Annotated in this window: 44 protein-coding genes, 2 rRNA genes and 1 riboswitch (2 of these 47 running past the window's edge); of the genes, 34 read left to right on the forward strand and 12 right to left on the reverse strand. The window is 66.6% G+C overall.

What is annotated here, in order from left to right; translation table 11 throughout:
• Together AC13F7_RS00025 and rrf are read left to right on the forward strand one after the other, a co-directional pair.
• A 23S ribosomal RNA gene (locus AC13F7_RS00025) occupies positions 1-2773 on the forward strand (it extends 106 nt beyond the left edge of the window).
• 126 nt (positions 2774-2899) lie between these two features.
• Positions 2900-3014 (forward strand): 5S ribosomal RNA (gene rrf, locus AC13F7_RS00030).
• A gap of 672 nt (positions 3015-3686) precedes the next feature.
• On the opposite strand, the gene AC13F7_RS00035 is transcribed toward rrf, so the two are convergent.
• The 3 genes from AC13F7_RS00035 to hemH form a co-directional block, all read right to left on the reverse strand.
• A complete protein-coding gene (locus AC13F7_RS00035; protein WP_482998858.1) occupies positions 3687-5417 on the reverse strand; it encodes a methyl-accepting chemotaxis protein in 1731 nt (576 codons plus the stop codon).
• Between the two features lie 428 nt (positions 5418-5845).
• Positions 5846-6694: an alpha/beta fold hydrolase gene (locus AC13F7_RS00040; protein ID WP_482998859.1), complete on the reverse strand. Its 849-nt coding sequence runs from the start codon at positions 6692-6694 to the stop codon at positions 5846-5848.
• Positions 6691-7653 (reverse strand): ferrochelatase, encoded by a 963-nt coding sequence (hemH, locus tag AC13F7_RS00045; RefSeq protein WP_482998860.1) that lies wholly within the window; start codon positions 7651-7653, stop codon positions 6691-6693. The genes AC13F7_RS00040 and hemH overlap by 4 nt, the downstream gene beginning before the upstream one ends.
• 166 nt (positions 7654-7819) lie before the next feature.
• Between hemH and AC13F7_RS00050 the strand changes: the two genes are divergently transcribed.
• From AC13F7_RS00050 to tatC, 4 genes are all read left to right on the forward strand, one after another.
• Positions 7820-8716 carry a lipid-binding SYLF domain-containing protein gene (locus AC13F7_RS00050; RefSeq protein WP_482998861.1) on the forward strand — a complete coding sequence of 299 codons (897 nt, stop codon included), beginning with the start codon at positions 7820-7822 and terminating at the stop codon, positions 8714-8716.
• 75 nt (positions 8717-8791) lie between these two features.
• Positions 8792-9019, forward strand: a complete 228-nt coding sequence (gene tatA, locus AC13F7_RS00055; protein ID WP_019185586.1) for a Sec-independent protein translocase subunit TatA — start codon at positions 8792-8794, stop codon at positions 9017-9019.
• Positions 9020-9034: 15 nt separating this feature from the next.
• Positions 9035-9580 (forward strand): Sec-independent protein translocase protein TatB, encoded by a 546-nt coding sequence (gene tatB / locus AC13F7_RS00060; RefSeq protein ID WP_482998862.1) that lies wholly within the window; start codon positions 9035-9037, stop codon positions 9578-9580.
• Positions 9577-10326, forward strand: a complete 750-nt coding sequence (gene tatC, locus AC13F7_RS00065; protein ID WP_102788725.1) for a twin-arginine translocase subunit TatC — start codon at positions 9577-9579, stop codon at positions 10324-10326. The genes tatB and tatC overlap by 4 nt, the downstream gene beginning before the upstream one ends.
• A gap of 45 nt (positions 10327-10371) precedes the next feature.
• On the opposite strand, the gene AC13F7_RS00070 is transcribed toward tatC, so the two are convergent.
• The 3 genes from AC13F7_RS00070 to AC13F7_RS00080 form a co-directional block, all read right to left on the reverse strand.
• The gene (locus AC13F7_RS00070) at positions 10372-11271 is read right to left on the reverse strand and encodes a BPSS1780 family membrane protein (RefSeq protein WP_070470085.1); all 900 of its coding nucleotides are present in this window, start codon (positions 11269-11271) and stop codon (positions 10372-10374) included.
• 136 nt (positions 11272-11407) lie between these two features.
• Positions 11408-12127 (reverse strand): glutamine amidotransferase, encoded by a 720-nt coding sequence (locus tag AC13F7_RS00075; protein ID WP_482998863.1) that lies wholly within the window; start codon positions 12125-12127, stop codon positions 11408-11410.
• Positions 12099-13937 (reverse strand): GspE/PulE family protein, encoded by a 1839-nt coding sequence (locus tag AC13F7_RS00080; protein ID WP_482998864.1) that lies wholly within the window; start codon positions 13935-13937, stop codon positions 12099-12101. Before AC13F7_RS00080 ends, AC13F7_RS00075 begins: the two co-directional genes overlap by 29 nt.
• Positions 13938-14018: 81 nt before the next feature.
• Here AC13F7_RS00080 and glyQ point away from each other — a divergent pair, with 81 nt between their 5' ends.
• From glyQ to AC13F7_RS00110, 6 genes are all read left to right on the forward strand, one after another.
• Entirely contained in the window at positions 14019-14930 is a 912-nt protein-coding gene (gene glyQ / locus AC13F7_RS00085) for a glycine--tRNA ligase subunit alpha (RefSeq protein WP_482998865.1), read from the forward strand.
• Positions 14927-17023, forward strand: a complete 2097-nt coding sequence (glyS, locus tag AC13F7_RS00090; protein ID WP_482998866.1) for a glycine--tRNA ligase subunit beta — start codon at positions 14927-14929, stop codon at positions 17021-17023. The genes glyQ and glyS overlap by 4 nt, the downstream gene beginning before the upstream one ends.
• 284 nt (positions 17024-17307) lie before the next feature.
• Positions 17308-19092, forward strand: coding sequence for an autotransporter assembly complex protein TamA (locus AC13F7_RS00095; RefSeq protein ID WP_481470474.1), 1785 nt, complete (start codon positions 17308-17310; stop codon positions 19090-19092).
• Complete coding sequence (locus AC13F7_RS00100) at positions 19089-22931, forward strand: translocation/assembly module TamB domain-containing protein (protein WP_482998867.1); 3843 nt, start codon at positions 19089-19091, stop codon at positions 22929-22931. The genes AC13F7_RS00095 and AC13F7_RS00100 overlap by 4 nt, the downstream gene beginning before the upstream one ends.
• Positions 22932-23030: 99 nt before the next feature.
• Entirely contained in the window at positions 23031-25178 is a 2148-nt protein-coding gene (locus AC13F7_RS00105) for a S46 family peptidase (RefSeq protein WP_482998868.1), read from the forward strand.
• A gap of 78 nt (positions 25179-25256) precedes the next feature.
• A complete protein-coding gene (locus AC13F7_RS00110; RefSeq protein WP_482998869.1) occupies positions 25257-28706 on the forward strand; it encodes a hybrid sensor histidine kinase/response regulator in 3450 nt (1149 codons plus the stop codon).
• A gap of 30 nt (positions 28707-28736) precedes the next feature.
• Here the strand turns inward: AC13F7_RS00110 and AC13F7_RS00115 are convergent, their stop codons facing one another.
• The 3 genes from AC13F7_RS00115 to acs form a co-directional block, all read right to left on the reverse strand.
• Positions 28737-29315 (reverse strand): manganese efflux pump MntP, encoded by a 579-nt coding sequence (locus AC13F7_RS00115; protein WP_481470470.1) that lies wholly within the window; start codon positions 29313-29315, stop codon positions 28737-28739.
• Positions 29316-29330: 15 nt separating this feature from the next.
• A riboswitch (yybP-ykoY riboswitch) is annotated at positions 29331-29494 on the reverse strand.
• Positions 29495-29584: 90 nt separating this feature from the next.
• Complete coding sequence (locus AC13F7_RS00120; protein ID WP_481470469.1) at positions 29585-30250, reverse strand: response regulator transcription factor; 666 nt, start codon at positions 30248-30250, stop codon at positions 29585-29587.
• 200 nt (positions 30251-30450) lie between these two features.
• Complete coding sequence (gene acs / locus AC13F7_RS00125; RefSeq protein ID WP_482998870.1) at positions 30451-32394, reverse strand: acetate--CoA ligase; 1944 nt, start codon at positions 32392-32394, stop codon at positions 30451-30453.
• Between the two features lie 381 nt (positions 32395-32775).
• On the opposite strand from acs, the gene AC13F7_RS00130 reads away from it, so the two are divergent.
• The 3 genes from AC13F7_RS00130 to AC13F7_RS00140 all read left to right on the forward strand — a co-directional run bounded on the left by AC13F7_RS00130 (position 32776) and on the right by AC13F7_RS00140 (position 37518).
• Positions 32776-34203, forward strand: a complete 1428-nt coding sequence (locus AC13F7_RS00130; protein WP_481504471.1) for a DcaP family trimeric outer membrane transporter — start codon at positions 32776-32778, stop codon at positions 34201-34203.
• A 66-nt stretch (positions 34204-34269) separates the two neighbouring features.
• A complete protein-coding gene (locus AC13F7_RS00135; RefSeq protein WP_481470467.1) occupies positions 34270-35925 on the forward strand; it encodes an MFS transporter in 1656 nt (551 codons plus the stop codon).
• A gap of 177 nt (positions 35926-36102) precedes the next feature.
• Complete coding sequence (locus AC13F7_RS00140) at positions 36103-37518, forward strand: coniferyl aldehyde dehydrogenase (protein ID WP_482998871.1); 1416 nt, start codon at positions 36103-36105, stop codon at positions 37516-37518.
• Positions 37519-37681: 163 nt separating this feature from the next.
• Here the strand turns inward: AC13F7_RS00140 and AC13F7_RS00145 are convergent, their stop codons facing one another.
• Entirely contained in the window at positions 37682-37915 is a 234-nt protein-coding gene (locus AC13F7_RS00145) for a hypothetical protein (protein ID WP_482998872.1), read from the reverse strand.
• A 258-nt stretch (positions 37916-38173) separates the two neighbouring features.
• On the opposite strand from AC13F7_RS00145, the gene xth reads away from it, so the two are divergent.
• Positions 38174-38944: an exodeoxyribonuclease III gene (xth, locus tag AC13F7_RS00150; RefSeq protein WP_482998873.1), complete on the forward strand. Its 771-nt coding sequence runs from the start codon at positions 38174-38176 to the stop codon at positions 38942-38944.
• 55 nt (positions 38945-38999) lie between these two features.
• Here xth and AC13F7_RS00155 read toward each other — a convergent pair whose 3' ends face one another.
• Positions 39000-39251: a GlsB/YeaQ/YmgE family stress response membrane protein gene (locus tag AC13F7_RS00155; protein WP_068854466.1), complete on the reverse strand. Its 252-nt coding sequence runs from the start codon at positions 39249-39251 to the stop codon at positions 39000-39002.
• 90 nt (positions 39252-39341) lie between these two features.
• Between AC13F7_RS00155 and AC13F7_RS00160 the strand changes: the two genes are divergently transcribed.
• From AC13F7_RS00160 to AC13F7_RS00220, 13 genes are all read left to right on the forward strand, one after another.
• Positions 39342-39941 (forward strand): 4'-phosphopantetheinyl transferase family protein, encoded by a 600-nt coding sequence (locus AC13F7_RS00160; RefSeq protein WP_482998874.1) that lies wholly within the window; start codon positions 39342-39344, stop codon positions 39939-39941.
• 50 nt (positions 39942-39991) lie between these two features.
• Positions 39992-40630, forward strand: a complete 639-nt coding sequence (gene rsmG, locus AC13F7_RS00165; RefSeq protein WP_482998875.1) for a 16S rRNA (guanine(527)-N(7))-methyltransferase RsmG — start codon at positions 39992-39994, stop codon at positions 40628-40630.
• 201 nt (positions 40631-40831) lie between these two features.
• Complete coding sequence (locus AC13F7_RS00170; protein ID WP_019185613.1) at positions 40832-41629, forward strand: ParA family protein; 798 nt, start codon at positions 40832-40834, stop codon at positions 41627-41629.
• Positions 41629-42552, forward strand: a complete 924-nt coding sequence (locus AC13F7_RS00175; protein ID WP_123729796.1) for a ParB/RepB/Spo0J family partition protein — start codon at positions 41629-41631, stop codon at positions 42550-42552. Before AC13F7_RS00170 ends, AC13F7_RS00175 begins: the two co-directional genes overlap by 1 nt.
• 35 nt (positions 42553-42587) lie before the next feature.
• Positions 42588-42896 (forward strand): helix-hairpin-helix domain-containing protein, encoded by a 309-nt coding sequence (locus AC13F7_RS00180; protein WP_019185615.1) that lies wholly within the window; start codon positions 42588-42590, stop codon positions 42894-42896.
• An 84-nt stretch (positions 42897-42980) separates the two neighbouring features.
• Positions 42981-43946: an SDR family NAD(P)-dependent oxidoreductase gene (locus AC13F7_RS00185; RefSeq protein WP_482998876.1), complete on the forward strand. Its 966-nt coding sequence runs from the start codon at positions 42981-42983 to the stop codon at positions 43944-43946.
• An 87-nt stretch (positions 43947-44033) separates the two neighbouring features.
• On the forward strand, positions 44034-44756 hold the full coding sequence (locus AC13F7_RS00190; RefSeq protein ID WP_346468683.1) for a glycosyltransferase family 2 protein: 723 nt from the start codon (positions 44034-44036) through the stop codon (positions 44754-44756).
• Entirely contained in the window at positions 44756-45097 is a 342-nt protein-coding gene (locus AC13F7_RS00195; protein WP_346473034.1) for a lipid-A-disaccharide synthase N-terminal domain-containing protein, read from the forward strand. Before AC13F7_RS00190 ends, AC13F7_RS00195 begins: the two co-directional genes overlap by 1 nt.
• Before the next feature lie 84 nt (positions 45098-45181).
• Positions 45182-46969 (forward strand): DUF885 domain-containing protein, encoded by a 1788-nt coding sequence (locus AC13F7_RS00200; protein WP_482998877.1) that lies wholly within the window; start codon positions 45182-45184, stop codon positions 46967-46969.
• Positions 46970-47069: 100 nt separating this feature from the next.
• Complete coding sequence (locus tag AC13F7_RS00205; RefSeq protein ID WP_482998878.1) at positions 47070-47447, forward strand: DUF2946 family protein; 378 nt, start codon at positions 47070-47072, stop codon at positions 47445-47447.
• 54 nt (positions 47448-47501) lie between these two features.
• Entirely contained in the window at positions 47502-48782 is a 1281-nt protein-coding gene (locus tag AC13F7_RS00210) for a TolC family protein (protein WP_482998879.1), read from the forward strand.
• Positions 48779-49768, forward strand: coding sequence for an efflux RND transporter periplasmic adaptor subunit (locus tag AC13F7_RS00215; protein ID WP_482998880.1), 990 nt, complete (start codon positions 48779-48781; stop codon positions 49766-49768). Before AC13F7_RS00210 ends, AC13F7_RS00215 begins: the two co-directional genes overlap by 4 nt.
• Before the next feature lie 35 nt (positions 49769-49803).
• Complete coding sequence (locus AC13F7_RS00220) at positions 49804-52986, forward strand: efflux RND transporter permease subunit (protein WP_482998881.1); 3183 nt, start codon at positions 49804-49806, stop codon at positions 52984-52986.
• 85 nt (positions 52987-53071) lie between these two features.
• Here AC13F7_RS00220 and AC13F7_RS00225 read toward each other — a convergent pair whose 3' ends face one another.
• A complete protein-coding gene (locus tag AC13F7_RS00225; RefSeq protein ID WP_482998882.1) occupies positions 53072-54286 on the reverse strand; it encodes a glycosyltransferase in 1215 nt (404 codons plus the stop codon).
• 198 nt (positions 54287-54484) lie between these two features.
• On the opposite strand from AC13F7_RS00225, the gene AC13F7_RS00230 reads away from it, so the two are divergent.
• The 5 genes in view from AC13F7_RS00230 to AC13F7_RS00250 are tightly spaced (at most 9 nt apart) and all read left to right on the forward strand, a layout consistent with a single transcriptional unit that may run on beyond the window.
• Positions 54485-54970 (forward strand): hypothetical protein, encoded by a 486-nt coding sequence (locus AC13F7_RS00230; RefSeq protein WP_123729805.1) that lies wholly within the window; start codon positions 54485-54487, stop codon positions 54968-54970.
• Positions 54967-56682: a hypothetical protein gene (locus AC13F7_RS00235; RefSeq protein ID WP_482998883.1), complete on the forward strand. Its 1716-nt coding sequence runs from the start codon at positions 54967-54969 to the stop codon at positions 56680-56682. Before AC13F7_RS00230 ends, AC13F7_RS00235 begins: the two co-directional genes overlap by 4 nt.
• A gap of 9 nt (positions 56683-56691) precedes the next feature.
• Positions 56692-56913 carry a hypothetical protein gene (locus tag AC13F7_RS00240; protein WP_482998884.1) on the forward strand — a complete coding sequence of 74 codons (222 nt, stop codon included), beginning with the start codon at positions 56692-56694 and terminating at the stop codon, positions 56911-56913.
• A complete protein-coding gene (locus tag AC13F7_RS00245; protein ID WP_482998885.1) occupies positions 56910-57458 on the forward strand; it encodes a hypothetical protein in 549 nt (182 codons plus the stop codon). Before AC13F7_RS00240 ends, AC13F7_RS00245 begins: the two co-directional genes overlap by 4 nt.
• Positions 57459-57462: 4 nt before the next feature.
• Positions 57463-57671, forward strand: partial view of an AAA family ATPase gene (locus AC13F7_RS00250; RefSeq protein WP_482998886.1) — the 5' portion only. Its footprint extends 1348 nt past the window's final position; the window shows 209 of its 1557 coding nt (coding positions 1-209); it begins with the start codon at positions 57463-57465; its stop codon lies off the right edge, out of view.

Genomic DNA, 57671 nt, shown 5'->3' on the forward strand with positions numbered 1-57671 from the left:
GTAATGTCCGAATGGGGAAACCCACCCGCTTGCGGGTATCCTGCAGTGAATACATAGCTGCTGGAAGCGAACCTGGTGAACTGAAATATCTAAGTAACCAGAGGAAAAGAAATCAACCGAGATTCCCTGAGTAGCGACGAGCGAACGGGGACTAGCCCTTAAGCTGGAATGGTTCTAGAAAAACAGCCTGGAACGGCTGGCCATAGAAGGTGATAGCCCTGTATTTAAAAGGGCCACTCCAGTGAAGACGAGTAGGGCGGGGCACGTGAAACCCTGTCTGAACATGGGGGGACCATCCTCCAAGGCTAAATACTACTGACCGACCGATAGTGAACCAGTACCGTGAGGGAAAGGCGAAAAGAACCCCGGAGAGGGGAGTGAAATAGATCCTGAAACCGTGTGCGTACAAGCAGTAGGAGCTCGAAAGAGTGACTGCGTACCTTTTGTATAATGGGTCAGCGACTTACTGTTCGTGGCAAGCTTAACCGTATAGGGGAGGCGAAGGGAAACCGAGTCTGATAAGGGCGCATAGTCGCGGGCAGTAGACCCGAAACCGGGTGATCTAGTCATGGCCAGGGTGAAGGTGCCGTAACAGGTACTGGAGGCCCGAACCCACGTCTGTTGCAAAAGACGGGGATGAGCTGTGATTAGGAGTGAAAAGCTAATCGAACCCGGAGATAGCTGGTTCTCCTCGAAAGCTATTTAGGTAGCGCCTCATATGTATCCTCTCGGGGGTAGAGCACTGTTATGGCTAGGGGGTCATCGCGACTTACCAAACCATTGCAAACTCCGAATACCGAGACGGACTGTATGGGAGACACACGGCGGGTGCTAACGTCCGTCGTGAAAAGGGAAACAACCCAGACCCACAGCTAAGGTCCCAAATTCACTGCTAAGTGGAAAACCATGTGGAAAGGCACAGACAGCCAGGAGGTTGGCTTAGAAGCAGCCACCCTTTAAAGAAAGCGTAATAGCTCACTGGTCGAGTCGGTCTGCGGGGAAGATTTAACGGGGCTAAGCAGTGAACCGAAGCTTGGGGTGTGCATATTTATATGTACGCGGTAGAGGAGCGTTCCGTAAGCCGTTGAAGGTGGATTGAGAAGTCTGCTGGAGGTATCGGAAGTGCGAATGCTGACATGAGTAACGATAATGCGGGTGAAAAACCCGCACGCCGAAAGCCCAAGGTTTCCTTGCGCAACGTTAATCGGCGCAGGGTGAGTCGGCCCCTAAGGCGAGGACGAAAGTCGTAGTCGATGGGAAGCAGGTTAATATTCCTGCACCTCGCGTAAGTGCGATGGAGGGACGGAGAAGGTTAGGTGTACCCGGCGTTGGTTGTCCGGGGGAAAGGCGGTAGGTTTGGATCTTTGGCAAATCCGGGATCCTTTAAGACCGAGCACCGAGACGAGCCTTTAAGGCGAAGTCACTGATACCACGCTTCCAGGAAAAGCTCCTAAGCTTCAGCTTACGCAGACCGTACCGTAAACCGACACAGGTGGGTAGGATGAGAATTCTCAGGCGCTTGAGAGAACTCGGGTGAAGGAACTAGGCAACATGGCACCGTAACTTCGGGAGAAGGTGCGCCCTTTTTGGTGGCTCATGCGAGCTATAGCTGAAGAGGGCCGCAGTAACCAGGCCGCTGCGACTGTTTATCAAAAACACAGCACTCTGCAAACACGAAAGTGGACGTATAGGGTGTGACGCCTGCCCGGTGCTGGAAGGTTAATTGATGGGGTCAGCCGCAAGGCGAAGCTCTTGATCGAAGCCCCAGTAAACGGCGGCCGTAACTATAACGGTCCTAAGGTAGCGAAATTCCTTGTCGGGTAAGTTCCGACCTGCACGAATGGCGTAACGACAGCGGCGCTGTCTCCACCCGAGACTCAGTGAAATTGAAATCGCTGTGAAGATGCAGCGTTCCCGTGGCAAGACGGAAAGACCCCGTGAACCTTTACTATAGCTTTACACTGAACGTTGAGTTCGTCTGTGTAGGATAGGTGGGAGGCTATGAAACCATGGCGCTAGCTGTGGTGGAGCCATCCTTGAAATACCACCCTGTCGTGCTTGACGTTCTAACCTAGGTCCATAATCTGGATCGGGGACCGTGTATGGTGGGTAGTTTGACTGGGGCGGTCTCCTCCTAAAGAGTAACGGAGGAGCTCGAAGGTACGCTCAGCGCGGTCGGACATCGCGCACTGTGTGCAAAGGCATAAGCGTGCTTGACTGCAAGATCGACGGATCAAGCAGGTAGGAAACTAGGACTTAGTGATCCGGTGGTTCTGTATGGAAGGGCCATCGCTCAACGGATAAAAGGTACTCCGGGGATAACAGGCTGATACCGCCCAAGAGTTCATATCGACGGCGGTGTTTGGCACCTCGATGTCGGCTCATCACATCCTGGGGCTGTAGTCGGTCCCAAGGGTATGGCTGTTCGCCATTTAAAGTGGTACGCGAGCTGGGTTCAGAACGTCGTGAGACAGTTCGGTCCCTATCTGCCATGGGCGTTGGAGATTTGAGAGGGGCTGCTCCTAGTACGAGAGGACCGGAGTGGACGAACCTCTGGTGTTCCGGTTGTCACGCCAGTGGCATTGCCGGGTAGCTATGTTCGGAAGCGATAACCGCTGAAAGCATCTAAGCGGGAAGCGCGCCTCAAGATGAGATCTCCCGGGGCACAAGCCCCCTGAAGGAACCATATAGACTATGTGGTTGATAGGTCAGGTGTGTAAGTACAGCAATGTATTGAGCTAACTGATACTAATGATCCGTGTGGCTTGACCATATAACCTCAAGTTGCCTTGGCCGACATGACATGTCGATAGATCCCAAGTGCACGCTACGTCACAAGACTTACGAGAGGCAGGCGCCTTAATCCGTTTCTTTAGGATGGCGACGCTCCAACTGTCTCCCTGGTGAAATTAGCGCTGTGGAACCACCCGATCCCATCCCGAACTCGGAAGTGAAACGCAGCTGCGCCGATGGTAGTGTGGCCTAAGCCATGCGAGAGTAGGTCATCGCCAGGGTTTTTACCCGAAAACCCCGCTGCTCACGCAGCGGGGTTTTCTTTTTGTTCTTCGCTCAGCGGCTGGGAAATGCTTCCTTTTAAGGGCCATCAGCAGATCGCCTGGTCATACGAGGCGGCGGTGTAGTCCATGCGCAGCGCATCTGGATCTGGGGGTGTCTCCGCTTGGGTCTTCCGCGAGCGTAAGGGCCCCGCAGCGACCGGCAGGCCCCTCGGCAAATGTCCCCCCGGCCGTCGCCGCAAGGCGGCGTCCGGAGGCGTCGCCGGCAAGGGTATCGTGGCCCAACGCCCGACCGATCCAGCCGCGCCCCCCACGCGATCAGTCAACGCCTGCCGCGGTTAGGCCACGCTGTCTGCAACGGTGCGCAATCTATCTGGAATGGTGTGACCGCATGGCACCCAGGCACCGATGCCGCGCGTAGGCCGCGGGCGGGCATGCGGTCACATCGGATTGATCAGTGCTGTCGCATCAGCTGCTGTGCGCCGGCAGCGACGTAGCGTCGCTGCAACGGCTCATGGACCAACGCACCGTCTGCCGTGCAGATGCCGTCGGGCTGGCCTGTTGGGGCGTTCGCTACGGACCGGACTGCCGGGGCCTTGGGTGGCCAGGCGGTCGAGACGATCGCCGCCTGGCGGCTGCAATCGCCGTAGCGTCTGCAGCTTGAATGTCAGATCAGGCCAGCGCAGGCTGGCGCGCGGTCTCACCCCGGTGGCGGAACACCGCCACCGCCTGGGTGAGGTCGGCCGCCTGCGCTTCCAGCAAGCGTGCGGCGGCACTGGCTTCCTCAACGAGCGCTGCGTTCTGCTGGGTGGCATCGTCCATCTGTGCCACGGTCTGGTTGACCTGATCGATGCCCGCGGCCTGCTCCTGCGAGGCCGATGAAATCTCGGCCATGATGCCGCTGACGCTGGCCACGCTGCTGACGATCTCGCCCATGGTCTGGCCGGCGTCCTGCACCAGGCGCGCGCCCTCGGCGACCTGCACCACGGAGGCATCGATCAGGTTCTTGATCTCCTTGGCCGCATCGGCCGAGCGCTGGGCGAGAATGCGCACCTCGCTGGCGACCACCGCAAAGCCGCGACCCTGCTCACCTGCGCGTGCGGCTTCCACGGCGGCGTTGAGGGCAAGAATATTGGTCTGGAAGGCGATGCCGTCGATCACGCGGGTGATGTCGCCGATTCGGCGTGATGCAGTCTGGATCCCATCCATGGTCGTTACCACCTGGCTGACCACGTGGCTGCCGCGCGAGGCGACGTCGTGTGCACCGTGGGCCAGTGAGCTGGCCTGACGTGCATGTTCGGCATTCTGGCGCACCGTGGAGGTCAGCTCCTCCATCGAGGCCGCGGTCTCTTCCAGGTGCGCGGCCTGGCGCTCGGTACGCTCGGACAGATCATCGTTGCCACTGGCGATCTCACTGGCAGCCAGCGAGATGGAGCCGCTGCACTGCTTGATGCGCTCGACCATCGCGGTCAGCTGCTGCGCCGTTGCATTCGCGTCGCGCTGCATGGCCTCGAACGAGCCGTGGAAATCGCCCTGCATGCGTTGATCCAGATCCCCGTCGGCCAGCGCCGACAGCATCCGGCGGATCTCACCGACCGTGCCGCCCACGCTGTCCAGCAGTTGGTTGATGCCGCCGGTCAGGCCATTGAGGAAGCTGGCGCCGCCATCGGTGGCCTGTAGACGGCGATCGAGATCGCCCTTGCTGGCGGCGTCGACGATGCCCGCCACCGCGTTCTCCAACAGCAGCTCATGGGTGCGGTCATGCCACTCCACCGCGAAGCCCTGCCGATGCCCCTGCGCATCGAAGACCGGCGTCACCACCTGGGCGAAGTGCACCGGGCCGATCCGGACACGGCCATGGTGGGTGGCCATCAAGGTATTGAGGATGGCGCGGATGCGGTCCGGATTGGCATGGAAGCGATGGATGCTGCTGCCGACCAGACGCTCGGCATCGAAGTCCGGAAAGGCCTCGCGCAGGCTGGCCTGCTGGTTGCGCAGCAGGGTCACCACCGACTGGTTGACGTAGCGGATCACGTGATCGTTGTCGGCGATCATCATCGCGGTGCGCGAGACGTCCAGGGCCTGGCGGACCTGGCTGTCGTGCTGATGGACGACGTCCGCGGCCTGGCGGCGCTGCGTGAGCTCGGCAACCGCCAAGATCGCGCGTTCTTCAGCGCGGGCCAGCGCCAACGCCTGTCGCCGGGTTCGCGTCGCCAGCACCCACAGCAGCGCCGCCCCCATCGCGAGCGGCAGCACGGACCATGGCTGTCGTTGCCAAACCGCGATGACCAGCGAAACCAGCAACAACACACCTGCAGCGAGTAGACACACTGTGTCGGTGCGGAGCGCGGAGCGCAGCGCGTGGTCCGGCGGACGGGGCGGGGCATGGGAAATGGCGGACATAGCGACTCCAGGATCAGTAGAAAGCAGGGAATCCGTCGCGCGCAGACGCACAGGCGGATGCCACCCCAGACACCGGCAGTGCGGTGGGCGTGGCAGCGGAATGAGAGGGGTGTGGGCGCAGCCTCGGTGCGCGTGGATGCATGCGTGCCATGGCGGCAGGTGCCACCGGCACGGCGCGGCCCGGTGGGCAGTGGCGCGGCCAATCCGACATTGCTTACGACCTTCCCTGGAAGCCCTGATGGATACGCGGCTTCGCAACGGCGGAGCAAGCGGCGGTGCAGACCGCGCATGCCGGGCTGCATCCTTGGTATCGGCCTGGAAACGGAAAAGTTGAGTGGCGTGACATAGGCCGGTCAACACACGCTGCTACAGGGACACGCGCCGGACCGTCGCGATGTGGCGCCTGACGTGCGCCTACGTGAAGCGTGTCATTCGGCGAGGAAGCGCCTGATTACCTCGCCCACCACGTCTGGATGTTCCATGTGCAGATGATGCGTACCCGGGAACACCGCCAGCCGCCCGTCACGCAGCAGACCGATGCGTTCGCTGCGCAACGGTTCGGGGTAATACGACTGCGCCGGTGTCGCGTAGATCACCTGGGTGGGGCACTCGATCGCCGCCAGCAGGTCGTCGATCTGCGCTTCACTCAGGCGCATCGCGGTCGGCAGCATCAGGCGCTGATCGCTGCACCAGCTGTAACCGCCTTCAACAGATTTGACGCCGCGCTCGACCAGCAGACGCGCGCACGGCTCGCTGAGCTGGTTGGCCATCATGCGGGCGCGGATCGGTGCGGCCAGATCGGGAAACACCCGCAGCTTGCGGGTGGACAGCGCCCGCGCGGCGCGCACGTGTTCGCGAAGACGCTGTGCGGTCTCATTCTCCGGGCCGCGCAGGCCGCCGAGTGCCTCGATCGCGATCAGGCGCTCTACCCGTTCCGGTGCCGCCGCTGCGGTGAGGCTGGCGATGCCGGCACCCATCGAATGCCCGAGCAGCACGAAGCGGTCCCAGCCCAGCGCATCGGCGACATCGAGCACGTGGCAGATCGCACCGGGCGTGTTGTATTGCGTGCCCGGTGGCAGGTGCGCGCTGTGACCGTGGCCGGGCAGATCGATCGCCACCAGCTCCAGCTCCGGCAGCTGCGGCGCCAGCGGCACGAAGCTGGCGGCGTTGTCGAGCCAGCCGTGCAGCGCCAGGACACGCGTGCCACCGGTCTCAGCCGACCGCAGGCCGGCCACGGCGGTGCCTGCGACCGACAGCGAGAACGGCTGCAGCGTCATGCCAGCGCCGCGATGCTCAGCCGCGACAGCGCCAGTGCATGCGCCTGCGCGTCGTTGAGGCAGGGGATATAGCGCATCGTGGCGCCGCGCTCGGCCACGGTTTCGGTGAAGCCCATCGCCACTTCTTCCAGGGTTTCCAGGCAGTCGGTGGCAAAGCCGGGGCAGACCACGTCCATGCTGCGCACGCCGTTTTCGGCCATCGCCCACAGGGTGGGTTCGGCGTAGGGCTGGAGCCATTTCTCACGGCCGAAACGCGATTGGTAGGTCAGCTGCCAGGCGTCGTCGGCCAGCTCCAGCGCTTGGGCGATCGCGTGTGCGCTGGCTTCGCAGCGCTGCGGATACGGATCGCCAGCATCGGCCAGGCGCTGCGGAATGCCGTGGAAGGAGAACACCAGCTTCTCGCCACGGCCGTGCTGCTCCCACCACTGGCGGATGCTGCCGGCGACGGCGGCAACCCAGTCCGGATCGACCGCGTAATCGCGCACGAGAGTGACGGTGACCCCGGGGTGTCTGGGCTGCCATTCGCGCACCTGATCCTCGATCGAGGCGGTGGTGGTCGTGGAATACTGCGGATACAGCGGTAGCACCACGATCCGTTTCATCCCCTCGGCGGCCAGCCGGTCCAGCTCGGCCGGCAGCGCGGGAGCGCCGTAGCGCATCGCATGGCGCACCCGCAGATCGGGCATCAGGCTCTGCATGGCCTCGGCCAGGCGCCGCGTGTAGACCATCAGCGGTGAGCCGTCCGGCAGCCAGACCTGGGCGTACTTGGCGGCCGAACGACCGCTGCGCAGTGGCAGGATCAGCCCGTAGAGCAAGGGTTTCCAGAACAGCGGCGGAATCGCGACCACGCGCGGATCGCTGAGGAATTCAGCCAGGTAGCGACGCACCGCCGGGGCGGTTGGCGTCTCGGGCGTGCCTAGATTGACCGCCAGCACGGCGGTGTCGGGTGCGTCGAGCATGGGGGCATTCTCGCAGGTCTGCGCGATCGGCGGGATGGATTTGGACGATGAACGCGATCCAGCATGCATATCGATGGCCCGGATCACTCATTGCGGATTCATCGCAAGCCTTCTAACGTCGGGCAGTTGCTTTATCTTTGTCTACGTAGACCTTCTGGAGCCCACCATGCGCCGTCTCAGCCTTGTACTGCTGATCTCCGCCAGCCTGCTGTCGACCCAGGCGATGGCCGGGCCACAGGAGGATCAGCGCGCCCGCAACGCGGTGCGCGTCCTGAACGAAATCCAGGATATCCCCGAGCAGGGCATTCCGGACAAGCTGCTCGACGAAGGCCGCGCAGTCATCGTGATTCCCGACACGATCAAGGCCGGTCTGGTGATCGGTGGCCGTCGCGGCCATGGCCTGATGTCGGTCAAGACCCCCGATGGCAGCTGGTCCAACCCGGTGTTCGTAAAGCTCACCGGCGGCAGCATCGGCTTCCAGGCCGGTGTGCAGTCCTCCGACGTGGTGCTGGTGTTCCGCAACGACCGCAGCCTGGACAATCTCGTCAACGGCAAGTTCACCCTGGGCGCCGATGCCGGCGTCGCCGCGGGTCCGGTCGGCCGCAACGCCGCCGCCGCCACCGATGGCCAGCTGAAGGCCGAAATCTGGTCCTGGTCGCGCGCCCGCGGCCTGTTCGCCGGTGTCGCGCTGGATGGCGCGGTGCTGCAGATCGACGATGCCGCCAACCTGGACGCTTACGGCAGCAACACCACGCCGCGCATGGTCTTTGAAGGCCGTGTCGGCGAGCCGCCGTCGGCGGACGTGGTCGCCTTCCGGGATCGCCTGGAAGAAGCCACCTATACGGCCCGGGAGAAGCGTGGCACCGCGGGGAATGCCCCAGCGCCGGCCGCTGCGCCGCGCGCCGCCGTCGTGCCGGTTCACCCTGAACAGGCACCGGCCCCGGCTGCCGCTGGCGCGACCACCGCCCCGCTGCAGTCCGTGCCGGCGCAACCGGCCGCGCAGCAGGGCTTCCAGCCGGTCGGCGACGGTGAAGTCCGTACCGAATCGCTGGACGGCAACTGACTTTTGTCACGCGCGCCGGCTTACCGCCGGTGCGCTATGCTCAACCGTCTGATCACTACGTAACGCGAGCGGCTCATGGGCAGTTTCAGCATCTGGCATTGGTTGGTCGTGCTGGTCATCGTTCTGCTGGTGTTCGGCACCAAGAAACTGACCAGCGGCGCCAAGGACCTTGGCAGCGCCGTCAAGGAATTCAAGAAGGGCATGCGCGACGAGGACAAGCCGAACGCGCAGCTCAGCGACAGCTCGCGTCCGCAGGACTCGACGACGACGTCGCAGACCGAGCACGACCGCGACCCGCGCTGATCAGGGCGGCTTGGCGTGTTCGATATCGGTTTCAGTGAACTGCTGGTCATCGCGGTGGTGGCCTTGGTCGTCCTCGGCCCCGAGCGGCTGCCCAAGGCAGCCCGTTTCGCCGGGCTGTGGGTGCGCCGCGCGCGCAACCAGTGGGATTCGGTGAAGCAGGAGCTCGAACGCGAGCTGCACGCCGAAGAGATCAAGCGGCAGTTCGATGATGTGAAGACCTCGATGCGCGATACCGAGTCGCAGCTGCGCGCCAGTGGCGAAGCGGTGCGCCGCGAGGCCGAGCAGATGCGCCAGGACGTGGCGCAGCATGGCGATGGCATTGCGGCTGCCGCTGCGGAGGACGAACCGGTGATGACCGGCCCCGCGCCAGGTTCCCCGGCCAGCGTGGCCCAGCATGTGGTGGCCCCCGAGGCGGTCGAGCCGCCGCGTGATGCGATGGCGCCGCCGGGCATCGATGGCAGCGCGCCGCGTGCGGACGTGCCGGCGGCCCCGCCAGCGTCAACGGACACCGCGCCACCGACGCCTGCGCCCACGCTGCCGAACCAAGAGGCACCGCGATGAGCGAGCATGAGAGCAACGAGAGTTCGCTGGTCGAACACCTGATCGAACTGCGTGCGCGCCTGGTGCGCGCGTTGATCGGCCTGGGCGTGGTGTTGCTGGGCCTGATGCCATTCTCGCGACAGATCTACACGATGATCGCCGAACCGTTGATCTCGCAGCTCCCCAACGGGCAGACGATGATCGCGACCAACCCGGCCGGCGCCTTCTTCGCGCCGTTGAAACTGACGTTCTTCGTGGCGGTGTTCATCGCCGTGCCGTGGCTGCTGTTCCAGCTGTGGTCGTTCGTCGCGCCGGGCCTGTATGCCCGTGAAAAACGCCTGGCGGTGCCATTGCTGGCCTCGTCGGTGCTGCTGTTCTATCTGGGCTGCGCGTTCGCGTATTTCCTGGTGTTGCCGGCAGTGTTCCACTTCCTGACCACCTTCCGCCCGGAGGTGATTGCGATCACGCCGGATGCGACCGCTTACCTGGATTTCGTGCTGGCGATCTTCTTCGCCTTCGGCACCAGCTTCGAGCTGCCCGTGGCGATGGTGATCCTGGTGCTGCTGGGCTGGATCACGCCGCAGCAGTTCAAGGAAGGTCGCGGCTACGCGATCGTCGGCATCTTCGTGCTGGCCGCGGTGCTGACGCCGCCGGACGTGGTCTCGCAGCTGATGCTGGCCATTCCAATGTGCCTGCTCTACGAGCTGGGCATCCACGCCGCGCGCTGGCTGGTGCCGCGCCCGGGTGGGAAAGAGCAGCCAGAGTAAGGCACAAACAAAAACCCCGGCCTAGGCCGGGGTTTTTTGTGTGGATCAGGCCGCGAACACGTTGTTCGGGCCCGGCATCGGCGGCGGAGTCTGCGGACCCTGCTGGCCGAACATCTGCTTCCACGCCGTGTAGATGGCACCGGCGAAGACCGGCATCACCACGCCCATCAGCAGCAGCTGCGCCACGAACAGCGCGAGCATCGTGCCGCCGATCAACTGCGCGATCAGCGCGACCAGCATCACGCCGAAGTAGATCGCAAACACTGCCACGAAGGCGAGCAGGAAGAACACCAGCATCGCCAGCACGTTGTGCAGGCAGGCGCGCAGGCTCAGGCGCATCGCCTGCAGGCCGTTGCGGTGCTCGAACATTACCTGCGGCGGCAGGGTGAACAGCGCCAGCGCCATCGCCAGGAAGGTCACCACCACCAGCGCCAGCCACAGCAGGATGCGCATCGCCGGCAGGCTCGCCATCAACTCTTCGATCTGCGCCGGGTCCGGCTGCGCGCCGGACTGGCTGATCGCATTGAGCTGCACCATCACCTCGCTCAGGTGCTGCAGGCCGCTGCTGCCGATCAACACCAGCAACAGCACGCCCAGGAACAGGCCGGCCACCAACTGCGGCAGCAGCGAGGCGAGCAGGTTCAACGCGCGGCCTTCATGCAGGCCCTGCAGCAGGTGCGACGGCTGCGCCACGCGGCCCTGGTCGACTTCGCGCACCGCCCAGACCAGGCCGCCGAAGAACAGCGGGCCGGCCAGTGCCATCAACAGCTGCGCCAGCGTGCTCAGCGCCGGGCTGACCATCGCCAGCGACATCACCAGCAACGCGGCCACGGCCCAGATCACGCCGAGCAGGCCCAGCGCCAGCGGCGCCTTGCGCAGCAGGGTGAAACCCGACACCAGCCATTCCGCGCCGGCGGAGGCCGGCAGCTTGCGAATCTCGCTCATAACATTCCGGGACAGGGGAGGAGGCGCGAACGCCCGATTGCGGTCGATTATCCCTGTTTTCCCGGCGCGTGACCTGAAGGCCGCCCTGCACGGCGCGGACGCTGCGTTGCGCCCGGATGACGGCCCCGCGCCGGCCTCAGGCGTTGCGTGCCTGGCGGACGAAACGGCGCAGCAGCTGGCGGGCCAGCGGCGCGGCGCTGACGTCGCGGGCGACACTGCGCGCGCAGCCGCCGTGCTGGCGGATGCACTCGGCGCGGGCGCGGACGTAGCCGCGCATGTGGTGGGTGGCGAACTCCGGATGGAACTGCACGCCCCAGGCATGCGCGCCCCAGCGGAAAGCATGGCAGTTGTCCTGCGCCGAGCGCGCCAGGATCGCGGCACCTTCCGGTGCGCGCAGCACCGTCTGCAGGTGGGTGGCGTGGGCTGGGAAGCGCGCGGGCAGGCCGCCGAACAGCGGATCGTCCACCGCCGACGGATCCAGCGCCAGTTCGATCGTGCCGGACTCGCGCCCGGCCGGGTTGTAGGCGACTTCGCCGCCCAGCGCGTGCGCGAGCAGCTGGTGGCCATAGCAGATGCCGAACACCGGTCGGTCGTCGTGGGCGGCTTCGCGCAGCCACTGCGCGCTGCGTTCGCTCCACTCGGCGCGATCGGTGACGTAGGCGGCCGAGCCGCTGACGATCACGCCGGCAAAATCACGGTGGCTGGGCAGGGCGCCGCCATGCTCGACATCCACCACCACGGTCTCGTCGGCATCCAGCCCGGCCGCGACCCGGATCCAGTGCGAAAACCGCCCGTAGCGGCGCAGCGAGGCGACGGGTTGGCCGGTTTCAAGAATCAGGAACGGGGCGGAATTCATCCGGGGGAGGCAGGACCGAGAGGACTTCCTCGATTGTAGTCAGCCCTGCCGCTACCTTTTCAAGCCCCGCGCGACGCAGGGTTCGTACCCCTTCAGCACGTGCGGCACGGTTGAAGGCGGCCAGATCCATGTCGGCGCGGATGTGCCGGCGCAGGCTGGAACCCAATGGCAGCAACTCATACAGCCCCACGCGGCCGAGGAAACCGGTGCGTCGGCAGTCGATGCAGCCGACCGGCGCATATGGCGTGGGCGCCTGAGGTAATGCTGCATCGGCATCAGTCAGCACCGCCCATTGCTCGGCCGAGAGCACCGTGGGCACCTTGCAGCGGGTGCACAGGGTGCGCACCAGGCGCTGGGCCAGCACCCCGTTGAGGGTGGAGGCGAGCAGGTAATGCGGCACGCCCAGATCGAGCAGGCGCGTGATCGCCGAGGGCGCATCGTTGGTGTGCAGGGTGGACAGCACCAGGTGGCCGGTCAACGAGGCCTGGACCGCCATCTGCGCGGTCTCCAGGTCGCGGATCTCGCCGATCATGATGATGTCCGGGTCCTGCCGCAGCAGGGTGCGCACGCCGCTGGCGAAATCCAGGTCGATGTTGGTCTGCACCTGCATCTGGTTGAATTCCGGGGCGATCATTTCGATCGGGTCTTCCACCGTGCAGACATTCACGTCCGGGGTGGCCAGCCGCTTCAGCGTGGAATACAGGGTGGTGGTCTTGCCCGAGCCGGTCGGCCCGGTGACCAGCACGATGCCGTGCGGGCGCTCGACCAGCGCGGTCCAGCCGGCCGCCTCCTGCGGGCTGAAACCGAGCTGATCGATGCTCTTGAAGGCGGCATCCGGGTCGAAGATGCGCATCACGCACTTTTCGCCGAACGCGGTGGGCATGGTCGACAGCCGCATTTCCACCTCGCGCCCACCGGGCGAGCGGGTCTTGATGCGGCCGTCCTGCGGGCGCCGGCGCTCGGCCAGATCCATCCGGCCCAGCACCTTGATCCGGCTGACCACGGCGGTCATCACCGCCGGCGGCACCTCGAACACCTTGTGCAGCACCCCATCGATGCGGAAACGCATGCGCCCCATGTCGCGGCGCGGCTCCAGGTGGATGTCCGAGGCGCGCTGCTCGTAGGCGTACTGCAGCAGCCAATCGACGATGTGCACGATGTGCTGGTCGTCGGCGTTGACGTCGCCGGCGCGGCCCAGCTCGACCAGCTGCTCGAAGCTGGGCAGGGCGGCATTGGCCTCACCCCGCACGTCGCCACGGGCACCGCGCACCGAGCGCGTCACCCCGTAGAACTCCATGGTGTAGCGGTGCAAATCCAGCGGATTGACCATCGCCAGCTCGATCCGCCGACGGCTCAGGTGCTGCAGGTCGCGCAGCCATTCCTGGGCCAGCGGCTCGCTGGTGGCGACCAGCACGCGCTCGCTGTCCACGGCCAGCGGCAGGAAGCGGTGGCGGCGGGCATAGGCGTGGGACACCAGGCCGGTGACCGCCGACACGTCGACCCGGGTCGGGTCCACCCGCAGGTAGCGCACACCCGCGCGCTGGGCCAGCCACTCGCTGAGGCGCTCCAGGCCGAGCTCGCCACCGGCGCTGGCGCCCAGCTTCAGGTTGGCCAGCAGGACCAGTGGATGGACCTCGCTGGCGTTGCGTGCGCCCGGGGCGGAGAAGCGGATGCGCTCCAGATCGGCGGCGGCGACCAGGCCATCGGCGACCAGTGCTGCAGCGACCTGGTCGAAATCGAGGCGCCCGTGTGGCAGGGGGAGGACCCCCTCAGGGACGCTGGCAAACGCCGCTGGCAGGCGTGGATCCATCCTCCGTTTCCCCAGGCACGGAAGGCCCGTGCGGTCGGTCGCTATACTAGCGCACCCCTTCTGCAGGCAAGAATCCGCCGCATGTCCGCGATCCCGAACGTTCCGATCACTTTCCAGGGCCTGATCCAGACCCTCAACCAGTATTGGGCGCAGCAGGGCTGCGTGCTGATCCAGCCGCTGGACCTGGAGGTGGGTGCAGGCACCTTCCACCCGGCCACGTTCCTGCGCTCGATCGGTCCGGAAAGCTGGAATGCCGCGTATGTGCAGCCGTCGCGCCGCCCCACCGACGGCCGCTACGGCGAGAACCCCAACCGCCTGCAGCGCTACTACCAGTACCAGGTGGCGATGAAGCCGAGCCCGGACAACATCCAGCAGCTCTACCTGGATTCGCTCAAGGCGCTGGGCATCGATCCGCTGGTGCACGACCTGCGCTTCGTCGAGGACAACTGGGAATCGCCGACCCTCGGCGCCTGGGGCCTGGGCTGGGAAGTGTGGTTGAACGGGATGGAAGTCACCCAGTTCACCTATTTCCAGCAGGCCGGCGGCCTGGAGTGCAAGCCGGTACTCGGCGAGATCACCTACGGTCTGGAGCGCCTGTGCATGTACCTGCAGAACTGCGACAACGTCTATGACCTGATCTGGACCTACGGTCCGGATGGCACCCCGGTCACCTATGGCGATGTGTACCTGCAGAACGAGGTCGAGCAGAGCACCTACAACTTCGAATACGCCGACGTGGACGAAATGTTCCATCGCTTCGATGCCTGCGAAAAAGAAGCACAGAAGCTCGTGGATGTCGGCCTGCCGCTGCCGGCGTATGAGCAGGTCTGCAAGGCCAGCCATGCGTTCAACCTGCTGGATGCGCGCCGCGCGATCAGCGTGACCGAGCGCCAGCGCTACATCCTGCGCGTGCGCGCGCTGGCCCAGGCCGTGGCCAGGCTGTACGAGGCCAAGCGCCTGGAAGCTGTGGCCGCCAAGGAGGTACAGGCATGAGCACGATGCAGCCGCTGCTGATTGAACTGGGGACCGAAGAACTGCCGGTCAAGGCGTTGCCGGGCCTGGCCCAGGCCTTCTTCGATGGCGTCGTGGATGGCCTGACCAAGCGTGGCGTGACCATTGAACGCGGCGATGCCAAGCCGCTGTCGACCCCGCGCCGCCTGGCCGTGCTGCTGCCCGGCGTGGCGGTGGAACAGCCGGAACAGCACAGCGAAGTGCTGGGCCCGTACCTGAACATCGCGCTGGACGCCGAGGGTCAGCCGACCAAGGCGCTGCAGGGCTTCGCGGCCAAGGCCGGGATCGAGTGGACCGCGCTGGAGCGCACCAGCGATGCCAAGGGCGAGCGCTTCGTGCACCGCTCCACCACGCCGGGCGCGCGCACCGCGACCCTGCTGCCGGAGATCCTGCGCGAGGCGATCGCCGCGATGCCGATCCCCAAGCCGATGCGCTGGGGCAGCCACACCTACGGTTTCGCCCGCCCGGTGCATTGGCTGGTGCTGCTGCACGGCCCGGACATCATCGAGGCCGAGGTGCTGGGCCTGAAGGCCGACCGCATGAGCCGCGGCCATCGCTTCATGCATGACAAGACCGTGTGGCTGAGCACGCCGGAGGACTACGTCGCCTCGCTGCAGGCCGCCTACGTGCTGGTCGATGCCGACGCGCGCCGTACCCGCATCGTCGAGCAGGTCAATGCGGCGGCCGCGCAGGCCGGCGGCCAGGCGCGCATCACCCCGGACAACCTGGAACAGGTGGTCAACCTGGTCGAATGGCCGGCGCCGGTGCTCTGCAGTTTCGAGCGCGAGTTCCTGGCGGTGCCGCAGGAAGCGCTGATCGAGACGATGGAGATCAACCAGAAGTTCTTCCCGGTGCTTGATGCCGGCGGCAAGTTGACCGAGAAGTTCATCGGCATCGCCAACATCGAATCCAAAGACGTGGCCGAAGTGGCCAAGGGCTACGAGCGCGTGATCCGTCCGCGCTTCTCCGATGCCAAGTTCTTCTTCGACGAAGATCTGAAGCAGGGTCTGGAATCGATGGGCGACGGCCTGAAGACCGTCACCTACCAGGCCAAGCTGGGCTCGGTCGCCGACAAGGTCGCCCGCGTGGCCGCCCTGGCCGAGGCCATCGCGCCGCAGGTGGGCGTCGAGCCGGTGCTGGCCAAGCGCGCCGCGGTGCTGGCCAAGAACGACCTGCAGTCGCGCATGGTCAACGAGTTCCCGGAGCTGCAGGGCATCGCCGGCCGGCATTACGCCGTGGTCGGGGGGGAGTCGCCCGAGGTCGCGCTGGCCATCGACGAGGCCTACCAGCCGCGCTTCGGTGGGGATGACATCGCGCTCTCGCCGCTGGGCAAGGTGCTGGCCATCGCCGAGCGTCTGGACACGCTGGCCGGTGGCTTTGCCGCGGGCCTGAAGCCGACCGGCAACAAGGATCCGTTCGCGCTGCGCCGCAACGCGCTGGGCCTGGCGCGTACGGTGATCGAGAGCGGGTTCGATCTGGATCTGCGCGCGCTGATCGGCACCACCATCGCCGGCCTGCCGGCAGGCGTGCAGCCCAATGCGGAGCGCAAGACCGAGGCGCTGCCGCAGGAGCTGTACGACTTCGTGATCGATCGTCTGCGCGGCTATTACGCCGACAAGGGCGTGCCGGCCACGCACTTCAACGCGGTGGCCGAGCTGAAGCCGGTCTCGCTGTATGACTTCGACCGCCGCATCGATGCCATCGGCACCTTCGCCGCGCTGCCGGAAGCCGAGGCGCTGGCCGCGGCCAACAAGCGCATCCGCAACATCCTGCGCAAGGCCGAGGGCGAGATCCCGGGCATGATCGACCCGGCGCTGCTGGCCGAGCCGGCCGAAAGCGAACTGGCCGAAGCGGTGGAAGCGGCCATCGATGACAGCAACGCCAGCCTGCACCAGAAGGACTACGTGAGCGTGTTGAACCGGTTGGCGCGCCTGCGCCCGCAGGTGGATGCGTTCTTCGATGCGGTGATGGTCAATGCCGAGGATCCCGCTCTGCGGGCCAATCGCCTGGCCCTGCTCAAGCGCTTGGGCGACCGCCTGGGCAGCGTGGCGGCGATCGAACACCTGTCCAACTGACGCGGCGGGGCCGGGCGCCCCGCGGTGGACCAGAGGGCGCGACGGCGTGGGCCGTTCGCGCCTTCTGCGTTTCCGGGAGGGCGGCACCCTGCGAGATTCGTGCTGGAAGCGTCATTTGATGCCGCTGTTGTGTTGCGGACGCTTCTGTCCGATGACGTGTTGTCATCGATCACACCGCCTATGACACAAGCGACTTTCTCGCGGAATTTAACGGCGTCTTCACTGCCTTTCTGAAACAGCCACGCCGATTTCGCATGCTCGCGATGGGCCGTTATGCTGTCGCCATGCAGCCAACGAAATTCGCCCTTCCGCTGATGTTCCTGTCCCTTGCCACCGTCTCGGTGGCACATGCACGGGGGACCATCGAGAAAGTGGACATCAAAGGATTGGACAAGGGCGACGATGCCGAGATGATCGAGAACATCGAGGTCTCGCTGTCCCTGTACGACACCATCGGCAAGGTCCAGGGCGAGTCGCGGCTGGAGTATCTGCTGTCCCAGGCCGAGCGCCAGACCCGCGAGGCGCTGGAGCCGTTCGGGTACTACAACCCGACCATCACCGTGGAAAGCCCACGCGAAGGTGAGAACCTGCGCGTGGTGATCCAGGTCGAGAAAGGGCCGCCGACCCTGGTCCGCCGCGAGCACATCGACATCACCGGCCCGGCCCAGCTGGATCAGTACCTGCAGGAAGACCTGGAGAACTTCAAGCCGCGCAAGGGCCAGCGTTTCGAACACACCGAATACGAAGCCAGCAAGATCAAGGTGACCCGCCGCCTGGCCGAGCGCGGTTACTTCGATGCCGACTTCACCCAGCGCCAGGTCCAGATCACCCGCGCCGAGAACGCCGCCGACGTCGATCTCACCTGGGACAGCGGCCGCCGCTACAACATGGGCGAGATCCGTTTCCACCAGGATTACTTCGTCGACAAGCTGTTCGACCCGCTGGTGTACTGGGATGAAGGCAGCTACTTCCACGAAGGCAAGCTGGACCGCCTGCGCGAGTCGCTCACCAAGCTGGATTACTTCAGCGTGATCGACATCCAGCCGCGCCCGGACCAGGCCGACGAGAACGGCGATGTGCCGGTGGACGTCAACCTGACCCGCGCCAAGCGCACGATCTACACCGCCGGCCTGAGCTACGGCAGCGAGAGTGGCGCCGGTGTGCGCGGCGGCCTGGAGCGGCGCTTCCTCAACAGCCGCGGCCACAAGATGAACACCCAGCTCGACTATGCGCAGAAGCGCAAGAGCCTGGTCACCAGCTACCGCATCCCGGGCTTTGCCTGGCTGGACGGCTGGTATGCGTTCACCGCCAGCGCCTATGACGAGCAGACCGATTACATCGACCTGCGCAACTTCAAACTGTCGGCCAGCCGCAGCGGTGAAATCAACGAGTACTGGACCGCGATCGCCTCGATCAACGCGCTGCGCGAACGCTGGCGCTACGCCTCCGGCACAGAGTTCACCGATGCGGTCTACAACACGTCCACGCTGGTCTACCCGCAGTTGGTGGCCGACTACGTCAACGTGGACGATGACATGTTCCCGCGCCGCGGCATCAGCGGCAGCGCGACGCTGCGTGGCGGCGTCGAGGGCGCTGGTTCGGACACCAGTTTCGTGCAGGCCAACATGGTGCTGCGCTGGTATGTGCCGATCGGCGACAGCGACCGCCTGATCCTGCGCGGCGAAGGTGGCACCACCTGGACCAGCGATCTGGTCGCGATGCCGCCCAGCCTGCGCTTCTTCGCCGGTGGCGACCGCAGCATCCGCGGCTATGCCTTCCGCGAAGTCGGCCCGCGTACCGCACCGCCGGACAAGTACGCGCTCGGCGCGAAGAACCTGGTGGTCGGTTCGGCCGAGTATGAGCATTACTTCAAGGGCGGGCCGTGGGGCGCGGCGGTGTTCGTCGATACCGGCAGCGCGTTCGACAACACCATCGACCTGCATACCGGCGTGGGCTTCGGCGTGCGCTGGAAATCGCCGGTGGGCCCGGTGCGCGTGGATATCGCGCATGGCCTGAACAACCCGGATTCGCAGTTCCAGCTGTACCTGAACATCGGAGCGGACCTGTGAGTACGCCGACGCCGTCCGCACCTGCCACGCCGCCGCCGCGCGTGCGTTTCTACCGCAAGCGCCGCTTCTGGGCGTGGTCGGGTTTCACCGTGCTCGGCCTGGTGTTGCTGGCCCTGCTGCTGGTGTACTGGCTGCTGCAGACCGTGGCCGGCCGTGATGTGCTGCTGGCCCAGGTGGTGGCGCGGTTGCCGGTCGGCGCCTCGCTTACCTGGAGCAAGGTGGATGGCCCGGTCGCCGGGCCGCTGGTGCTGCACGATCTGGACTTCCGCTACGACGACATCCATTTCACGGCCGAACGGGCGTACCTGGATCCGGACATCCGGCCGCTGCTGGGCCGCAAGCTCCAGCTCGATGCGCTGCAGATCAAGAACGCCACGTTGAACCTGGCCAAGAGCGATGAGCCGTTTGAGCTGCCGTCGTGGCCGGACTCGCTGCCGCAGATCGAAATGCCGCTGGCGATCCAGGCCGACACCATCATCATCGATGGCTTCCGCATCACCCAGGCGCAGCAGCCGCTGATCGACATCGCCAAGGTGCGCGGTGGCCTGGAGATCGCCAATGGCGAATTCCGCGCGCGCCAGCTGATCGTGGACAGCAGCTACGGCGATTTCCGCGTGGACGGGCATTATCTGCCACGCAGCGATTACGACACCGACATCACCCTCGGCGCGCTGATGCCGGCCCCGCGCGGGCGTACCCCGGCGCGCCTGGGCCTGGTTGCACGTGGCGACCTGGGGCATATGGAAGTGGCGATCGCCGGCAACGCGCCGGCGCCGCTGCAGGCCAGCCTGGTCTTTGATGGCCGCACCGACCCGGTGTGGAAACTCGCTGCGCGCAGCAAGGAACTGGACCTGGCGCTGCTGGTGCCGGGGATGGACGCGAGCACCAGCACGCCGATGGCGCTGGATGTGCAGGCCGATGGCAAGGGTGGCCAGGCCAATCTGCAGGGCAGCTTCAAGCAGGGCGACATCGCGGTGGAACTGGCACCGTCCAAGGTCGGCCTGGCCGACCAAGTACTGACCGTGTCGCCGCTGCAGGTGAAGGGCTTTGGTGGCCAGGCGCGGCTGGAAGGCATCGCTGATTTCACCGACAAGGAAAACGCCAGCCTGCGCTTCTCCATCGTCGCCAACGACCTCACCTTCGTGCCTCCTGCCGATACCACCACCCCGGGCGCTGCCGCGCCGGTGCCGGTGACGCTCAAGGAAGCACGCATGGGCCTGGCCGGCACGCTCAAGGCGTGGGCGGCGGTCGGCCGTGCCTCGGTGGAACGCGAGAAGCAGGTGGCCGATCTGCAGTTCGACGTGCGCGGCAATGACCAGGCCGCGGTGATCAAACAGCTGCAGGCCAGCACGCCGGGCGGTTCGCTCGACGTGACCGGGCAGGTGGCCTGGGCGCCGCAGCTGGATTGGGACGTGGCCGCCAAACTGGCCGGCTTCGATCCGGGCTACTTCGCGCCGGGCTGGGACGGCAAGCTGTCCGGTTCGTTTGCCTCGAAGGGCCGGCAATTGCCGCCGCCGGCCGGCAGTCCGGCGGGTACCGCTGGCAGCTACGAAGCCACCGTCGATGTGCCCGGCATCAAGGGCACGCTGCGCAAGCGCGCGCTGGATGCACAGGGCAAGTTCGCGCTGCGCGGCGAGCAGGGCGAGGGCAACCTCCGGCTGGCGCTGGGCACCAGCCGCCTGACCGCCAAGGGCTCGGTGGGTGACCGCCTGGATATCGATGCGCAATTGGAGCCGGTGCAGCTCGCTGACCTGCTGCCCAACAGCAGCGGCAGCCTGCGCGGCCACGTGCTGATCAAGGGCGCACGTAACGCGCCGGACATCACCGCCGATCTGGTTGGCAGTGGCCTGCGCTGGGACGACTGGAGCGCCGAGGCGATCAGCATCAAGGGGCGCCTGCCGTGGCAGGGCGACAGTGGCACGCTGGCGGTGCAGGGCAGCAAGGTCCAGGTCGGCATGCTGCTGGACACGCTCAACGTCAATGCCCGCGGCAGCCTCTCCAACCTGCGCCTGGATGCACAGACGAAGAACGAGCTGGGTGCTGTCGCGCTGGAAGGTGGCGTGCGCCAGCAGGGCCAGGCCTGGCGCGGCGATCTGACCGCGCTGCGTATCGCACCGGTCAAGGGCGATGCCTGGAGCCTGCGTGCACCGGCCACCTTCAGCGTGCAGGGCAGCAACGTCACTCTGAGCGATGCGTGCCTGGGGGCCGCCACCGGCGGCGCGCTGTGCGCCAGCGCGAACTGGCCGCGCGAAGGCCTGCTGGTGCGCGGCGATGCCTTGCCGCTGTCGCTGGTGCAGCCATGGCTGCCGCCGCAGTCCGGACGCCGCATCTTCCTGCGCGGTGAAGTGAATCTGGATGGGCGCATCCGCCCGCGCGGCAACGCGTGGGAAGGCAGTGCCTCGGTCACCTCGCGCGAAGGTGGGGTACGCCTGGGCGACAACGCACGCGGCGAACTGGTGCGTTACGACCAGTTCTCGGTGAACCTGGAGATGACCCCGCAGCAGATCAACGCCAAGCTCGGTGTCGGTTTCCAGGGCGACGGCTTCGTCGATGCCAAGGTGCAGACCGGCTGGGATGCCAACGCACCGCTGACCGGCGAGCTGTACATGAACATCGCGCGGCTGTACTGGCTGGAGTTGTTCTCGCCCGACATCGTGCGCCCGACCGGCCTGATCGAAGGCCACGTCAGCCTGCGCGGCACCCGTGGCACGCCCTCACTGGGTGGCGAGGCCACGCTGAGCAGGTTCAACGGCGAGTTCCCCGCGCTCGGCCTGACCTTCGCCGAAGGCAAGGGCAGCTTCACCGCGCAGCCGGACGGCTCGGCCAAGATCACCGCCCAGGCCAACTCCGGCAAGGGCACGCTGTACGTCGATGGCGGGTTGTCGTGGTTCGGCGATGCACAGCCGCTGCAGCTGCATATCCACGGCGAGAATGTGCTGCTGGCCAACACCAGCGAGCTGCGCGTGATCGCCAATCCGGACCTGGATTTCACCCTGGCCGGCAGCGCGATGCAGTTGCGTGGCACCGTGCACGTGCCCGAAGCGGATCTGGACCTGGAGCGGCTGGACCGTGGCACCTCGGTGTCTGAAGACGTGGTGGTGCTGGATCCGGTCGATCCGGAAGAGGGCCCCAGCTCGCCGCTGGACATGGACCTGACCGTGAGCCTGGGTGACAAGGTCAAGATGGCCGGGTTCGGCCTGAAGGGCGCGCTGACCGGCAAGATGCAGGTATGGGCACGCCCGGGGCGGGAGATGACCGCCAACGGCGGGCTGGAAGTCAGTGGGCGCTACAAGGCCTACGGACAGGACCTGACCATCACCCGCGGCAACTTGAACTGGAACTACAACGCGGTCTCCGATCCGCGCATCAACATCCGGGCCCAGCGCACGGTCGGTGATGTCACCGCCGGCATCGACGTGACCGGGCGGGCGCAGTCGCCGCGCGTGGATGTGTGGTCGGAACCGGCGATGTCGCAGTCCGAGGCACTGGCCTACCTGGTGCTGGGTCGCAGCCTCACCGGTGCCAGCAGCGATCAGGCCCAGCAGGTCAACGCGGCCTCGGCCGCGCTGTCGGCCGGCAGCGGCCTGCTCGCCTCCCAGCTGGGCGCCAAGCTGGGCCTGGACGACGCCGGCGTGAGCCAGTCGCGCGCGCTGGGCGGCTCGGTGATCGGTTTCGGCAAATACATCTCGCCCAAGCTGTACATCGGCTACGGCGTGTCGCTGGTCGGCAGTGGCTCGGTGCTGACGCTGAAGTACCTGCTGCGCCGTGGCTTCGATGTGGAGCTGGAATCGAGCACGGTGGAGAACCGCGGGTCGCTGAACTGGCGGCGGGAGAAATAAGCTGCGGCCGGTGGTTCAGGCGCCCCTGACCATCGGCCGTTGCCCTGCGGGGCCTCAGTGGCTAAGGTCTCGGGCTGTTCTGACGTACCGGATGTGCCCATGTCTTCACGCAAACCCCTCACCGCCGCGCTGGCGCTTGGCCTGACCCTCGCTGCCGGCGCCCATGCCGATGAAGGCATGTGGATGCCGACCCAGCTGCCGGACCTGGCCAAACCGCTGAAGGCGGCGGGCTTCAAGGGCAACCCGGGCGACCTGGCCAACGTCACCGCGCCGCCGTTGAGTGCGGTGGTGCGTGCGGGTGGCGGCACCGGCTCGTTCGTCTCCGACGACGGCCTGCTGCTCACCAACCACCATGTGGCCATGGGCGTGATCCAGTACAACACCTCGCCCGAGCACAACCTGATCAACGACGGCTTCATCGCCACGGGCCGCAGCGATGAGCGCGCGGCCAACCCGGATTTCCGCGTGCTGGTCACGGTCGGGTTCGACAAGGTCACCGATGAAGTGCTGCGCGATGCGCGCGGCAAGACCGGACGTGCGTATTTCGATGCGGTCGACCGCGCCAGCAAGCAGCTGGTGGCCGAGTGCGAGAAGGAGGGCAACATCCGCTGCAGCGTGGCGGACATGTACTACGGCACCGATTTCTATCGCATCCGCCAGCTAGAGCTGAGCGATGTGCGCCTGGTCTACGCACCGCCGCGCGCGATCGGCAACTACGGCGATGAGATCGACAACTTCATGTGGCCGCGCCACACCGGTGATTTCACCCTGCTGCGTGCCTACGTGGGCAAGGACGGCAAGCCCGCGCCGTACAGCGTGGACAACGTGCCGTACCACCCGCCGGCGCACCTGAAGATGGCGATCGACGGCCCGAAGACCGGCGACTACGCGATGCTGGCCGGTTACCCCGGCATCACCTACCGTCATCGCACCGCCGCGGAATTCGCTGGCCAGATCGATGCCGTGCTGCCGCGTCGCGTGGCGGTGTTCCAGCAGATGATCGACACCATCGAAGCGGCCAGTGCGAAGGACGCGCAGGCACGCACCCGCTACGCCTCGCAGCTGCAGTCGCTGAAGAACAACCGCAAGCGTGCCGCCGGTGAGCTGGAGGGCCTGCTGCGCAGCGATGCCAAGGCGCAGCGCGCCGCCGATGAGGCGGCGATGCTGCAGGCCACCGACGCGAAATACCGGGGCGACATCCAGTCCCTGCTGACCTCGCTGTCCAGCGGCGCCTCGGTGGGCGAACGCGATCTGCTGCTCGATCTGCTGGCGTCGCAGAGCCAGCTGCTGCGCTCGGCACTGACCCTGGAGCGGCTGCGCATCGAATCGGCCAAGCCCGATGCCGAGCGTGACACGGGCTACCAGCAGCGCGATCTGGCGCTGATCGAAGGCGTGCTCAAGCAGGTTCAGCGCCGCTACGATCCGGCCATCGAAAAAGCCCTGCTGACCACGCTGCTGACCCGCTACCAGCAGCTGCCCGATGCGCAGCGCGTGTCCGAGTTCGACGCGGCCTTCGGCCGCACCCCGGCCGCGCTGGCCAAGACCTTGGATACGCTGTACGCCAACACGCACCTGGGCGACGAAGCCGAGCGTCTGTCGCGCTTTGCCGCGGCGAAAGAGGGCAAGGCGCTGGCACGCGATCCGCTGATCGATCTGGCTGGCCCGCTGGTGGCCGCGCAGCTGCGCCTGGATGACGAGCGCAAGACCCGCGAAGGCGAGCAGCTGCGTCTGCGCCCGGCCTACATGCAGGCGCTGTTCGCCTGGCGCGCCAAGCAGGGCCGCGCGGTGTACCCGGATGCGAACCGCACCCTGCGCATCAGCTACGGCAAGGTGGAGGTACTGTCGCCGCGTGATGCCGTGCACTTCGACCCGGTGACCACCGTGGCCGGGATCGTGGAGAAGAACACCAACGCCTATCCGTTCGATGCGCCCAAGCCGCTGCTGGCCGCGATCGCCAAGGGCGATTTCGGTTCCACCGCCGATCCGGTGCTGAAGACCCAGACGGTCAACTTCCTGACCAACCTGGACACCACCGGGGGCAACTCCGGCTCGCCGGTGCTCAACGCCAAGGGCGAGCTGATCGGCCTGAACTTCGACAGCAACTGGGAGTCGGTCAGCGCCAGCTGGTGGTTCGATCCGCGCTTCAAGCGCGCGGTGCACGTGGACATGCGCTATCTGCGCTGGCTGCTGGCCAAGGTGTACCCGGCGCCGGAGCTGCTGAAGGAAATGGGCGTGCCGGCGGAGTAAGACAGGTCGGCGGCCCCCGTAGCGCCACGACCAACGGTCGTGGCCTACACTGCGGGCTGCTCTCGCGGAAACAACCCTGTGGTTTCTAGCTGGATCCTGCTGCTGGTCTCGGTGGCCTACGCCGCGCTGCTGTTCGGCGTGGCGTGGTGGGGCGACCGTCGCCCGATGTACCCCGACCGCCCGTGGCTGCGCCCGGTGGTCTACAGCCTGGCGCTGGCGGTGTACTGCTCGTCCTGGACTTTCTACGGCGCGGTCGGCACGGCGGTGCGCAATGGCGTGGGCTACCTGCCGATCTACCTGGGCCCGCTGCTGCTGTGGGTGTTCGGCTGGCGCATCATCGAGCGGCTGGCGCTGATCGCACGCAGCCAGAACGTGGTGTCCATCGCCGATTTCATCTCCTCGCGCTTCGGCCGCTCGCGGCGGCTGGCCGCGCTGGTGGCGGTGATCGCGCTGATCGGCATCGTGCCGTACCTGGCCCTGCAGTACAAAGCCGTGGCGATGAGCCTGCAGGTGCTGACCGGCAACGTCGGGCCCACCGGCTTCTTCACCGATCCGGCGCTGTATGTGGCGCTGTTGATGGCCTTGTTCGCCACCCTGTTCGGTACCCGCCAGGTGGATGCCACCGAGCACCACCACGGCATGATGCTGGCGATCGCGCTGGAATCGATGATCAAGCTGATCGCGATGGTCGCGCTGGGGCTGTTCGCCTACCTTTGGCTCAATGACCGCACCGATGCGGTGATCGAATCGGCGCACACGCTGTTCACTGGCCTGCCGCCGGTCGGTTTCATTTCGCAGACCCTGCTGAGCTTCCTGGCCATCATCTGCCTGCCGCGCCAGTTCCATGTGGCCGTGGTCGAGTGCGGCGACGTGCGTGACATCCGCCGTGCGCGCTGGATGTTCGGGGCCTACCTGGTGATCATTTCGGCGATGGTGATTCCCATCGCCACGGCGGGCGTGACCCTGTTCGGCACCGGTGGCAGCGTGGCCGACGACAGCATGGTGCTGGCCCTGCCGCTGGCCGAGGGCCGCAAATTCCTGGCACTGGTCGCCTACGTCGGCGGCTTCTCGGCGGCAACGGGCATGGTCATCGTGGCGTCGATCGCGCTGGCCACCATGGTCAGCAACGACCTGGTGATGCCGGTGCTGCTGCGCCGCAACGACCACCACGAGGACGCGGCGAACGTCGCCTCACGCGTGCTGTGGATCCGGCGCACGGCGATCCTGCTGCTCGCCCTGGTGGCGTACAGCTACTACCGCGGCAGCAGCAATGACAGCACGCTGGCCTCGTACGGATTGATGGCGTTCGCGGCGGTGGCCCAGTTCGCGCCCGGGTTGATCGGCGGACTTTACTGGCGCGGTGCCAGCCGCCGAGGCGTCGAGGCCGGCATGCTGCTGGGCTTCGGCACCTGGGTCTATACCCTGCTGCTGCCTGCGCTGACCCATGCCGGCTGGATGGATGCGAGCTGGCTGGTGCAGGGCCCGTTCGGTATCGACTGGCTGCAGCCGCAGCACCTGTTCGGAATGAGTGGCTGGGACCCGCTGACCCACGGCACGTTCTGGTCGCTGCTGGTCAACGTGGCCGCGATGGTGCTGGTCTCGGTGCGCTGGCGTCCCGGCGTGGACGAGCGGCTGGGTGCGGCACCCTTCCTGGATCCGTATGCACAGCGGCCGTCGGTCGCCGGTGCGTGGCCGGGCCACGTGCATGTGGGCGACCTGCTGGCGCTGGCCGCGCGCGTGGTGGGTGACCGCCATGCACGGCGCTCGTTCTTTGAGCAGGCGCAATCGCTGGGGCGCGAGCTGCAGGCGTCGGCCCCGGCCGACCGTGCCTGGGTGCAGTTCACCGAACGCCTGCTGGCCGCCTCGATCGGTGCGGCGTCCGCACGTCTGCTGCTGACCAGCCTGCTGCGCGGCTCGGGCATGGATCTGGGCGAAGTGGTGGCGGTGCTCGATGAAGCCGGCCAGGAACTGCGCTTCAACCGCGAGATCCTGTCGACCACGCTGGAGAACATCAGCGCGGGCGTCAGCGTGGTCGATCCTGACATGCGGCTGACCGCCTGGAACCGCCGCTACCAGCAGATGTTCGGCTATCCCGATGGCATGCTGTACGTGGGTCGCCCGGTCGCCGATCTGATCCGCTACAACGCCGAGCGCGGCGAGCTGGGCGAGGGCGAGATCGAGGTGCAGATCAACCGCCGCATCGGCTACATGCGCGCCGGTTCGCCGCACATCTTCGAGCGCACCCGCAGCGACGGCAAGGTGATCGAGATGCGCGGGCAGGCGTTGCCCGGCGGAGGCTATGTCACCAGTTACAACGACATCACCGACTACAAGCACGCCGAGCGCGCGCTGCTGGAAGCCAACGAAACGCTGGAGCAGCGCGTGGCCGAGCGCTCGCACGAGGCGGAAATGGCGCAGCAGTCCAAGACGCGTTTCCTGGCGGCGATCAGCCATGACGTGCTGCAGCCGCTCAACGCTGCGCGCCTGTTCGCTTCTGCGCTGCGTGAGAGCCACCACAACAACGAGGAGCAGCGGCACCTGGCCGAGCGCGTGGATGCGTCACTGCGCGCCGCTGAAGAGCTGCTGGATGGCCTGCTGGACGTCTCCCGGCTGGATGCCGGCGGGCTGCACCCGGTGATCGGCGATTTCGACGTCAGCCTGTTGATGCGCGAACTGGCGGCGCAGTACTCCCCCGTCGCCGCCGGACGTGGCCTGCGCCTGGACCTGTTCGCGCGGCCGGCGTGGGTGCGCAGCGATCGCCGCCTGTTGCGCCGCGTGCTGCAGAACTTCCTGGCCAATGCGCTGCGCTATACGCGCCAAGGCCGCATCGTGCTGGCGGTGCGGCATCGTGGGTCGGAGGTGGAACTGCAGGTATGGGATACCGGCCCGGGCATTCCCGAACACCACATGCAGCAGATCTTCGATGAGTTCCATCGCTACCAGCAGCCCTTCGACTGGGGCGAGCAGGGGCTGGGGCTGGGGCTGTCGATCTGCCAGCGCATCTCGCGTCTGCTCGATCACCGCCTCAACGCGCGCAGCCGGGTCGGCAGCGGCAGCATGTTCTCGATCCTGCTGCCGCTGGTGGCCGCACCTGCGCTGCCCAGCGTGACAGCGCTGCCGGCACCGAGCCCGGTCACCCGCACCGATTCGCTGGCGGGCATGCGCGTGCTGTGCGTGGACAATGACCAGGAAATCCTGGATGGCATGCGCGCGCTGCTGGGCCGTTGGCAGGTGCAGGTGATCACCGCCAGCACGGTCGACCAGGCACTGGAGAAAGTGGTGGAGCGGCCGGATGTCATGCTGGTGGACTACCACCTCCACGACCGCCTGGATGGACTGGATACGCTGGTGGCCCTGGGCCAGAAGGCCGGGCGCGCGATCCCCGGCGCGCTGCTCACCGCCGATGGGCGCGATGAGCTGAAGCGGATGGCGCGCGACCGCGGCTACCGGTTGCTGACCAAGCCGATCAAGCCGGCCTCGCTACGCGCCTTCCTGGCCGCCTTCCACGACACCCGCGGCGATCTCTAGCCGCGGGCTGGCGGCGGTCGCAGTGCCCGATCAGGCCACGGCGCCGCTGAGGTGTTCGTACAGGATGGTCGAGCCGATGATGATCAGGATCACGCCACCGATGATCTCGGCGCGCTTGCCGACCATGCCGCCCAGCACGCGGCCGAGCATGATCCCGCAGGTGACCATGGTCAGCGTGCACAGGCCGATGACCAGCGCCATGACGCCGATGTGCACGTCGAGGAAGGCCAGGCCGATACCGACCGCCATCGCGTCGATGCTGGTGGCGAAACCGGTCATCGCCAGCCGCCAGAAACCGTGGTGCTTGCTGGTGTCGTCTTCCTCTGCATCCTCATCGGGGCGCAGGCCGTTGATGATCATGTGCACGCCCAGTGCGCCGAGCAGGCCGAACGCGATCCAGTGATCGAAGGCCTCCACATACTCCAGCGCAGCGCGACCGAGCAGCCAGCCGATCACCGGGGTGATGCCTTCGATGACACCGAAAATCAGGCCGGCGCGCAGCGCGTCGGAGAAACGTGGCTTGCGCATGGCCGCGCCTTTGCCGATCGCCGCAGCGAAGGCATCGGTGGACATGGCAAAGCCGATCAGCAGGATCGAAACAGGAGACATTGGGGTACGCGGCAGGTCGGGCGATAGCGAACAACGGGCCGCGGACGCGCCCAACCTGTCGTTGCGCACGCGGACCGCTGGTCTCGCCAACCAAGATGGTTGCCCGCACCACGGCGCACTGGCCGAGTATGTTGACGCGGGCGATTCCTTCAGCAGGAATCCGGCTACTCCCCAAGGGGACGCGAAGCTTAGCACCGGGCCTGCAGCGTAGAGCGTTTGCGGCGAATTGCGCAGGTAACGCTGGAATTCATAGCTCCGGCTATAACGGACTACTCTTCTTCGGGCGGCAACACGATCTGTTCGTCATCGATGGCCAGCTTGCCGGCCATCAGCACTGCCTGGGTGCGGTTGGTGACGCCCAGCTTGCGCAGGATCGCGGTGACGTGGGCTTTGATCGTCGCTTCGGAGACGTTGAGGTCGTAGGCGATCTGCTTGTTGAGGCGGCCGGCACCCAGCATCTGCAGCACCCGGAACTGCTGCGGCGTCAGCTCGCGCAGGCGCTGGCCGATCTCGCGTTCCTCGCGCCCGGTCTGGGGCACGTTGTGCGCTTCCGCTGGGGCCCAGGTCTCGCCATCCAGAATGGTGCCCAGTGCATGACCGATGGTGTCCGAATCGGCGGATTTGGGGATGAAGCCAAAGGCGCCGTGGTCGAGCGCGCGGCGCATCACGGTGGGTTCCTCACGTGCGGACACGACCACCACCGGCAGCTGCGGGTGCAGGGCGCGCATATGCACGAGCGCGTTGAAGCCCTGCGCGCCGGGCATGTTGAGGTCCATCAGGACCAGGTCGGCGTCGGTGTGCTGGTCGGCCAGCTGGTACAGCGCTTCCACGCTGTCCGCTTCGTACAGTTGTACGCCGGGGATGACGCGCTGTACGGCCCCGCGAAGGGCTTCACGGAACAGCGGGTGGTCATCGGCAATCAGGAGGGTCGTCATGGTGGGGGCCATGTTGCGGAGGCGTGCAGCGACGCAACGAAAAATTCTATCGGGATGACAGCCCCCTGAGTCAGGGGGCGGCCGCGAAGCGGCGGGGTGTGGGTGCTGGTGAGGCGGGGCCCACGATCCGCGTGCGGATCGTGGGAGCGACAGCGCGAACGCGATGACGCGGCCCCATCCTGCGCCATTACGGCGAAGGGTTACTTCACTTTGCGTTCTTCCACCAGCGAGGCCACCACCGACGGATCGGCCAGGGTCGAGGTGTCGCCGAGCTGGTCCGGGGCGTTCTCGGCGATCTTGCGCAGGATGCGGCGCATGATCTTGCCCGAGCGCGTTTTCGGCAGGCCCGGAGCCCATTGCAGATGATCGGGCGCGGCGATCGGACCGATCTCCTTGCGCACCCAGGCCACCAGCTCCTTGTGCAGTTCATCGCTCGGCGTCTCGTCGGCGATCAGGGTCACGTAGGCATAGATGCCCTGGCCCTTGATGTCGTGCGGGAAGCCAACCACAGCCGCTTCGGCCACCTTCGGGTGCGAGACCAGCGCGCTTTCCACTTCGGCGGTGCCGATGCGGTGGCCGGAAACGTTGATCACATCGTCGACGCGGCCGGTGATCCAGTAGTAGCCATCCTCGTCACGACGGCAGCCGTCGCCGGTGAAGTAGCTGCCCGGGTAAGTGCGGAAGTAGGTGTCGATGAAGCGCTGATGGTCGCCGTAGACGGTGCGCATCTGGCCCGGCCACGAATCGCGGATGATCAGGTTGCCTTCGGTCGCCCCTTCCTGGATCTCGCCATCGGCGTTGACCAGGGCCGGCTGCACGCCGAAGAAGGGCAGGGTGGCCGAGCCCGGCTTGAGATCGACCGCGCCGGCCAGTGGCGAGATCAGGATGCCGCCGGTTTCGGTCTGCCACCAGGTATCCACGATCGGGCAGCGGCTGTCGCCGACCACCTCGTAGTACCAGCGCCACGCTTCCGGATTGATCGGCTCGCCGACGCTGCCGAGCAGGCGCAGCGAACTGCGCGAGGTGCGCTTGACCGGTGCATCGCCTTCGCGCATCAACGCGCGGATCGCGGTGGGGGCGGTGTAGAAGATCGTGACCTGGTGCTTGTCGATCACGTCCCAGAACCGCGAGGTGTTCGGGAAGTTCGGCACGCCTTCGAACATCACCGAGGTGGCGCCATTGGCCAGCGGGCCGTACACGATGTAGCTGTGGCCGGTGACCCAGCCGACGTCGGCGGTGCACCAGTAGACGTCGTCCTCGCGCAGGTCGAACACCGCTTCATGGGTGTAGGCCGCGTAGAGCAGGTAGCCGCCGGTGGTGTGCAGCACGCCCTTGGGCTTGCCGGTGGAACCGGAGGTGTAGAGGATGAACAGCGGATCCTCGGCGTTCATCCGCTCGGGTTCGCACTGCGCCGGCTGCGGGTCCACCACATCGTGGAACCAGCGGTCGCGCGGGGCCTGCATGTCCACCGCACCGCCGGTATGGCGGACCACCAGCACCGTTTCCACGGTGGTGGTACCAGGCAGCTTCAGCGCGGCATCCACGTTGGCCTTGAGCGGAATTTTCTTGCCACCGCGCAGACCTTCGTCGGCAGTGATGATCAGCTTGCTGCCGCAGTCGATGACGCGGTCGGCGATCGAGTTCGGGGCGAAACCGCCGAACACCACCGAGTGGATCGCACCGATACGCGCGCAGGCCAGCATGGCCACGGCGGCATCGACGATCATCGGCAGGTAGATGGTGACCCGGTCGCCCTTCTTGACGCCGAGGTTGCGCAGCGCATTGCCGAGGCGGCAGGTGCGCTCATACAGTTCGCGATAGGTGACGCCCTGGGCCGGTGCATCCGGGCTGTCGGGCTCGAACAGCAGGGCGATCTTGTCGCCGCGTTTGTCGAGCTGCCGATCCAGGCAGTTGACGCTGGCGTTGAGCTCGCCATCTTCGAACCACTTGATGCGGAAATCGTCGATCTGATAACTGACGTTCTTGATACGGGTCGGTTTCTTGAACCAGTCCAGGCGCTCGGCGGCCTTGCCCCAGAAGGCATCCGGATGCTCCACCGATTCACGGTAGAGCTGCTGGTACGTGTTCTTGTCGATCCGCGATGCCGCGGCGAACGCGGCGTCGACGGGGTAAAGATCAGCCATGGCACCCTCACTTGCACGTTGACTTGGGTTGTGCGGTCGCAACATAAGTGACGACCTCTCCCCCTCAGTTTGCCGCATCCACCCGCCTGCGCGGTGTGGAGGTGGTTAGACCTTGGTCGAACGCCGACTATCCGGATATGACATGGCAGCAACGTCGGTAGCTCACGACCGTTGGTCGTGAGGCAAGGCGTACCGACCAACGGTCGGTACCTGCGCGGTGCCTGCGGCACCTGCCGGTCGCCGTGGGCGCCCGGGTCGTACTCGCCCCTGGCGGGCGAGTACGACTAATGGCCAATAGCTTCGGTGCGTCAACGCGCCGCACCCTCGGGTCGACCGTGCCCCATGCGCGGCATCACCTTGCCACCCGGGAGAGAGGGCAACATGAGCCACCGTTTGCTGAGGACGACACGCCGGCCGTTGGCCGCCGCCATGTTCGTCGCACTGATCGCGCCAGGCATGGCGTTCGCCGAAACCGCAAAAGAAAAGGCCCTGGAAGCACGCGTCGTCGAGCTGGAGCGCCAGGTCCAGCTGCTGCTGAACAACCAGCAGCAACAGCAGGTCCAGATCAGCCAGGCCCAGACCGATGTCACCGCCGTGCGCACGGTCCAGGCGCAGCAACCGGTGGCCGCCACGGTGCCGGCAGGCAAGCAGCCGATCCAGGTCACCACCATCACCCCGGGCGCCGCGCCGGGTACCACGGTCAAGATCGGCGGCTTCATCAAGGCCGATTTCCTGGCTACCCAGACCGGTGATGGCCAGCTTGCCGACGATGCCACGGGCCGCGCGCTGTATCTGCCGGGCCAGACCCCGGTGGCCGGTGCTGGCGGCAGCGGCAAGCGTTCGGACGTGGACTACAACGCCCATGCCAAGTTCTCGCGCTTCAACCTCGGCATCGACAACGTCAGCGAAGGCGGCAACAAGGCCGGCGCGTTCTTCGAAATGGACTTCTTCGGCAACTCGCTGGGCAACCAGACCGCGACCAATACCTACGGTGTGACGCTGCGTCATGCCTACATGTACTGGAACAACTGGATGGCCGGCCAGACCTGGTCGAACTTCATGGATGCCGCCTCGATCCCGGAAGCGGCCGACTTCGTCGGCCCGACCGACGGTGTGGTCTTCGTGCGCCAGGCACAGATCCGTTACACCCAGGGCGGCTTCAGCGTCGCGCTGGAAAACCCGGAGACCACGCTGCTCACCGGCACCCGCAACCCGGTCACCGGTGCGTGGACCAACGCGGCCAGCAATTCCGACCGCGGCGCGCTACCCGATCTGACCCTGCGCTATGGCTGGAAGGGTGACTGGGGCACCTTCGGCGTGGGCGGCGTGGTCCGTCAGCTGAAGGTCGACAACCAGACCACCGGCGCCGATGCGGACAAGATCGCCGGCGGCCTGACCTTGGGCGGCAAGTGGGTGATGGGCCCGACCGATACGTTGCACTACCAGGTCACCGGCGGTGAAGGCATCGCACGCTACATCGGCCTGGGCGTCACCGCCGATACCGCGTATGACATCGCCCGCGACGAACTCAACCCGACCGGCGTGCTGGCCGGCTACGTCGGCTGGCGCCACGCCTTCACTCCGAAGCTGCGCACCAACCTGATCTATGCGCGCAGCGATTACGACAACGACGGCAGCCTCGGCCCGCTGGTCACCAAGAGCGTGCAGAGCATCCGCGGCAACGTGTTCTATACGCCGATGCCCAAGGTCGATGTCGGCGCCGAGCTGATGTACGGCGTGCGCGAGATCGAAGATGGCCGCAAGGGCGATATCAGCCGCCTGCAGTTCACCACGAAGTACAGCTTCTAAAAGAAAAAACGATTGCCGGTGAACAGCCGGCACAACACCACGATTGCTTCGGAGGGGAAGCGTCCCATGTCAACAACACCTGCACCGGCGAAAGCCCAACTTACCCAGGGACACAAGAAGGTCATCTTCGCGTCCAGCCTGGGTACCGTCTTCGAGTGGTACGACTTCTTCCTGTACGGCTCGCTCGCCGCGATCATCGCCAAGCAGTTCTTCAGCGGTGTCAATGAAACCACCGGCATGATCTTCGCGCTGCTGGCGTTCGCGGCCGGCTTCTTCGTGCGCCCGTTCGGCGCGGCCTTCTTCGGCAGCCTCGGCGACCGTATCGGCCGCAAGTACACCTTCCTGGTCACGATCCTGATCATGGGCATCTCGACCTTCCTGGTCGGCGTGCTGCCCAACTACGCCTCGATCGGCTTCGCCGCCCCGGTGATCCTGATCATCCTGCGTCTGGCCCAGGGCCTGGCGATGGGTGGCGAATACGGTGGCGCGGCAACCTACGTCGCCGAGCATGCACCGGCCGACAAGCGTGGCCTGTACACCAGCTTCATCCAGTGCACCGCGACGCTCGGCCTGTTCATGTCGCTGCTGATCATCCTGGCCTGCCGCTACTTCCTGGGCAATGAAGCGTTCGAAGCCTGGGGCTGGCGTATTCCGTTCCTGGTCTCGATCGTGCTGCTGGGCATTTCGGTGTGGATCCGCCTGCAGCTGAGCGAATCCCCGCTGTTCCAGCAGATGAAGGCCGAAGGCAAGGGCTCCAAGACCCCGTTCCGTGACAGCCTCAAGGACGGCAACCTCAAGCTGATGCTGCTGGTCCTGCTCGGCGCCGCAGCCGGCCAGGCCGTGGTGTGGTACGGCGGCCAGTTCTACGCGCTGTTCTTCCTGAGCAGCATGCTCAAGGTCGACGCCACCACCTCCTACCTGCTGATCGCCGCAGCGCTGGCGCTGGGCGTGCCGTTCTTCATCTTCTTCGGCTGGCTGTCGGACCGTATCGGCCGCAAGAAGATCATCCTGGCCGGCTGTCTGCTGGCCGCGATCACCTACATCCCGATCTTCAAGGGTCTGACCCACTTCGCCAACCCGGCCATCGAAGAAGCGCGCACCAACTCGCCGGCGCTGGTCAATGCCGATCCGAACACCTGCTCGTTCCAGTTCGATCCGGTCGGCCTGCGCAAGTTCACCAGCTCCTGTGACGTGGCCACCGCGGCCCTGACCAAGGCCGGTGTGCCCTATGAAGTGAAGCCGGCACCGGCCGGTACGCTGGCCACGGTCAACGTCGGGACCACCGCCGTGACCTCCTACGAGGCGGCGGGCCTGACCAAGGACGAGCTCAAGGCCAAGGGTGATGCCTTCGGCGGGGAGCTCAAGGGTGCATTGAGTGCCGCGGGTTATCCGGCCAAGGCCGACAATGCGCGCATCAACATCCCGGGCACGATCTTCATGCTGTGGCTGCTGGTGCTGTACGTGACCATGGTCTACGGCCCGATCGCCGCTTACCTGGTCGAGCTGTTCCCGACGCGTATCCGCTACACCTCGATGTCGCTGCCATACCACATTGGCAACGGCTGGTTCGGTGGCTTCCTGCCGGCGATTTCCTTCGCGCTGGTGGCCGGTACCGGCAACCTCTACTACGGCCTGTGGTACCCGATCATCATCGCGTTGATGACGGTCGTGGTCGGTGGCCTGTTCCTGCATGAAACCAAGGATGTGGACATCACCAAGTAACGGTGATTCACACGGCAGGACGAAGGGGCCGCGATGCAGATCGCGGCCCTTTCTCTTTGCGGGGTAGTGCCGGCCGCTGGCCAGCTCCCGAAACCTGCGGAGAAGCGTGTGAGGCTGCCGGCCAGCGGCCGACACTACCGATCCCGCCATCACGCAGCCTGCCGCTATAGTCGGCCCATGAGCGATGCCCACACCGATCCCGCCGCACTGCCCGCGATCCTGCAGACCCTTCGCACTGCCTGGCAGGCTAACCGCCCGACGCTGGAACAGCGCCGCGATGACCTGCAGCGCCTGCGCGCTGCCCTCAAGGCGCGCCTGCCGGACATGGCCGCGGCGATCTCGGCCGATTTCGGCCACCGCTCCACCCACGAATCATTGATCGCCGACGGCATGACCGTGCTCGGCGACATCGATCATCTGTGCGGCCATCTGCGCGGCTGGATGCGGCCGCGCCGGGTCGGTGTCGGCTGGCGGTTCTGGCCGGCGCGTGCACAGACCCGCCCGGTGCCGCTGGGCGTGGTCGGGGTGATCTCCCCCTGGAACTACCCGGTCAACCTGGCGCTGATTCCGCTGGCCACCGCGATCGCCGCCGGCAACCACGTGATCCTCAAGCCGTCCGAGCACACGCCCCGCACCAGCGCATTCCTGCACTCGCTGTTGGCTGACGTGTTCCCTTCCGATCGCGTGGCGGTCGTGCAGGGCGATGGAAACCTCGCCAGCGCCCTGGCCGGCTCGACGCTGGACCACCTGGTGTTCACCGGCTCCACCACCATCGGCCGCAAGGTCATGGCGGCCGCCGCCGAGCACCTGACCCCGCTCACGCTGGAGCTGGGCGGCAAATCCCCGGCCATTGTCTGCAGCGACTACCCGCTGGAGAAGGCCGCCGCGCGCCTGGCCACCGGCAAGTTCTTCAATGCCGGCCAGACCTGCATCGCGCCGGACTACGTGCTGATCGACGGCCATCGCCAGCGCGAGCTGGTGCAGCAGCTGCAGACCCAGGTGCAGGCGCGCTATGGCGATTTCAGCGACGCCAACGATTACACCCGGATCATCCACGACGGCCAGTACCAGCGCCTGCGCGGCTATCTCGATGAAGCCCGCGCGCGGGGCGTGCCGGTGATCGAACTGGCCACGGTCGATCCCGAGCGTGCGCGGCGCGAGCGGCTGATCGTGCCGACCATCGTGCTCGATCCGCCGGCCGATCTGGCGCTGATGCGCGAGGAGATTTTCGGCCCGATCCTGCCGGTCTGCGCGTATCCGGATCTGGACGCCGCCATCGCGGCCGTGCAGTCGCGTGATCGCCCGTTGGCGCTGTACGTCTTCAGTCATGAACGTACGCAGGTGGAACGGGTGCTGGCGCAGGTCGTGGCCGGCGGCGTCACCGTCAACGACACCCTGCTGCATTTTGCGGTCAATGGGCTGCCGTTCGGCGGCGTTGGCCCGAGTGGCATGGGCGCCTATCACGCGCGCGCCGGTTTCGATGCGATGAGCAAGCAGCTGCCCATCCTGTGGCAGTCGCGTTGGGCCGCCAGCGATCTGCTCAAGCCGCCGTATTCGAAGATCGCCGGGATGTTGAAGGCGATGGTGCGGTGAACCTTGCTGTGTTGCACGGTAACGTCGAGCCTTGCTCGGCTGCCCGGGTCCCGCGCAAGAAATCGAACCGATGCGCTGGTGAGCCGATTACCACGGCTATTCGGCTCACGCGGCCGTGCCTAAGCATCGGGCCTGATCGAGCTTGGCGTTGAGAAAAGAACGATCAACGCCCCGGCTGCGACGATCGGCCTTCGTGGAACCACGCATAAGCCGCAGCTTCAAGATCGCCTTCCTCGGCGATCACCGAACCGTCCTCGTCCAGCAGGGTGTAGTGGCGCTGGTCACCCCCCAGCGCGGCGCTTCCATCCAGGCCGAGCAGCAGGGTGTACAGGGCGTCGGTGGTGAAGACATCGAGCATCTCCCGCAACTGCTGGGTCTGCTCGGGCGACAGATTCATCGCGGCGATCCTTGCTGCGCACGCCGTGCCTGGGGTCCATGCCATGGCGAGCAGGTTCGCTTTCTCCGCGTACCACCTTGCTACGAAGGCATCTGCGTTCATTGAATATCTGCGCTACCAAGGGTGGGCCACAGCCTAGCGGGGGACGCAGGCGTGTGGCAAAAATCTGTGTGCCCGGACGCGAGAGGCTGCCGGCCAGCGGCCGGCACTACCTGCGCCACCGACCAACGTCCGGTGGCTACCGGTAGAATGGCGCACATGAAAATCGCCTCATGGAACGTCAACTCGCTCAACGTGCGCCTGCCGCACCTGGAACAATGGCTCACGGCGTTCGCGCCGGACGTGGTCGGCATCCAGGAAACCAAGATGGAGGACCACAAGTTCCCCGACGCGGTGCTGGCCGGGCTGGGCTATCGCAGCGTGTTTGCCGGGCAGAAGACCTACAACGGCGTCGCGCTGCTCTCGCGCGAACCGGCGCAGGACGTGCAGATCGGCATCCCCGGCTTCGAGGATGAGCAGAAGCGTGCCATCGCCGGTACCGTCAACGGCGTGCGCATCATCAACCTGTACGTAGTCAACGGCCAGGACGTGGGCACCGACAAGTACGCCTACAAGCTGCGCTGGCTGGAGGCCGTGCATGCCTGGGTCGAGGCCGAGCTGGCGAAGTACCCGGAGCTGGTGGTGATGGGTGACTTCAACATCGCGCCCGATGCCCGCGACGTGCACGACCCGCTGGTCTGGAACGAGAACCACATCCTGACCTCCACCGCCGAGCGCGGCGCCCTGAACAAGCTGCTGCAGCTGGGCCTGCACGATGCCTTCCGTCTGCACAGCGAGGAAGAGGGCGTGTTCAGCTGGTGGGACTACCGGGCGGCCGGCTTCCGTCGCAACCTCGGCCTTCGCATCGACCTGACCCTGGTCTCCGACGCGCTCAAGGCGCGCGCGCTGGCCTCGGGCATCGACCGTGAGCCGCGCACCTGGGAGCGGCCCAGCGACCATGCACCGGCGTGGGTAGAGCTGGCGCCATAAATGACAAGGCCCGGCAGTGCCGGGCCTTGTCGATCAAACGAGGTACGTGAGTTCGTTACCGGACGCTTCGACGCGTAAACAGATTCACGATCGCGAGCAGGATCACTGCGCCGATCAACGAGAACAGGAACGTGCGGATGGTGATCGCTTCATTGATGCCGCCGCCGAACAGGAAGCCGGCAATCAGCGCGCCGACGATGCCGACCACAATGTTCAGGATGATGCCCTGCTGTGCATCGCGCCGCATGATGATGCTCGCAAGCCAGCCCACGATACCGCCGACGATCAACCAGATGATGATGCCCATGACGTTGACTCCCAATAAGTGGATGGCACCGGGCCAGTTGACGGTACGTGCCGTGAAGTCACCGTGCAGTGCTCTTTTCGGGGCGTTCGCATGACCCTGCCGGCGACGCTGGAGGGCCCGTGGCGCTTCGGTCCGGTCACGGTCTGGCGCCTGCCGCATGTGCCGGGCACCCGGGGCGAGCCGCAGGCCCGGGTCCTGCTGGCCGAGCAGCTGGGTGGGGCGCCGGAGGACCTGCCGCTGCAGCGCGACCCGCGCGGCCGGCCAGCGCTGCACGGCCCGTTGGCGCATGTGGGGACCGGCTGGAGCCACAGCCATGGGCAGCTGCTGGTCGCCCTCGGGGAAGGCGTCCGCCTCGGCGTGGACCTGGAGCCGCTGCGCCCACGCCCGCGGATGCTGGAGATCGTGCAGCGCTTCTTCCACCCGGCCGAGATCGCCTGGCTGGAATCGCTGGAGGAGAACGCCCGCCACCATTGGTTCTTCCGCGTCTGGTGCGCCAAGGAGGCGCTGTTGAAGGCGCAGGGGCAGGGCATCTCCTTCGGTCTGCACCGGCTGCAGCTCGCGCCCGGCATCGACGATGGGCTGCACCTGGCCTGGTGCGACCCGGAACTGGGGCCGGCCGAGCGCTGGCACCTGCATGAGTGGCAGGCCGCCGATGATTTCCGGGCGGCGCTGGCCTGGCATGCCCTGTGAGATGGCTAGCCGACCCACGGTCGGCGCTACCGACCTGCGATAATGGCACCATGACAGAACACACCCTCCCCGCTGGCGTCGCCGACGCGCTTGAGCGCGGCCTGGCCGCCATGCAGCTGGACGCCGCGCTGGCACCGCCACTGCTGACCTACCTGACCCTGCTCGACCGCTGGAACCGGACGTACAACCTGACGGCCATCCGCGATCCGCTGGAGATGGTGACCCGCCATCTGCTCGATTCGCTGGCGATGCAGCCGTTCCTGGAGACCGGCACCCTGGCCGATCTGGGCACCGGCCCCGGGCTGCCGGGCATCCCGCTGGCCATCGCACGCCCGCAGCTGCAGGTGACCCTGGTCGAAAGCAATGGCAAGAAAGCGCGCTTCATGCGTGAGGCCGTGCGCCAGCTGGGCCTGGGCAACGCCCGCGTAGCCGAGTCGCGTGCCGAGGCACTGGCCGAACCGGCCGCCTATGACCACCTGACCGCCCGCGCGATGGATACCCTGGCCGGGATCATCCGGGTCGGTGGGCATCTGCTGCGCCCGGGGGGCCGCCTGCTGGCGATGAAAGGCGTGTACCCGCACGACGAGATCGCGCAGCTGCCGGCCGGCTGGGCGGTGGAGAAAGTGGTGCCGCTGAGCGTTCCCGGGTTGACCGGCGAGCGCCATCTGGTGGTGGTCACCGGCCCGTGAGCCGGTGACCTCACCGCCTGCATCGCCCGCCCTACGGTCGTCCCGCCCCCCTCCCGCGGTGGCCCCACGCGGCGCCATCGGCGTGCCCGTGGGCGTCGCTGCGGTATTGCGGCGCGTGCCTTCCGCGCATCTCACAGTGCATGACACGCCCCATATACGCATAATGACCAGTCCCACTCCCTGCCGATGAGGCTCACCCGCATGGCCCGCATCATCGCCATCGCCAACCAGAAAGGTGGCGTCGGCAAGACCACGACCGCTGTCAATCTGGCCGCCTCCCTGGCTGCTGCACCCAAGCGCGTGCTTCTTGTCGACCTCGATTCCCAAGGCAATGCGACCATGGGCAGCGGCGTGGACAAGCGCGAAGTCGCCGCCTCCACCTGTGATCTGCTGCTGGGCGAAAGCACCGCGGCCGAGGTCCGGGTGAAGACCCCGGAAGGCTTCGACCTGCTCCCGGGCAACATCGACCTGACCGCCGCCGAGATCCAGCTGATGGACCAGAGCGAGCGCGAGCAGCGCCTCAAGCGCGCGCTGGCCCCGATCCGCGACGAATACGACTACATCCTGATCGACTGCCCGCCGGCGCTGTCGCTGCTGACGCTCAACGCGCTGGCCGCCGCCGATTCGGTGATCGTGCCGATGCAGTGCGAGTACTACGCGCTGGAAGGCCTGAGCGCGCTGGTGGAAACCATCGAAGCGCTGCGTGCCAACCTCAATCCCGCCCTGGAGATCGAGGGTGTGCTGCGGACCATGTTCGATGTGCGCAACAACCTGGCCAATGCCGTGTCGGCCGAGCTGACCGAGCACTTCGGCGAGCAGGTGTTCCGCACCATCGTGCCGCGTAATGTGCGCCTGGCCGAGGCGCCCAGCCATGGCCAGAGCATCGTCGGTTACGACCGTGCCTCGCGCGGTGGCGTTGCCTATCTCGGCCTGGCTGGCGAGATCATCCGTCGCAACAACCAACGCAAGAAGGCCGACAAGGCCATGGAGACCGCCTGATGAGCACCAAGCCTGCCCTCGGCAAGAAACGCGGCCTCGGCCGTGGCCTCGACGCGCTGTTGGGGCCCAAGGGGGCAGTGACACAGGTGCAGGCAGCCGCCGTGGTCGAACCGCAGCCGGGCGAACGCCTGCGCAAGCTGCCGGTCGGTCACCTGCAGCCGGGCAAGTACCAGCCGCGCCGCGACATGGACGAGACCAAGCTCGCCGAGCTGGCCGAGTCGATCAAGTCGCAGGGCGTGATCCAGCCGATCCTGGTGCGTCAGCTGGGCCCGGACAGCTTTGAGATCGTGGCCGGCGAACGCCGCTGGCGCGCGTCGCAGCTGGCCGGCCTGGATGAAGTGCCGGTGGTGGTGCGTGAGCTGGAAGACCGCACCGTCATCGCGATGGCGCTGATCGAGAACATCCAGCGCGAAGACCTCAACCCGCTTGAAGAAGCCGAAGCGCTGCAGCGGCTGATCTCCGAATTCGCCCTGACCCACGCCGAGGCCGCACAGGCCGTCGGTCGCTCGCGTGCGGCGGTGTCCAACCTGCTGCGCCTGCTCGAGCTGCCGATCGCCATCCGCCTGCTGCTGGAAACCCGGCGGCTGGAAATGGGCCACGCCCGTGCGTTGCTGACACTGGCGCCGGAACTGGCCAGCAAGCTGGCCCAGGAAGCGGCCGACCAGGGCTGGTCGGTACGCGAAGTGGAACACCGCGCCCAGCAGTTCGCGGCCGGCAAAGTGCCCGGCGCGCTGCGCAAGAAGCCCGCCGCCGCCGCGCCGCAGGCCGATATCGCCTCGCTGGAAACCGAACTGTCCGAGTCGCTGGGTGCCCGCGTGGCGATCGCCCACGGCCGTGGCGGCAAGGGCAAGCTGATCATCCATTACACCGACCTGGACACGCTGGATGGCGTGCTCGACCGACTTCGCGCACAGAAGGGCTGAGTCCCCCGCAGGCGTCAGAGGATCTTCCCCAACCAATGAACCCCACCAAGGTCGACCGCAACCATCTGTTGCGTCTGACCGACCTGCCGAATGTCGGGCCGGCCTGTGAGAAAGATCTCCGTCTGATCGGCATCCGCGTGCCAGCGCATCTGCGCGGTCGTGATGCCTATGACATGTATGCGCAGCTGTGTCTGCGCACCGGGGTGATGCACGACCCCTGCGTGATCGATGTATTTCTGTCGGTGCTGCGTTTCATGCAGGGCGAGGCGCCGCGGCCGTGGTGGGATTTCAGCAAGGAACGCAAGGCCACCCTGGCCAAGGAAGCGCCGCTCAGCCTCTGGTGAGGCGGGCCACCGGGACGCGCGGATCGCCACGCGGGCGTCCCGGGCACGCTGTATTGATACGTGGCTGCATGACGGACAGACCCCATGACGATTCTCGTGACCGGCGCGGCCGGTTTCATCGGCGCCAACACCTGCAAGGCCCTGCTTGAGCGCGGTGAGCGCGTCGTCGGCCTGGACAACTACAACGACTACTACGATCCGCAGATCAAGCGCGATCGCGTGGCCGCGCTGTGCCCGGACGCCGACATCCGCGTGCTCGACCTGACCGATCGCGAGGGCCTGGCCGCGCTGTTCGATGAGGTCCAGCCGACCCGGGTCATCCACCTGGCCGCACAGGCCGGCGTGCGCTACTCGCTGGAAAACCCGCATGCCTACGTCGACAGCAACCTGACCGGCTTCGTCAACATGCTGGAGCTGTGCCGCCATCGTGGCGTGGCCCATCTGGTGTATGCCTCCAGCAGCTCGGTGTACGGCGATTCGGCGACCCCGCCGTTCTCCGAAGACCAGCGCATCGACAAGCCACGCTCGCTGTATGCCGCGACCAAGGCCGCCAACGAGCTGATGGCCTACACCTACGCCCAGCTGTTCGGGCTGCATGCCACCGGTCTGCGCTTCTTCACCGTGTATGGCCCGTGGGGCCGCCCGGACATGGCACCGCTGCTGTTCTCGCGCGCGGTGTTGGCCGGCCGCCCGATCGACGTGTTCAACGACGGCAAGATGCAGCGCGACTTCACACATGTCTCCGACATCGTGGATGGCATCCTCGGCGCGCTGGCGCATCCGTCCAGCGAGGTCGTTCCGCATCGAGTCTTCAACCTCGGCAACCACACGCCGATCGAACTGGAGCATTTCATCGGCGTCATCGAGGCCGCGGCCGGACGCCCGGCGCAGAAGGTCTACAAGCCGATGCAGCCCGGCGACATGATCCGCACCATGGCCGACACCACGCGCGCGTATGACGCATTCGGCTATGCGCCGGCCATGCCGATCGAGCGCGGTCTGCCGCCGGTGGTGGCCTGGTGCCGCGATTACTTCGGGGCTCACGCCTGACACACACACGCCGATTCATCTTCGGATAACCTCGGGCGCGGAGAATGCGCGCTCTTTTTCGATCCTGGCCATACGCAGAGCCCGACCATGAGCCAACCCCAGTTGTCGGTCGTCGTCCCGGTCTTCAATGAACGCGACAACGTCACGCCCCTGATCAACGAGATCACCACCGCACTGCGTGGGCAGATCGATTTCGAAATCGTCTACATCGACGACCACTCGCGCGACGACACCCTGGCGGTGCTGCAGGCCCTGAAGGCCGTCACGCCCGAGCTGCGGGTGCTGCACCACGTGACCCAGAGCGGGCAGAGCACCGCGGTGCGCAACGGCGTCAAGCACGCGCGTGCGCCGTGGATCGCCACCCTGGACGGTGACGGCCAGAACGATCCGGCCGACATCCCCAAGCTGCTCGCTGCACGGGCCGCAGCCGCCACCGAGGTCAAGCTGTTCGCCGGGTGGCGCGTCAATCGCCAGGATTCGGGCAGCAAGCGCTGGGCCAGCAAGTGGGCCAATGCGATCCGCGCCCGCATGCTGCGCGATGACACGCCCGATACCGGTTGCGGCATCAAGCTGTTCGAGCGCGCCGCGTTTTTGGACCTGCCGTACTTCGACCACATGCACCGCTACCTGCCGGCGCTGATGCAACGGGCCGGCTGGCAGACGACCAGCGTGCCGGTCAATCACCGCCACCGCACGGCCGGGGTCTCCAAGTACAACAATCTCGGCCGCGCCCTGGTCGGCATCCGTGACCTGCGCGGGGTGGCCTGGCTGATCACGCGCAGCAAGCGCACCGCCGTGGAAGAACGCTGATGGAACTGCATTGGCTCGACCAGCCGCTCACCTGGCTGTACTGGACCGGCCTGCACGTCACCGGCTGGAAGCTGATCGGCTACACCGGCGCGCTGATGTTCGGCGGCCGCTGGCTGGTCCAGTTCATCGCCTCGCGCCGCGCTGGCAAGCCGGTGATCCCACGCCTGTTCTGGTACATGAGCGTGGTCGGCAGCCTGATGACGCTGAGCTATTTCCTGTTCTCGGCCAAGCAGGACTCGGTGGGCGTGCTGCAGAACCTGTTCCCGGCCTTCACCGCGTTGTACAGCCTGAAGCTGGATATCGCGCACCGTGGGTGGAAGCGGGACAAGGCGACGCACTAGGGTCGCGCAGGACTTTTGATCCATGCACCGCCCGCCAGCTTGGTGCCATGATCGGGGTTTGCCGTCCCTCGGGAACCCCTGACCGTGAAATCACCGCTCGTTGCTGCGCTGCTGCTCGCCCTGGCTCTTCCCGCCGGCGCTGCCCTGGCCGCGCCCCCGGCTGCCCCGGCCGCCGCCCCGGCCAGCCTGGCCGCCGAAAGCCCCGCCGATGCGCAGTTCCGCGCGATCTACGAGAAGGAATGGGCCTGGCGCGAAGCCGGTGGCGGTGAAGCCAGCGAAGACGGCGACGGCCCGGCCAACGCCACCCGCATGCCCGATGTCGGCGCGGCCGCGCAGCAGGGCCGGTTGAAGGTCTGGGATGACGTCCTGGCCCAGCTGGGCAAGATCGACACCAAGGCACTCTCGGCCGAGAACCGCATCAACTACGCGATCTACCGCGACCAGGTGTTCAACCTGGCCGCCGAGGTACGCCTGCGCGCCTACGAAATGCCGTTCAACGCGGACTCCTCGTTCTGGTCGAACCTGTCCTTCATGGCCCGGCGCGAGATGAAGACCGCGCAGGACTACCGCAACTACATCGCGCGCCTGAACGATGTGCCGCGCTACTTCGACCAGCAGACCGAGAACATGCGCGCCGGCCTCAAGCGCGGTTTCAGCGTGCCGCGTGCGGTGCTTGATGGCCGCGAGGTCTCGATTGCCACCGTGTCCGAACTGAAGGACCCGACCCAATCGCCGCTGTACGCCCCGTTCAAGAAGCTGCCGGCCAGCATCCCGGCCGCCGAGCAGGCGCAGTTGCAGGAGCAGGCCCGCCAGGCGATCGGCGGCAGCGTGGTGCCGGCGTTCGCCAAGCTGCGCACGTTCTTCGCCAGCGAGTACGTCCCGCAGGCGCGCACCACCCTGGCCGCCGAGGCGATGCCGGGTGGCAAGGCGTATTACAAGCAGCAGATCCACGAATACACCACGCTGGACCTGACCCCGCAGCAGATCCACGAGATCGGCCTGAAGGAAGTCGCGCGCATCCAGGCCGAGATGAACGGCATCATCAAGCAGGTCGAGTTCAAGGGCAGCTTCGCCGAGTTCCTGACCTTCCTGCGTACCGATCCGCAGTTCTACGCCAAGACCCCGGACGAGCTGTTGCACCGTGCGGCGTGGATCTCCAAGCGCGTGGACGGCGTGATCGGCAAGTACATGACGCTGCCGCGCGCGCGCTTCACCATCGTGCCGGTGCCGCCGGACATCGCCCCGTTCTGGACCGCCGGCCGCGGTGGCATGGGCACCTACTGGCTCAACACCTACAACCTGCCGGCGCGGCCGCTGTACAACCTGCCGGCACTGACCCTGCATGAGTCCGATCCGGGCCATGCCCTGCAGGGCGCGCTGGCGGCAGAGCAGGGCGAGCAGCCCGCGTTCCGCCGCAACAACTACATTTCCGCCTATGGCGAAGGGTGGGGCCTGTACTGCGAGAAGCTCGGCGTGGAGATGGGCATCTACGAAACCCCGTACGAGGATTTCGGCCGCCTGACCTACGAAATGTGGCGGGCCGCGCGCCTGGTGATCGATACCGGCGTGCACCACAAGGGCTGGACCCGCGAGCAGGCGCTGTCCTACCTGCGCGACCACACCGCGCTGAGCGAGCATGAAGTGACCACCGAAGTGGACCGCTACATCTCCTGGCCGGGCCAGGCGCTGAGCTACAAGCTCGGCGAGATCGCGATCGTGCGCCTGCGTGCGCAGGCCGAGCAGGAACTGGGCGACCGTTTCGACGTCAAGGCCTTCCACGACGCCGTGCTCAGCCAGGGCTCGGTGCCCCTGCCGGTGCTGGAGGAACAGATCCAGGCCTTCATCGCCCAGCGCAAGGCCGCGGCCAGCTGAGATGCGCGGGGGCCGGCCATCGCGCCGGCCCCTGCCAACGTGAACCGACCTGCCGGGCTGCGATTGTGTAACGGCTTCACGCCCGGCTACCCTGCAGGCCATGTTCCGTCGTACCCGCCCGCGTCCGTCCCTGTTGCTCCGCCTGCTGATGCTGGTGGTGGTCGGTGTGGGCGTGTTCGGCAGTTCGCTGGCCTCGGCCCTGGCCGACATCCACCTGAGCGTGCACGCGGACAGCAGCGACGTGCATGGCAGCCTGGATGACGCCGCCGATGTGCCGGGCGACGACGACGGCAAGGAAGACTGGCTGCATGCCCTGGTGCATTGCGGCCACTGCCATGGCCACGGCGGCGTGCTGCCGATGGCTGCGATGGCCTGGAGCCTGCCGGCGGCCCCCAGCCACGGCGTGCCTGCCGGGTTGATCGCGCAGCTGTGCACGCAGCCGCCCGAAAACCTGCTGCGTCCTCCGATAGCGATCTGATGCCCTGCGGCCGCGTGCCGCCGTTTGCCATCTGATCGCTTTCTGGAGACTCCCATGTGGATGCGTCTGGCAGCCTTGGCTGCCATTGCGTTCGTGCCGTGCGTGTACGCACAGGGCACGACGCCTGCTGCACCGTTGACCCTCGACGACGCCATCGCGCGCGTCGCCCAGTACCACCCCGATCTGCGCCTGGCGCAGGCCCAGCGCCCGGTGTGGGAAGCCCGCCGTGACGCGGCCGGCCTGTCGCCCCCGTTGACCGTGGGCGTGGAGCTGGAGAACGCACTCGGCAGCGGGGACGCTCGTGGCTTTGATGCCGCCGAAGTCACCGTCACCCTGGCCGGCGTGCTGGAACGTGGTGGCAAACTGGATGCCCGCCGCGCCGTGGCCCAGGCCAACCTGGACAGCCTGGCCCCGCAGCGCGAAACCGCGCGGCTGGATCTGATGGCCGAAGTTGCCCGCCGCTATCTGGCGGTGACCGATGCGCGTCAGCAGCTGCGCATCGCCGAGACCGATATCGAGCAGCGAAGACGCGCCGTCGCCGCCGCGCGGCTGCGCCTGCAGGCCGGTGCCTCGCCCGAGTCGGTGCTGCTGACCGCGCAGGCGATGCAGGTCCAGGCCGAGCTGGACCGCGATCGCGCCCGGCAGATGGATCAGTCCGCGCGTGCGGCGCTGTCAGCACTGTGGCGCCAGCGCGAGCCCGGTTTCGACGTGGTCACCGGCGACCCGATGCAGCTGCCCGCGCTGCAGGACTTCGCCGTGCTCGCCGAGGAACTGCAGCGCACCCCGGAACTGGCGGTGCTGGCCGGCGAGCGCCGCATCCGCGAAGCGCAGGTGCAGCTGGCCCGCACCCAGGCACGGCCCGATGTCAGCTGGCAGGTGGGCGTGCGCAACAGCCGCGATACCCGCGACACCTCCCTGGTCGCCGGTTTCAGCGTGCCGTTGGGCAGCGTGCGCCGTGCCGACCCGGAGATCCGCGCCGCCGAGGCCGAACTGGCGCTCAACAGTGTGGAACGCGAGGCGCGCGCGCTGCAGCTGTACGCCACATTGGCCGAAGCACATGGCCGCTACTTGACCTCGCGGCTGGAAGTCACCCGCATGGAACGCGACGTACTGCCCCAGCTCAAGCGCGCCGAGAATGCCGCCGAGAAGGCATGGCGCGCCGGCGCGATCAGCTACATGGAATGGGCACAGCTGCAGGCAATGCGCATCGAAGCACGCCAGCGCCAGCTGGAAGCGGCCATCGCCGCACAGACCGCCCTGATCGAACTCCAGCGTCTGACCGGCCAGAGCATGGTCGCCGCGACCGACACCGTGTCCACGGAGGACCGCCGATGACCACTACCCTGATCCGTACCGCGCTGGCCGGCAGCCTGTTGATCGCGCTGATGGCGCTCACCGGCTGCGGCGGCAGCGAACCCGCCACGGTGCCGGCCAAGGCGGCCGAGACGGACGCCGGCCATGGTGAAGCCGGGCACGACGATGACCACGACGACCACGACGCACCGGAAAACACCACCATCGTCGCGGCCATGGCCCGACAGGCCGGCATCCGCGTGGCACCTGTCGCCGCCGGCACCATCGCTGACGAACACGACGTGCAGGGTCTGTTGACCCCGGTCGACGGCCGCGTTGCCCAGGTGATGGCGCGCTTCCCCGGTCCGATCCGCTCGCTGCGCGCCAATGTGGGCGACCGCGTGCGTGCCGGTCAGGTGCTGGCCAGCATCGAGAGCAACCTCAGTCTCACCACGTACACCGTCACCGCACCGATCAGCGGCGTGGTGCTGGCGCGCCAGGCGCAGGTGGGTGGCGTGGCCGGCGAGGGCACGCCGTTGTTCGAGATCGGTGATCTGTCCACGCTGTGGGTGGATCTGCATATCTTCGGCAACGATACCCAGCACATCACCGCCGGCGTGCCGGTCACCGTGTCGCGCATGACCGACGGCGTCAGCCAGAGCACCACGCTGGAGCGCGTGCTGCCCGGCACCGCCACCGCCAGCCAGAGCACGGTCGCCCGCGCCACGCTGCGCAACGACGACGGCCAATGGCGGCCCGGTGCCGCGGTCAAGGCGCGCATCGTGGTGGCCACCACGCCGGCCGCACAGGTGGTGCCACTGAGCGCGTTGCAGACGATGGATGGCAAGGACGTGGTGTTCGTGCGCGAAGGCGACACCTACACCGCGCGTGCGGTGACCCTGGGTGCGCGCGATGCGGGCAAGGTGGAAGTACTCAGCGGCCTGACCATCGGCGAAGACGTCGTGGTCGAGCAGAGCTACGTGGTCAAGGCCGACATCGGCAAGGCAGGGGCATCGCATGAACATTGATGCGTTGCCGCGCCCCGCACACGGAGGGCGCCACCATGCTTGAGCGCATCCTCCGCGCCGCCATCGCCCATCGCTGGTTGATGATGGCCCTGACCCTGGTGCTGATCGTCATCGGCAGCTGGAGCTTCACGAAGCTGCCCATCGACGCCACCCCGGACATCACCAACGTCCAGGTACAGATCAACACCGCCGCGCCGGGCTACTCGCCGCTGGAGACCGAACAGCGCATCACCTATCCGGTGGAAACGGTGATGGCCGGCCTGCCGGCGATGGAGCAGGCACGTTCGCTGTCGCGCTACGGGCTCTCGCAGGTGACCGTGGTGTTCAAGGACGGCACCGACATCTACTTCGCACGGCAGCAGGTCGCCGAACGCCTGCAGCAGGTCAAGTCGCAGATTCCCGACGGCCTGGATCCGCAGCTGGGCCCGATCTCCACCGGCCTCGGCGAGATCTTCATGTACACCATCGATGCCGACCCCAAGGCGCGCAAGGCCGATGGCACGGCGTACACCGCCACTGACCTGCGCACCCTGCAGGACTGGGTGATCCGGCCGCAGCTGCGCAACGTGCCCGGCGTGACCGAGGTCAACACCATCGGTGGCTTCCAGCGCCAGGTGCACATCACGCCGGATCCGGCACGGCTGCGCGCGCTGGGCTTTACCCTGGAGGACGTGGCGCAGGCGGTGGAGGCCAACAACCAGAACGTCGGCGCCGGTTACATCGAACGCAACGGCCAGCAGTTCCTGGTGCGCATCCCCGGCCAGGTCGCCAACCTGGAGGAGATCGGCAACATCGTGCTGGCCCGCCGCGAAGGTGTTCCGATCCACGTGCACGACGTCGCCCAGGTGCAGGACGGACCGGAGCTGCGCAGTGGCGCGGCCACCCAGAACGGCCATGAAGTGGTGATGGGCACGGTGGTGATGCTGATCGGGGCCAACAGCCGCGATGTGGCCCAGGCCGCGGCGGCGCGTCTGCAGCAGGCGCAGGCCAGTCTCCCGGAGGGCGTCACCGTCACCGCCAGCTACGACCGCACCGCGCTGGTCGACCGCACCATCGCAACAGTCGCCAAGAACCTGATCGAAGGCGCCCTGCTGGTGATCGTGGTGCTGTTCCTGCTGCTCGGCAACTTCCGCGCGGCGTTGATCACCGCGGCGGTGATTCCGCTGGCGATGCTGTTCACGCTGACCGGCATGGCCCGTGGCGGCGTCTCGGCCAACCTGATGAGCCTGGGCGCGCTGGACTTCGGGCTGATCGTCGACGGGGCGGTGATCATCATCGAGAACTGCCTGCGCCGCTTCGGCGAACGCCAGCACGCGCTCGGCCGCGACATGACCCGCGATGAACGCTTCGCCGAAACCGCCAGCGCCACCGCCGAGGTGATCCGCCCGAGCCTGTTCGGGCTGGGCATCATCACGGCGGTGTACCTGCCGATCTTCGCGCTCACCGGTGTGGAAGGAAAAATGTTCCACCCGATGGCGATCACCGTGGTGCTGGCCCTGACCGGTGCGATGGTGCTGGCACTGACCTTCGTGCCCGCGGCGATCGCGCTGTTCCTCGGTGGCCGGGTGCAGGAGAAGGAGAACCGCCTGATGGCCTGGGTGCGTCGGCGCTACGAGCCGATGCTGGCCTTTTCGCTGCGTCGCGGCCGCTGGATGGTCGGTGCTGCGCTGGTGCTGGTGATCGGCTGCGGCCTGCTGGCGACGCGGCTGGGCAGCGAGTTCGTGCCGAACCTGGACGAAGGCGATGTCGCCATGCACGCCATGCGCATCCCCGGGACCAGCCTGACCCAGTCCATCGAGATGCAGAAGCAGATCGAGAACCGGCTGGTGCAGTTCGCCGAGGTGGACAAGGTGTTCTCCAAGATTGGCACGCCGGAGGTCGCGTCCGATCCGATGCCGCCGTCGGTCGCCGATACCTTCATCATGATGAAACCGCGCAAGGCCTGGCCGGACCCACGCAAGTCGCGCGCGGCACTGCTGGCCGAGCTGGAGGAAGCGGTCGAGCAGCTGCCCGGCAACAACTACGAGTTCACCCAGCCGATCCAGATGCGCACCAACGAGCTGATCTCCGGTGTGCGCGCCGACGTGGCGGTGATGCTGTTTGGTGATGACCTGGACACGCTGCTGTCGGTCGGCAAGCGCATCGCGGCGGTGGTCGGCACGGTGCCGGGCGCGGCGGATGTGCGGGTGGAGGAGACCAGCGGCCTGCCGTTGCTGACCGTTACCCCCAACCGCACCGCGTTGGCCGGGTATGGCTTGAATCCCGGCCAGGTGCAGTCGACCGTGGCCACCGCGGTGGGCGGCCAGGTGGCAGGGCAGCTGTTCGAGGGTGACCGCCGCTTCGACATCGTGGTGCGCCTGCCCGAAGCACTGCGCCAGGACCCGGCCGCACTGGCGGACCTGCCGGTGTCGCTGGAGACGGCGCTGGCTGATGACGCGGATGAGTCCAGCCGCACCGGCAGCTGGACCAGCGGCAGTGCACGCACCGTGCCGCTGCGTGAGCTGGCAACCTTGAGCAACAGCGAAGGACCGAACCAGATCAACCGCGAAAACGGCAAGCGCCGGATCGTGGTCACCGCCAACGTGCGCGACCGCGACCTCGGCGGGTTTGTCGGCGAGCTGCAGCAGGCGATCGGGCGCGATGTGCAGGTGCCCAACGGCTACTGGATCGAGTACGGCGGCAGCTTCGAGCAGCTGATTTCGGCCAGCCAGCGGTTGTCGATCGTGGTGCCGGTGACGCTGGCGATCATCTTCGCGCTGCTGTTCTGGGCGTTCGGCTCGGTCAAGGATGCGGCCATCGTGTTCAGTGGCGTGCCGCTGGCGCTCACCGGCGGTGTGCTCGCGCTGGCGCTGCGTGGGATTCCGTTGTCGATCTCGGCCGGCGTGGGCTTCATCGCGCTGTCCGGTGTGGCGGTGCTCAACGGCCTGGTGATGATCAGCTTCGTGCGCAGCCTGCGCGAGCATGGGATGCCGTTGCCGCAGGCGGTGCGCGAAGGTGCCCTGGGCCGTCTGCGCCCGGTGCTGATGACCGCGCTGGTGGCCTCGCTCGGCTTCGTGCCGATGGCGTTCAACGTGGGTGCCGGCTCGGAGGTGCAGCGTCCGCTGGCAACCGTGGTGATCGGCGGCATCGTCTCGTCCACGCTGCTGACGTTGTTGGTGTTGCCGGTGCTGTATCGGTGGCTGCATCGCAAGGACGACGCTGCACCGGCCGCTGGATAGCACCGGCTCATCGGGTAGCCCCCGACCGTGGGTCGGGGGCTACCCGCAGGCGGCACGGCAACCGCCGTGCCCGCCATGGCCGCGGTCATCGAGGTGACAGATGCGCCTCGATCGCCGTGACGCCAACGGCCACGCCATCTTCGACCGTCATCGCCCGGCCAAGCGCGACGGCACGCGAGCGCGTGTCCGCCCGTTCGGCAAACGCAACGGCACTGCTCAGCCGGGCGGCGTCCAACCGCTTCGGCGACAACGCCGCCGGTGCCACACCCAACTGATGCAGCCGATCCGCCCAGAAAAACTGGTCGGCGGCGAACGGCATCACCAGCGAGGGCACCCCGGCCCGGCACGCCGAGTGCGTGGTGCCGCTGCCACCGTGATGGATGATCAGCGCGCAGCGCGGGAACAAGGCCTCATGCGGGGTCGGCCCGATCACGAACACATTGGGTGGCAAGGGAGCGCTGGGCAGACCGGCCCATCCCGGGAACAGCAGCACCCGCCGCGGCGCCAGGGCTGCCAGCAGCGCGGGTAGCACCTGGTCGCGATCAAAGCCGGTCATGCTGCCGAAGCCGAGGTAGACCGGGGCGGGGCCGGCGTCCAGGAAGGCCTGCAGGTCCGGCGGCGGCTGCCAACCGCGTTCTGGCGCGCGCCATTGGCCGCAGATCTGGTGGTTGTCCGGCCAATCCGGCGGCGGTGGCAGCAGGCTGGGCGAGATGCCGTACAGCATCGGCAGATCCTGCCAGGGGGAGGCGCGCCTCGGCATCCCCAGTTCCTTGCGCGCCGCGTTGATCGGGCGGCGGAAGGTACGCCACACCGCGTGGTTGACCAGCTGGTAGCTGAGCCGGTTGAGCACCCCCGGCAGGCGCAGCCGTGGCAGGAATGGGGAGGGGAAGCTGGCCGTTGGGGTCAGTGGGATCATCCCGGTGCCGATTACCGGCAGCCCGTGGTGCTCGGCCACGGTCAGGCCGACGAAAGCGGCCAGCCCGCCGGTCAGCACGGCATCGCATCCGGCGGCAGCGGCATCGGCCTGACGCATCCATCCGGGCGCGTGCCGTTGCGCCATCCGCGCCAGCCCCCGCGAGGCGGCGAGACGGGCATTCCCGCGCGAGACCAATGCCACCACCTCGTCATGGATGTCGCCTTCGAGCGCGGCATGCGGGATGCCCAGTTCGCGCGCAGTATCGAGCGTGTCTCGCTCGGCCAGCAGCAGTACTTCATGACCTGCGGCGATCAATCCATGGCAGAGCATCACCAGCGGGCGGGTGTCGCCTTCGGTGCCGTAGGTCAGGGCGAGCAGCTTCATGGCAGGCGCTTCGGGAACATGGCACGACAGGTCATTGCGAGAATCTTCATGCGGGGCGGTCCTTCTCAGGTGGCCAGCCTAGCGCAGGCGCCAGTGACGGCCGCATCGTCCACGCACGCATCGCATTGGAACGGCACCGCATCTCTGCTACTTTCCGCCTCGGAACGGCCGCGCTCGCGGTATCGCAGGAAGCAGGGAATGGCTCGCAATCTATTGTTCGGCACGGAGGCCGCTACCGCCGGCCTGTCTGTCGCCACGCGCTCTCAGGCACGCACCACCCCGCTGAGTGCGGCCTCGCTCGACAGCCGCCTCCGGCAGAAGCGCTCGCCCGCGTATGTGCAGGCCATGACCCGTGTCGATGTTGGCGGTCACCTGCATGATCGCCAAGCGCTGGCTGCGCTGAAGCAGCTGATCGACGCCGAACTCGGTGAGATCGCCCTGGAGGATCGCCTGCTCGGCATCGTCAGCCGCTGCATGCTCGGTCACCCGTATGAGGTCCATACGCTGGATCTGACCGGGCAGATCATCGAACACTTCAAGATCGGCCACACGCTGCCGCTAACGCTCGAACGGGCACGCACGCTGGCCGTGCATCCGTCCTACGCCTTCATCGAGGTGTACGCGAACCGGATGGTCACCGTCAGCGACTCCGGCCAGACCGCCGTCATCGAAGGAACGACATGAGCACACAACGCATCATCCACATGGCCGACCTGTCCGCCATCAACAGCAGCCTGCGCTCGCTGGGGCAGGACCTGGACGCATTGCACACCCAGGCCCACGCGATCCAGAGCGATGTAGGTGCCACCCGCAGCGAACTGGCGCGCCTGGAAAAAGCGTTCATGGATTTCGTGGCAGCGGATCTGAAAGCCAAGGAACTGTCGCTGGCCGAAACCCGGCAGGTAAAGATCCGCCAGGAGCTGGAGAACCGGTTCGGCCACTACGCCGAGGTCCGCCGCCAGACCACCGGCATCCTGCAGGCGGCCGACATCAGTCTGGTCCGGCAGGACACCATCCGTGCCGCCAGTGAGAATCTCATGCTGGCGGCGCCCGGCTACTGGTTGGCCCCGGCACTGGTGGCGCTGGCCGCGTGGCTCAACGACCAGCAGGATCTGGCGCAGCGTGCGCTGGCCGAGGCCATCCGTCGTGATGACGAGAAAACCAGCCTGCTGTTCTCTCTCGTCAGCCGCCGCGCGGGACGTCTGTCGGCCGCCCAGCAGTGGATGGACCGTTACCTGGGCATGCAGAACCCGGTGGAACTGGACCGCCAGACCGTGGTGTTGATCGATGCGATCGCCGGCGGTGTGTTCGGCGTGGATACCGCCCGCATCTGTGTGGCCCGCACCAATGAATGGATCGAAGAGCTGGCCCAGCGGGCCGGCTTCGTGGAGGCCCAGCGCAGCCAGTGGATCGATGCACTGCGCTCCAAGACCCCCAATGGCGACGACAGCGCCCGCTACCCGCACCTGCAGCGGTTCAGCCCGAGCTGGCCGGCCTTGCAGGACTCGCTCAATGCCACGGCGACCCACGCGGCTGTCACCCGGCATTTCCAGAGTGTGTTCAGCGGCGATGTACGTGCCACGGCCGGTCTGGCCGCCGATGTCGACGCTCTGCTGACCAAGCTGGTTTCGCATTTCGACACAGAAGAACTGCCGCTGCGGCGCGATGAAGCCCTGTGCAAGCTGATCATCGATGAGAACGGTGACCGCCCCGCGGCCGACCGTCGCTTCCAGCTTCAGGACCCGGCACTGGAACATCGCATAAGCTTCACCCAGCTGCTTACCAACGCCGCGATGCATCCGGAAACCTCGCAGGCTTCGCGTGCCACCCAGCGCTTTGCGACCGCCCAGTCGCGCAGCTGGATCCTGGAAGCGCATCACGATCTCACCGCCAGCATCCGCCAGTCGATCCCGACCGACGTGGAGGTCACGCTGGATGCATGGCAGGGCACCACGCGCGATGGCAGCAACCAGGCTGCACTGGAGACCTCGCTGAACGAACACGTCGACGCCGGGCTTGCCCAGGCGCTGGCCGGTGTGAAGCTGCGCTTCCAGCATTGGGCTGTCCTGGTGCTGGGTGTCCTGCTGCTGGTGATGACCCTCGGCAACATCATCGGCATGGTGATCGCCGCGCTGATGCTGCTGTGGGTCGGCATGGCCTACAAGAATCTGGACAAGACCCGCGAAACGGTCCGCGCCGACTTCACGCGCCAGCGTGAGCAGCTGCAGAACGCGCTCAAGGCCTGCATGGCCGAAGTCGTGGAGGTGCGGCGTGATCTTGCCGCACGCGACGCCCAGTCTGCCGAGTTGACCGCGCTGCTGGAGTCGATCACCCCCGAGCAGTTCACCCTTGGCGGTCATGACAATACCCGCCGCATCCTTGCTGCCACCGCCTGAGGCCCGACCATGACCCGTTCCCTGCTCGATGCTTCCGCCGTGCCGCCGCCGTTGCCGGCCCAGGACGCCCTCCCGCCGCCGCTGAACGATGTCGTGGCGGCTACCCCGGTTGTTTCCGCCGCGCCGCTGGTCAATATTGCCGCCCCGGATGCGCTTGCCGGTGCCCTGCCTGGCTGGGACCTGCTGCCGACAACCGGTTTCGTACGCCGCAAACGCGCCTCGCACGGATGACACTGCCGGTTCCGCGGACCTATGCCGAATGGAGCCAGGTCCTGGATGCCTTCAGCGAAGGGGGCCGCGAAGCCGAGGCGCTCGCGGCCATGGCGGCTGGGCGCCTGGACTGGACCCCCGGCGTGGCGAAGTTGTTCACCGACCGGGTGACCACGCTGCTCGACCTGCGGCTGAAGCAGTGCAGCGCTCGCCTGCAACGCGATCTGGGTGATCGTGCCGATGAAGTGACCCTGGTGCGTGCGCTGCTGGATGCGCGTCGGCACTTCAGCGTGCTGCATCAGCTGGCCTCGCTGGCAACGCTGCCTGAATCGCTGCGTGCGTTCCTGCGCGACGAACTGGTCCGCATCACGGCCAGGATGCAGGCCGACCTGGAAGCCAACGCACGCACGCTGCGCTGTGACCGCACCCTGCGTGCGGTGCGCTACAACAGCCTGTGCCACTACCGGCCGGCCGCACTGGATGCTGCCGCGCCGCCGCCACTCCCGTCTGCTTCACCTGCCGACGTCCCCGCCGTAGCGGGCCGTCGGCGAACCTTGATGATCTGAATCCATGAGCGATACCCGCGAGTTCCATGCCACGCTGACCCGCTACCTGAAAGCGCGCGTGCCCTTCATCTCCATCCGCAGCACCGAACGCGCGCGGGTGCTGGATATCCTGCGTGACGTGGCCGGTGCGTTGAGTGCGCCGTTCTACGTGCACACCCTCTCGCAGGGTACGCGCGAGCTGGCCACCGGGCGGATCGTCAACGAAGACCGCTC

This window comes from Stenotrophomonas sp. K-6, assembly GCF_056861555.1.

What these genes read in the sequence shown, in the direction of transcription:
- AC13F7_RS00035 (WP_482998858.1), bottom strand. Translation starts at nt 5,417, where the DNA reads ATGTCCGCCATTTCCCATGCCCCGCCCCGTCCGCCGGACCACGCGCTG.
- AC13F7_RS00040 (WP_482998859.1), bottom strand. Translation starts at nt 6,694, where the DNA reads ATGACGCTGCAGCCGTTCTCGCTGTCGGTCGCAGGCACCGCCGTGGCC.
- hemH (WP_482998860.1), bottom strand. Translation starts at nt 7,653, where the DNA reads ATGCTCGACGCACCCGACACCGCCGTGCTGGCGGTCAATCTAGGCACG.
- AC13F7_RS00050 (WP_482998861.1), top strand. Translation starts at nt 7,820, where the DNA reads ATGCGCCGTCTCAGCCTTGTACTGCTGATCTCCGCCAGCCTGCTGTCG.
- tatA (WP_019185586.1), top strand. Translation starts at nt 8,792, where the DNA reads ATGGGCAGTTTCAGCATCTGGCATTGGTTGGTCGTGCTGGTCATCGTT.
- tatC (WP_102788725.1), top strand. Translation starts at nt 9,577, where the DNA reads ATGAGCGAGCATGAGAGCAACGAGAGTTCGCTGGTCGAACACCTGATC.
- AC13F7_RS00070 (WP_070470085.1), bottom strand. Translation starts at nt 11,271, where the DNA reads ATGAGCGAGATTCGCAAGCTGCCGGCCTCCGCCGGCGCGGAATGGCTG.
- AC13F7_RS00075 (WP_482998863.1), bottom strand. Translation starts at nt 12,127, where the DNA reads ATGAATTCCGCCCCGTTCCTGATTCTTGAAACCGGCCAACCCGTCGCC.
- AC13F7_RS00080 (WP_482998864.1), bottom strand. Translation starts at nt 13,937, where the DNA reads ATGGATCCACGCCTGCCAGCGGCGTTTGCCAGCGTCCCTGAGGGGGTC.
- glyQ (WP_482998865.1), top strand. Translation starts at nt 14,019, where the DNA reads ATGTCCGCGATCCCGAACGTTCCGATCACTTTCCAGGGCCTGATCCAG.
- glyS (WP_482998866.1), top strand. Translation starts at nt 14,927, where the DNA reads ATGAGCACGATGCAGCCGCTGCTGATTGAACTGGGGACCGAAGAACTG.
- AC13F7_RS00095 (WP_481470474.1), top strand. Translation starts at nt 17,308, where the DNA reads ATGCAGCCAACGAAATTCGCCCTTCCGCTGATGTTCCTGTCCCTTGCC.
- AC13F7_RS00105 (WP_482998868.1), top strand. Translation starts at nt 23,031, where the DNA reads ATGTCTTCACGCAAACCCCTCACCGCCGCGCTGGCGCTTGGCCTGACC.
- AC13F7_RS00115 (WP_481470470.1), bottom strand. Translation starts at nt 29,315, where the DNA reads ATGTCTCCTGTTTCGATCCTGCTGATCGGCTTTGCCATGTCCACCGAT.
- AC13F7_RS00120 (WP_481470469.1), bottom strand. Translation starts at nt 30,250, where the DNA reads ATGACGACCCTCCTGATTGCCGATGACCACCCGCTGTTCCGTGAAGCC.
- acs (WP_482998870.1), bottom strand. Translation starts at nt 32,394, where the DNA reads ATGGCTGATCTTTACCCCGTCGACGCCGCGTTCGCCGCGGCATCGCGG.
- AC13F7_RS00130 (WP_481504471.1), top strand. Translation starts at nt 32,776, where the DNA reads ATGAGCCACCGTTTGCTGAGGACGACACGCCGGCCGTTGGCCGCCGCC.
- AC13F7_RS00135 (WP_481470467.1), top strand. Translation starts at nt 34,270, where the DNA reads ATGTCAACAACACCTGCACCGGCGAAAGCCCAACTTACCCAGGGACAC.
- AC13F7_RS00140 (WP_482998871.1), top strand. Translation starts at nt 36,103, where the DNA reads ATGAGCGATGCCCACACCGATCCCGCCGCACTGCCCGCGATCCTGCAG.
- AC13F7_RS00145 (WP_482998872.1), bottom strand. Translation starts at nt 37,915, where the DNA reads ATGAATCTGTCGCCCGAGCAGACCCAGCAGTTGCGGGAGATGCTCGAT.
- xth (WP_482998873.1), top strand. Translation starts at nt 38,174, where the DNA reads ATGAAAATCGCCTCATGGAACGTCAACTCGCTCAACGTGCGCCTGCCG.
- AC13F7_RS00155 (WP_068854466.1), bottom strand. Translation starts at nt 39,251, where the DNA reads ATGGGCATCATCATCTGGTTGATCGTCGGCGGTATCGTGGGCTGGCTT.
- AC13F7_RS00160 (WP_482998874.1), top strand. Translation starts at nt 39,342, where the DNA reads ATGACCCTGCCGGCGACGCTGGAGGGCCCGTGGCGCTTCGGTCCGGTC.
- rsmG (WP_482998875.1), top strand. Translation starts at nt 39,992, where the DNA reads ATGACAGAACACACCCTCCCCGCTGGCGTCGCCGACGCGCTTGAGCGC.
- AC13F7_RS00170 (WP_019185613.1), top strand. Translation starts at nt 40,832, where the DNA reads ATGGCCCGCATCATCGCCATCGCCAACCAGAAAGGTGGCGTCGGCAAG.
- AC13F7_RS00175 (WP_123729796.1), top strand. Translation starts at nt 41,629, where the DNA reads ATGAGCACCAAGCCTGCCCTCGGCAAGAAACGCGGCCTCGGCCGTGGC.
- AC13F7_RS00180 (WP_019185615.1), top strand. Translation starts at nt 42,588, where the DNA reads ATGAACCCCACCAAGGTCGACCGCAACCATCTGTTGCGTCTGACCGAC.
- AC13F7_RS00185 (WP_482998876.1), top strand. Translation starts at nt 42,981, where the DNA reads ATGACGATTCTCGTGACCGGCGCGGCCGGTTTCATCGGCGCCAACACC.
- AC13F7_RS00190 (WP_346468683.1), top strand. Translation starts at nt 44,034, where the DNA reads ATGAGCCAACCCCAGTTGTCGGTCGTCGTCCCGGTCTTCAATGAACGC.
- AC13F7_RS00195 (WP_346473034.1), top strand. Translation starts at nt 44,756, where the DNA reads ATGGAACTGCATTGGCTCGACCAGCCGCTCACCTGGCTGTACTGGACC.
- AC13F7_RS00205 (WP_482998878.1), top strand. Translation starts at nt 47,070, where the DNA reads ATGTTCCGTCGTACCCGCCCGCGTCCGTCCCTGTTGCTCCGCCTGCTG.
- AC13F7_RS00210 (WP_482998879.1), top strand. Translation starts at nt 47,502, where the DNA reads ATGTGGATGCGTCTGGCAGCCTTGGCTGCCATTGCGTTCGTGCCGTGC.
- AC13F7_RS00215 (WP_482998880.1), top strand. Translation starts at nt 48,779, where the DNA reads ATGACCACTACCCTGATCCGTACCGCGCTGGCCGGCAGCCTGTTGATC.
- AC13F7_RS00220 (WP_482998881.1), top strand. Translation starts at nt 49,804, where the DNA reads ATGCTTGAGCGCATCCTCCGCGCCGCCATCGCCCATCGCTGGTTGATG.
- AC13F7_RS00225 (WP_482998882.1), bottom strand. Translation starts at nt 54,286, where the DNA reads ATGAAGCTGCTCGCCCTGACCTACGGCACCGAAGGCGACACCCGCCCG.
- AC13F7_RS00230 (WP_123729805.1), top strand. Translation starts at nt 54,485, where the DNA reads ATGGCTCGCAATCTATTGTTCGGCACGGAGGCCGCTACCGCCGGCCTG.
- AC13F7_RS00235 (WP_482998883.1), top strand. Translation starts at nt 54,967, where the DNA reads ATGAGCACACAACGCATCATCCACATGGCCGACCTGTCCGCCATCAAC.
- AC13F7_RS00240 (WP_482998884.1), top strand. Translation starts at nt 56,692, where the DNA reads ATGACCCGTTCCCTGCTCGATGCTTCCGCCGTGCCGCCGCCGTTGCCG.
- AC13F7_RS00245 (WP_482998885.1), top strand. Translation starts at nt 56,910, where the DNA reads ATGACACTGCCGGTTCCGCGGACCTATGCCGAATGGAGCCAGGTCCTG.